Consider the following 57,481-nt stretch of genomic DNA (forward strand, 5'->3'; position numbering starts at 1 on the left):
CAGCGAGGCTGCGGCGCCGATCTTCCTCAGCGCGGCGTTCTCCGTGTATCCGGCGGCGCCTAGGAAGATCGTCACTATCACGAGCAACCCTAGCGCCACCGACAGCGTGTAGAGCCCGTGCTGGGCCGCGAATATGGTGAAGCCCAGGAACAGCAGCCCCGTGAACCACACGGCGTGGTTGACGGCCATCCTGTTCCCGCCGCCTATGGCCAGCGGGAGGCCCAGGGCCCAGAGAAGCAGGATGAAGGCAGCCGCCACTGTCGCCCCGAATATGTTCTTGTCAGCTATTATGAACCCCAGCGCTATGGTCTCCAGCAGGGCGCCCGTCAGGAGGACCCAGCCGAAGTCCCTGGGGTTGTTCTTACCCTTGGGCAGGTCCAGCTCAACAAAGCCTATGACCAAGGTCATGACGGCAGCCTCCCACAGAAGGGTGTTCAGGGCCACCTCAGACAGGGACGGACTACTGGACATAGGTTTCACGCTGTTGTGGTATTTATGTGGAACCCTTTATAAGAATTCTCTGAAAACTGATAAGTATCCAGCCTTATAGACAACAGCATATATGTCAACAGATGCAACGCTTTTTTAAAAGGGTGCTTGATAGGGGGATGGGACGAAGTGCGTCAGTCCCAGGCTTTGGAGGCAAGCCCATCCTTATCCCCCCGCAGGTCTCCTACCTAATCGCCCAGGCCGAGAAGGCCCTCTTGGGAAGGCCCTGAAGCCTGTGGCTGAGCCGGTCTCGTAGGCCTCCCTCACTATGTCTGTGGGCCTCTCCTCAACTTCAGCGTCCTCGCTCAGCAGTACGAGTCCCCTGTTGCCTAGGAACCCCCTTGGGTCCTTGGCCGTAGTCCATATCAATGGCTCTCCCTCAGGCGGGGCCCTGCCGAGCCTGAGCACCTGGGCCATGAGGCCCTTGAAGCGGTCGTAGTTTTTCGGCACCCTCACGTCTGGCGAGAACGCGATTACCCTGCCGTCCTGGAGGTGCACGTAGACCTCCGCGAGCCCCTCCCTCACCGGTGCCTTCTCAAGGAGGTTAAGGAGGCTCAGGTGAACTATGTCTGGCCTCCCCCTCCTCCACCAGGCCTCAAGTGACCTCATGACCTTTCAGTGTGTGCCCGCGTCAAGCAGCATCTCCCCTGGCCTCAGGCCGTACCTCCTGGCGGTCCTCACAACCTGGGGGTGGCCCGCTATCTGCTCGGGGATAAGCTCAAGGGCGGCCTCGAGGAGGACCACTGTGACCTTGGCCATAAGCTCATCCTCTGCGATCGTAGGGCCTCTTCATTGGTGCTCTCCGAAGCTCTGCCGTTTGTCCCTAGGCGCTCATCCTCATTAATTTGCGTTCGCTCGTCACGCCTAGGGACTCCCGCCTCGTCCATAGGGACTCGCCGTCCCCTATGGCGTCATGGGCGGCTGTCGAGTCCAACGGAACGGGGCTCCCATCTACGGGAACTGAGGGGCCTCATCGCTATCATCTCCCTCGCCCTTGGGGCAGCGCCCCCATCAGGTGAGGGTCATCCGTGAGACCTGTCACAGGTATTACCATAAAAAGGGCCTCTATCGATGTGAAAAGTGTTCAGCCATGTCATCACTGGTTGTCAGAGGGGGAGGAGAGGGCTTTCTGCGTTTCCACTGTATGTAAGTTCTAGCCTAGATCGTCCTAGCATCTGAAGGCCTTCACTTTTTAACGCCCTCAGCGACGAGTGTGCCCGGGCAGCATGTCAAAGGGGCAGTGGAAGTACCCAAGGGGCTACCTGAGGCTGGTCTCCATAGTCACAGCTTTCGCGGCCATCCTCACGCCCCTGGACAGCACCATAGTCAGTGTCTCCCTTCCTGCTATAGCGAGGGGGCTGAGGGCCTCTTACCTGGAGACCATATGGGTCCCCATGGGCTACCTAGTGTCGCTCTCCGCCTTCCTCCTCCTGTTCGGGAGGCTTGGCGACGTGAAGGGCAGGAGGAAGGTCTTCACGACCGGGTTCCTTATCTTTACTGTGGCCACGGTCATGTGCGCCCTCTCAACGGGCGGCATTGAGCTCGACGCCTGGAGGGTTGTCCAGGGCATGGGGGCTGCAATGATACTGGCCAACAGCGGCGCCATAATAACTGACGTCTACCCGCCCTGGGAGAGGGGCAAGGCCTTCGGCTACTGGACCCTTGCGGTCTATACAGGGACCACGGTGGGCCCCGTCGTGGGAGGGGCAATAACGACCTTGAGGACCATAGCTGGGGTTCCGAGCTGGAGGTGGGTCTTCCTCGTAACTGTACCCCTTGCCCTGACAGGCTACCTGCTCTCACAGGCCTACCTCAAGGAGTCCGTGGGGCAGCCGGGCCAGCCCATTGATGCAACGGGCGGCGCCCTGGCCGCCCTGGGGGTAGTGGCCTCCCTCTTCGGCCTGACGGCAGCCTCCTTTGAGGGCTGGTCGCCCCCTTACCTGGCCCTCCTGGTTGTGGGAGTGGCCCTCATAGCGGCGTTCGTTGCATGGGAGGCCAGGCTTGGCCACCTGGCCCTCCTCGACGTGGGCCTCTTCAGGTCAGTTCAGTTCTCCATGGGCAACCTGGCGGCCCTCCTGAACTACGCCGGCTACTTCTTCGTCCCATTCTTCCTCAGCTACTACATGATAGTGGTCCTGGGCATGAGGCCCATAGAGGCCAGCCTCGCCCTCCTATTGCTCTCCCTAGCAATGGTTGTCCTATCGCCCATAAGCGGCAGGCTGTCAGACAGGGTGGGCGCCAGGCCCCTCGCCACGGCCGGGATGCTGCTGATAGCCCTCGGCCTCCTTCTTCTCATGCAGCTGGGCCTAAGGGCCACGCTGGCGGACGTCACCTGGAGGGCCCTCATAATCGGCGTGGGCATGGGCCTCTTCTCAAGCCCCAACACGGCCTCGGTAATGGGCGCGGCCCCGAGGGAGAGGCTGGCAGTGGCCTCGGCAACGCTGAACCTCATGAGGTTCTACGGCCAGTCCCTCAGCCTCGCCCTGGCCAGCTCCCTCGCAGCGGTATACATACCCAGGCCCGTCCTGGTGAACGTCTTCACGGGGCTGCCCGTGAGCGCCGCGGCCAGCGCGCTTGACTTCATCAGGGGGGTGAGGCTCGTCTACGAGGTCATGGTGGTGCTAGTCGTGGTAGGAGCCATAGCGTCAGCCATGAGGGGGCGCGAGGGCAGGGCCTAGGCCTTCAGATGTTGGCCTGCAGTACAGCGACTTTATAACGTGCCATAGGCCCAGCTGCCAGGGCCACGCTTGAGGTTCACGGTCAGGAGGGCCCTCGAGGGCGCAGGCCCCGAGGCCGCCTGGGCGGTCGTTAAGGACGTTGAGGACATGTCAAGGTATTGGCACGGCCACAGGGAGGTCAGAGCGAGGAGGCTTGAAGACGGCTCCTGGGACCTGGCGATAAGGTTCGCCTTCCCGGGCCCAAACAACAGGGGGAGGGCAAGGGCTACGCTCGACGAGGCCTCCAGGACGCTGACCCTAAGCTACTTTGAGGGGCCCGTAAAGGGCTTGGTGAAGGTCTACGTGACCGAGGGCGAGGTCGTGACTGAGTGGACGTCAGCCTGGCCTGGTACCTCAGGCCGCTTGAGGCGTGGGTTAAACGGCACTTCATGAGCGGCGCCCAGCACGCGCTCGACAGGGTAGTTGAGGCCGCCAGGGCTTCGGCGGGCGCGGGGCCGGCCCCTCCAAGGCCCTCAACTAGCTGACGTGGCCTCGATGATATGAAAGGCGCGAGAGGCTACATGGGGTTCGCCGTGGGGCTGCTCTTCGGCCTGGGATCCTGGGCAGCGCAGTCCGCCGTGGTGGCCATGATGTACAAGGATCTCATCAAGGCAGTTCACGAAGTCCTTGCCCAGGGTGGCGCATATAGGGCACTTGGGCGGCGGGTCCCTGCCTATGACTGTGTGGCCGCAGACAGGGCATATCCATATGTACCCGTCGATCGGCATGTCCTCCCCCTTCTTAACGTGCTCAAGGGCCTCCTGGTAGAGCTTGAGGTGGATCTTCTCCGCCTCCAGTGCGTACCTGAAGGTCGCCTCAGCTGCCTTGTCGCCCTGCATCCTCGCGAGCTCTATGTACGCGGGGTACATCTCCTCAACCTCGAACTTCTCCCCCATTATGGCCAGCTCCAGGTTCTTCGCCGTGTCGCCCGGGCCGAAGGGCGCCTCCGCCACCACCTTTAGCGGGGCCTTGAGCTTCTCAAGCCTCTGGTAGTGGTTCCTTGCGTGGACCTGCTCGGCGAAAGCTATGGCCCTGAAGAGCCTGGCGACGTTCTTGAATCCCTCCTTCTCCGCTATGTCTGCAAATATGAGGTACCTCATGTGAGCCATGGACTCGCCGCCGTAGCTGGAGACTAGGGCGTCCTGGGTCATGGCCGGGTGGCCGCTCTCGCTCAAAACGCTCACCACGTGCACAGGGCGGTACAGCTATTAATGCATTGCAGGCTGTCAAGCGGAGGCCTGCCGCAAGGCCTTTGCCCTGCATATGAGGCCAGGCCTCCTCGGCCCTTTGGCCAGGCGCGTAGGACTTAAGTGTCAGGGGTGATACCTGGTAGCAGGGGTGATACTCAACGCTCTTCTCTGTGGAGCCCAAGGAGTCGCTTCAGGACCTCTTCGACAGGGAGGACGAGGTGAGGAAGCTCAGGGAGGGCCTCTCCAGGGAGAGGCTGATACTTGTCCTGGGACTGAGGAGAATAGGCAAGTCAAGCCTAGTGCTTGCCACCCTGAGCTCGACGGGGCAGCCGTTCGTCTACGTTGACGTCAGGAGGGCCTACGACGATGTCTCCAGGAGGGTGCCAGCTGAGAGGCTCTATGAGGAGCTCCGCTCCTCCCTGCTGAGGCTGAGCGCCAGGGAGAGGGTCCTCGAGGCCCTGAGGAGGATGGAGGTCTCCCTCGAGTACCCGGTCAAGGTCAGGGTCCCGGCCGAGGAGGTGAGGGACAGCATAGCTAAGGCCTTCGACGCCCTCAACGAGCTCGGGAGGGTCGCGGTAGTCCTGGACGAGGCCCAGTACCTGAGGTACTCAACCGTAGGCCTGAGGCCCCTCCTGGCCCACGTCTACGACAGGCTCAGGAACGTGACCCTCATCATGACTGGGAGCGAGGTCGGCCTCCTCCACGACTTCATAGGAATTGACGACCCCTCCTCGCCCCTTTACGGCAGGTACGGGCTCACCATAGAGCTGAGGCCCTTCGACGAGGAGAGGTCAAGGCAGTTCCTCATGAGGGGCTTCGAGGAGCTCGAGGTCAAGGTGAACGAGGGGGTGATAGGGAGGGCGGTTGAGGAGCTTGACGGCATTGTCGGCTGGCTTGTGTACTTCGGAAGGCTGTACCTAGAGAAGGGGGCTGACGCGATTGACGAGGTCAAGGAGATGGGGGCCAGGCTCGTAAAGAGGGAGCTTGAGGAGGCGCTCTCGAGGAGCCCCTACTACGCTCACATAATGAGGGCCGTTGCCACGCTTGGGAGGGCCAGGTGGAGGAACGTGGTGGACTACGTGACGGCCCAGCTCGGGAGGAGGGTGACCAACGCCACGATAGCGAGGGACCTGAGGAACCTGGTCAAGATGGGCTTCATCGAGAAGGTCAACGACGAGTACAGGGTGGCGGACCCTATAGTCAGGTACGCCGTGCTTAAGGGGCTGTAGCCTGAGCGTGCCTCTGAGTAGGCCCTCAGCTCGAAGCCTGGACTTTTCATAGGATATGATTAAAGCCTAGTAATGGAATCATGGTAAGAGCTGTGGCCCTCTCAATAACATTTTCACGGGCATTAAGGAGTTCTGGTAAAGGCAGTTTATGACGTCTGTCCGAGGCTAGGCAACATTGTTAACTCCCCAGTTTACAAGGAGAAGCCCCTGAGAACAATAAGGCGCGGGTGACGGCCTGGGCAGCCTCGGCAGGGCTGAGGCCTTGCCGTGTGAGTGGCAGTTGAAGGCCAGGCCAAGGTCAGTCCCTATGAGCGTGAGCAGCTCAGCCGGTAGCTCAGCCGAACTCCATCCTCGTAAAATGTCATCAGGTCCATTGAAAGGCAGTGGCGCTCGTGCAGCAAAGCTCGTTTTAGCCTCCTGGAGCTAACGCAGCTGGGCGATGAGGCAGGCTTGAGGGCTGATAGCTGATGAAAAGACCGGGCTTCTGAGCCCCCTTGACTGCTCGTGACGCCCTGCTTACCTCCTGACGCGCTCTAGCATGACTTTCGCGCCGCGACGATCACGACGAAGTTCACTCTTCACTGTCTGAGGCCCTCAGGTGCCCGCCGCGCTCAGCACGTACGCCTCCTCAGCTAGCCTAAAATGTCGGGAAGACCTGTTCTTCGGGATGGGGACCCACATGGCCATTAGGGCGGTGACCTTCGACGTCTGGGACACGCTGCTCAACCTGAAGGTTGCCAGGGAGTCCATGATATCGGCCGTGGCCAGGGAGACCGGCAGGCCTGAGGCGGAGGTGAGGGAGGCCGTCAGCGAGGCAGACAGGGCCGTGAGGAAGGAGAGAAGGTTAAGGGGCCTGGGCGGCTCTGAGGCGGTCAGGGCCTCCGTCTCCATCCTTGCCTCACGCCTCGGCTACGGCGGCGACCTCCTGGACGTCATAGATGGAGCCGTAGCGTCCCTTAGGCCAGAGGAGGTGGCGTTCAGCGACGCCGTTGATGCCGTCAGGGAGGTGAGGGGGCTCGGCCTGAGGGTTGGAGTCCTGGGCAACACGCTCTTCTGGACCAGCTCAGCGACAAAGGCACTGCTCAGGGCCTCCTTCGGGGACGCCTTCGAGTTCACAGGCTTCGCCGACGAGATAGGGGCCTCAAAGCCCAGCCCCGAGGCCTTCAAGGCGGCCGCCAGGGGGCTGGGGGTTGATGTTGAGGAGATGGCCCACGTGGGCGACAGGGCCTCCGAGGACTTTGGAGGTGCGCTGGCAGCAGGCCTAAGGGCCGTCCTGGTGGCGAGGGGCAGGGTGAGGGAGGCAGCAGTCTTCGAGGCCCTGGGCTTTGCAGTAGTGCCTGACCTCAGGGGCCTGGGCGAGGTGCTGCGGAGGCTCGGGGCCAAGGGCTAGAACATTAAACCTTGGGGCCCCTCACCGAGGGGACCAACGTGAGGGAGAGGGTCACCTCGAGTGAGGTCGACGTAGAGGTCGAGGTAGGCCAGTCAGCCGTGAGGAGGGCTGAGAGGCAGCTGACCTCCTCCCCGCCCTGAAGGGTAAGGGTTCCCTTAGGGCGGCTCACTGGTTCGCGGCTTACAGCCCTCACCTTCATCACCTCACGGCCGGCGGGCGCATATGCGCCCACCCCGCTCCGCTCGTCCAGCTGTAGGCCGCGGGCTGGGCCTTCAGCCCATTACCCCTACCCCTCGCCAGGGGTTGCCCCCATCCCCTGGGTCCCAGGGACTTGGGGATATGTAAGATGTTTATAGCAGCGTTCAGGTCGGCGTTTATGACCTTCCCTGTGCGGGGCGCTGCAGAGGCGGCCCCACTCGATGGAGCCTCTGCTGTAGGTGAGGGGGAATCGAGGCCGCCCTGAGAAGCAGGGAGTCATCACCGCGAGGTGGGGGTGCCCCATCTGCTAGGGCGGGACAGTTCACGAAGGCGGAAAGCGTCACCTTTTAGGGTAAGGGATGGACTGTCTCCTTTGAAATGGTTCAGGCCCCTCCCCCTCTAAACCATTCTCAGTCGCAAAGCAGCGCGCTAGATCAACGAGAGCCTTAATAGGGTTTAATTGGCCCAATGGGCCCAGAACTTTTAATAGGCCCGAGGGACCCAGAAAATCTATGGGCCGGGCTCAGCCTGGAACGCCTCATCAGATTTCAGTTGCCACGCCGTACTTCATTGCCCGGCCCTCTCGTCTTTTACTTCAAACCATTTTAAGAGTGAGAGGTGGTTATGTCAAGTAGCGTACACAAGATCAAGGGCTCGGCTAGGTCGCTTCAGGGGCGCAGGCGACTATAGAGGACAGGGAGTACGGAGTGCTATGGCGGTCGTTAGGGTCCTGTGAGGATGTGAAATCCTACTCTTGACCGTTGGTAAAGCTGACCTCCTCCCCGCCTTAAAAGGCGAGGCTTTCAGTTGTAAAAAAGGTTGAAGTGAGTGTTAGAGACGCATGGCTTGGCTAGGTGAGAGAGCAAGGTGAAGAGCTCTGAGGTCAAGACAGATCGCACAATAATGACGCCCAGAGGGATATCATATAGGACTGCGGGACGAGCGACTGTGTAGTGTAAGAGTACGGAGAACAAATTTCTTCTAGCGACGGAGAGGACGCTAGAATCCCTTTTAACCACGCTAAGCCTCAGTAAGCAAGGGGCCGGGCTCAACAAAGTCTGGCCTCATCAGACTTCAGCCCCCAAGCCGTGTAATCGCAGCCCGGCCCTCTCACATTTTTACCTCCAGCCCTTTTAGGAGCACGTTCCGCGTATCACCGCAGCCGCGTCAACTGCGCGCAAGGCCAAGGGCCCAGCTGGGCGGCTCAAGGGTTAAAATCTCAGGCAACATCCCCAGGCCAGGTGTAGGGATTGCCTGAGGCTGCCAAGAGGATAGACCTTGGTGACGGCGTGTGGCTTGAGGTGCTCTCAGAGAGGAGGAGCGACCTCCTAGGGCGCGTCGACGTTGAGGCCCTTGCCCACCACGAGCTCAAGTCGACGCCGGCAAGGGCATCAATAAGGGAGGCCCTGGCGAAGGCATACAACAAGGACCCTTCAGCCGTGTACGTGAAGACCATAAAGACCAGCTACGGCGTGGGAATATCTAAGGTGCACGCCCACATATATGACAGGCACGAGGACGCCCTGAAGTTCGAGCCCCAGTACGTGCTCGCAAGGCACGGCGAGGCGGAGAAGAAGCAGGCCAAGGGCAAGTGAGGGGGTGACAAGTGATGGCAAAGCAGGTTAAGGCCCCTGTCCACCTGCTCTACGAGGTGGACTACAGCACCATGACTATAAAGCCTAAGAACAAGAAGTGCCCCAAGTGCGGCAACTACATGGCCCACCACCTTAAGCCCGTGGAGAGGTGGCACTGTGGGTACTGCGGCTACACGGAGTTCGTGGTCAAGGAGTGACCTCATAGTCCTCGGCATAGAGTCCACAGCCCACACCTTCGGCGTGGGGGTCTCGAGGTGGACCCCCTCGGGCCCCCAGCTACTTAAGGACGCGAGGAGGAACTACGTTCCAAGGCAGGGGGGCATACTGCCCAGGGAGGTGGCCCAGTTCTTCAGCCAGGTGGCGGCTGAGGTCGTTGACGATGCCCTCTCCGCGAACTCGCTGACGCCGAAGGACATAGACGGGGTGGCCGTCGCCCTGGGCCCCGGCATGGGGCCGCAGCTGAGGGTTGGGGCAACCGTTGCGAGGGCCATGGCCTCATACCTCAGGGTGCCGCTCGTGCCAGTTAACCACGCCGTTGCCCACCTGGAGGTTGCCAGGCTGACGACGGGGCTCAGGGACCCGGTTATACTCTACGTCTCGGGCGGCAACACCGCGGTGACAACGTACGTGGACGGCAGGTACAGGGTCTTCGGCGAGACCCTTGACGTGGCCCTTGGCAACCTGCTGGACACATTTGCAAGGGAGGTCAAGCTCGGCCCGCCGTACGTCGTGAACGGGAGCCACGTTGTTGATGCCTGCGCAGAGGGAGGGGAGATGATAGAGGGCTTCCCCTACGTTGTTAAGGGCCAGGACGTCTCCTACTCGGGCCTCCTCACGGCGGCCCTGAGGGCAGTTAAGAGGGGGGCCAGGCTGAGGGACGTGTGCTACAGCCTGAGGGAGGTGGCCTTCTCAGCTGCCGTTGAGGTGACAGAGAGGTGCCTCGCCCACACCGGCAAGAGGGAGGTGGTGCTCACAGGAGGGGTCGCAGCCAACAGGCTGCTTAACGAGAAGCTGGACACAATGGCGAGGCTCCACGGGGGCGTCTACAGGGGAGTGCCGGCCTACTACAGCGGGGACAACGGGGCCATGATATCGCTAGTGGGCCTCCTGGGCCTGATGAGCGGGGTCACCGTTGAGCCCAGCAGGGCCTTCATAAGCCAGAGGTGGAGGCTTGACGAGGTGGAGATACCGTGGTATGGGAGGCTCCTGTGAGCTGGGCCGAGGGGCTCGCGCTGGTCAAGAGGGGGGCTGAGTCAGAGATAAGGCTCGGGGACTTCATGGGGCTCAGGGCAATATACAAGCTGAGGGTCAGGAAGGCCTACATGGACCCTGCCCTGGACTCCAGGCTCAGGGCCCAGAGGACGCTCAAGGAGGCCAAGGTGCTCTCCCTTGCCAGGGAGAGGGGGGTCAGGGTCCCGAGGCTTTACGCCGTGTTCCCCTCCATGGGGCTAATAGTGATGGAGTACGTGGAGGGCCCGACCCTTAAGGAGGTCGTGGGCTCCCCCGGCTGGCAGGCCCTCGCGGAGGACGCGGGCCTCCAGCTCGGCCTGCTCCATGCGGCGGGCATAGTCCACGGGGACTCCACTACATCAAACATGGTGGTCACGGGCGAGGGGGTGACCCTCATAGACTTTGGCCTAGCCGAGTTCTCCTCAAGGCTTGAGGACAGGGCAGTTGACGTGCACCTGCTCAAGGAGGCCGTCACCAGCACCCACCCGGGGCACGCGGGGGAGTTCATGGAGGCCTTCATGAGGGGCTACTCAAGGGCCCTGGGGGAGGCCGCCGCAGGGGAGGTTGAGGCGAGGGCCAGGGAGGTTGAGATGAGGGGCAGGTACGTTGCTGCCAGGAGGAGCGTTTGGCAGGCCGAGGCGGGCGAGGGTGGAGACTGAGCTTTACATAGTCACGGGCAACGCCGGCAAGCTCAGGGAGGCCCAGCTGATCCTTGCGGAGTACGGCATAAGGCTGAGGCAGGTGCCCATAGAGAAGCTTGAGGTCCAAGATGACGACGTTGTCAGGATAGCTGAGGTCGCCGCCAGGGACGCTTACTCAAGGCTCAGGGCCCCCCTCATAGTTGACGACACGGGCCTCTACGTTGAGGCGCTCAACGGCTTCCCGGGCCCCTACAGCAGCTACTTCCTCGAGAGGGTGGGCCTTAAGGGCCTGCTGAAGCTCATGGAGGGGGTCGCCAACAGGGGGGCGTGCTTCAGGACGGGCCTCGCCTACGCAGATGAAGGCGGCGTCAGGACCTTCGTCGGGGAGGCCTGCGGTACCATAGCTGAGGCCCCCAGGGGCTCGAACGGGTTCGGCTACGACCCGGTCTTCATACCTGAGGGGGAGACGAGGACCTTCGCTGAGATGAGCGTCGAGGAGAAGGACAGACTGTCTCACAGGGGCAGGGCGCTCAGGGCCTTCGCCGAGTGGTACTCTCAGCTCCTCCTCAGCCAGGGAGGGAAGACGTAGACGGAGGCGAAGGGCTCCCCCTGGCTGTACAGCGTGACGACGTAGCTCGACCACGAGTCGCCCCTCTCGAGCCTGCTGCACAGCGCCCTGTCGGGGCACCTTGAGAGCCTCGAGAGCCTCACCTCCGCCTTAAGGCCGGGCCACAGCGTGACCTGCAGGTAGGCCCTGTAGGGCCCCCTGCCCTCAACCCCCTCCAGGGCCGCCAGCGGGAGCCTCAAAGCCCCCCACCGTTATGTAACTGTATACGGGGAGGGTTATATTAGGGTTTCTTAATATAGAGAAAAGTCCGCTTTGGGCGTCGGATGCAGGGCTGCGGCTTTAGCCCGGGACCTCGCCGTGAGTCTGACCTCCTCCCCGCCCTGAAGGGTAAGGGTTCCCTTAGGGCGGCTCACTGGTTCGCGGCTTACAGCCCTCACCTTCATCACCTCACGGCTAGTGGGTGCGGTAAGCGCCCACCCCGCTCCGCTCGTCCAGCGGTAGGCCGCGGGCTGGGCCTTCAGCCCTTTACCCCTATCCCTCGCCAGGGGTTGCCCCATCCCCTGGGTCCCAGGGACTTGGGGATATGTAAGATGTTTATAGCAGCGTTCAGGTCGGCGTTTATGACCTTCCCTGTGCGGGGACACCTGAACAGGCCACGCCTAATTCGCCCACCCTCGTGGGCCTCCCCGCACAGGGAGCAGGTCCTGGAGGTGTTGGCCTCACTTACCTTAACAACTTTAATTCCCAGCTCCTCGCCTACCTCCTCAAGGCGCCTGATAACATAGCTGTAGTTCCAGAAGTTCACGGTGAGCTTGTTGCCGTGATCCCTAGAGATCTCTTTAGGGTAGCCTACGACAACTTCACCCACGCCCTTCCCCTTCAGCTCCTCCATTACCCTCCTGGCCATGCTATTTAACGCGTGCCTCAGGAACCTCCTCCTTTTGTCGTAGAGCAGCCTGAGCCCCCTGCTCCCCCTCTGCCCGTGCCTTGCCAGGACCTTCTGGGCCCTGGCTATCCTCTTGCTGTAACTCTCGTACTGGGAGAGGACGCCGCCGCCCTTGAAGAGGTACCAGGTGCCGTCCTCAACGTAAACCGTGGCTAAGTTAACGATCCCTAGGTCGATGGAGGCCCTAAGCCTGTCCTCTGTCCTCGCGTTGTTCTCAACTTCAACTGGAATAAAGGCGTACCAGGCCCTCCTGGCCTCGTCATAAAATATCTCCAGCCTGCCCTGCTTCCCACGCCACTTGAGCCTCCCCTTAAACCCCAGGGCCAGACCAAAGTCCTTGAGGTAAATGACCCTCCTGCCCTCGTCCACCTCATAGCGGTCGTTCCTAATCAAAACTGTCAGCCTGTACTTCCCGCCCTCGCCCTTCCAGTAGCCTGGAGGCCTCAGCCTGAGCCACCTCGGCAGCCTCCCCTCCTTTTTCTCCTTAACTAAGGAGAAGAAGCCCCTCCAGGCCTCTGCGTTCTTCCTGGCGACCTGTTGCGCGTTAACCTTCAGCACGTGCTTGTACTTTTCATACACCTCTTTTTCTGTCCTGTTGAAATCTATCCTTCTCCCCTCCTTGAACTGCTGCGCCCTCAGCCAGTTCACCTCGTTCCAGCACTTAGCTGTGGCTATGGCAAGCTCCCTCAGCCTCTCACGCGTCCCCTTGTCAACTACCAGCTTGACCACGTTAGCTCTTCTCATGCCTACACCTCCTGTACTCCTCGATGAGCCTTGTTATCACGTCGTCGTAGGTCTCCCTGGGGTGAACCTTCAGCCTGTTCAGCTCCTCCTTTGTCTCCTTCCTGACCCTTATGGGCTCAGTGACGGGCACTCTCGCACCAACTACAGAAGTAGCAAACAGTAGCTTAAAAGCCTTAACCCCGCCCCTGGAAGGGGCGGGGCTTGCCTCTCGCTTCTGTCACTCTCTCAGCTCCCTCAGCGCCTCCCCCAGGGCCTCAACGTCCTCCTCCCTGTTGGGGAAGTGGACAGAGGCCCTCATCCCCCAGACCCCAGCGGCCCCCCTCGCCGTTATCACTACCCCTCTCGCTGCCAGCCTTCTCACGACGTCCTGGGCCTGCCTTATGCTGTCGCCCAGCCTGAAGAGCACTATGCCTGAGGCCTTCGACTGCTCGGGCGGGCTGAGCACGTCAGCCCTAAGGTCCTCAAGCGCCTCCACAAGGGCCCTCCTCAGCCTCATCACCTGGGCCTCCACGCCCTCTATGCTCACCTCGTTTATCAGCGAGGCGGCCGAGGCGGCCGCCCTGAAGGGCATAACTGGTATGAAGCCGCCGTACTCGAACTTGAGGGGTGAGTCGGCCTTAAACGGGTCAACGTAGAACGGCGCCTTGTTGGGGTCGAGCCAGTAGGCGTCCCAGTCCCTCACGGGGGCGTTGGAGTACCCGGGCCTCGGGGGCTGGAGCTCCTCAACTGCCCTCCTGCTCACGCACATGCCGCCCAGGCCGAAGGGGGAGAGGAGCCACTTCTGCGTGCCGAAGGCCACGAAGTCCGCCCTGTCAAGGCCCCTCGGCCTCAGCGCCCCGGCCTGCTGAATGGCGTCAACTACCACGTAGGCCTCAGCCTCGTGGGCCACCTTGGCGAACTCCTCAACGTCAAGCCTCGCCCCGCTGACCCAGATGACTGAGCTCATCAGGAGGGCCCTGGTCCTCCTGTCAACAACCTCGTAGAGCCTCTCAGGCTCGTAGTCGCCGTCCTGGGACCTCACTACCCTGACCTCAACCCCCCTGGCCCTGAGCCTGTAGGCCTCCGCGTGAAAGAGGGGGAAGTCCATGTCAAGTATCACTGCGTTGTCCCCCCTCTGGAAGGGTATGGAGTCAACGGCCTCCTGCACCGCTGAGGTGGTGCTGGTGCCCGTGAAGACCACCTGCTCAGGGCTGCAGCCCAGGAGGGGGCGAGCTGGGCCCTGGCCTCCTCCTTGGCGGCCCCAACGGCCTCCGGGGAGGACGCGGCCTCGGGCGAGGACTCCACCGCGTCAAGAACTGACCTGACGGCGCCTACAGCCCTCAGGGGAGGGACGCCAACTGCCGCCCAGTTTAGGTAGTGCCTTGACCTCAGGGAGGGGAACTCGGCCTCGTACGTGGGGCTCACCGGGCTCACGTGCCATGGGGAAGCTAAAAGCTGCTACGTAAACGGGCGTTGAATGCCTCTTGCCTGTAGAGGGCGCCCGCTGTGAGCTCCTTGTCCAGGGCACTATAGTAGGCACGGCCGTGCTTGGGGTCGTGGGAAATTGCTCCTCGAGGCGCTAAGGCTTGCCCAGAGGTGGTCCCTCAGCTGACCTCCTCCCCGCCCTAAAGGGCGAGGGCTCCCTCAGGGTGGTTCATAGGTTTGCGGCTTACCGCCCTCACCTTCACAGCCTCATGGCTAGCGGGTTTTACCCCACCCCGCTCCGCTCGTCCAGCGGTAGGCCGCGGGCTGGGCCTTCAGCCCTTACCCCTACCCCTCGCCAGGGGTTGCCCTCGACCCCTCCCAGCTCCCAGGGACTCGGGGATATGCAGGGCCCCTATTGGGGCATCCCCTTGCGGGGACACCATTTGTTCTGTGCAACTTTAAGTGCTCAGAGGTTTTATGTTTTACCCCACCCTTCCAGGGGCGGGGCTTGCCTCTCGCTTCTGTCAGGCAGGGTAGCAGAGGTGCGGGCCAGCTGAGGGGCCTGGTACCCGTGGTAAGCGCAATGGTGGCACAGCCGAGCGTGAGGAGGCTCCACAAGGCCTCCCTCACGGCCCCCTCGCTCTGCCTGGCTAGAGGACCTGCTGGGCTCAAGCCAGGACCCGAAGGAGGCGGCTGTGCTGTCAAAGATCGACGACGCCGTGAGGGACCTGATGATAGTCTTCTCCGCAATACTGTGCTCGGCGGTGCTCAGCGAGGACTACCTTCACGCAGAGGGCGCTTAGAACGGGGGCCTCGGCTCCTAGGGCTCAGGGCCCCTCTCGGGCGGCCCAGCCAGGTCGGCCGCCTGGGCTGACAGCACGCTTGCGCGTATTGCTTAGGAAAAGCGACGCAGCTGGAGGGGCCGCACTCAGCTGTAGTACACTATGGTGACTGTCGCTGTGGTGCTGCTGTTAGCGTTGTTCCCAATAGCTACCATCACCGTGCCTGGGGCCACTGGGAAGAACACTATGCCGCCCCTCCCAACCTGTATCTTGCCACTGTCATAAGTCCAGCCCCTATTAGGCGAGTGCCAGCTCGAGGGCGGGCTGTACGTGCCTGAGATCTCCACGTAGGTGTTTGATGGGGAAGAGACTATGACCTCTATGTACCCAGCGCATTGGATGTTAAAATTGAAGTCATAGGCTGAGCTAGGCGGCTCGCTTACCGTCTGATTGCTAACAAGGGTCGTCTCGTTCTCAAGGTGCAAGAGAAACTCCTCAAAGATCGCGCGGTTCCACCCCTCATATGAATAATTAGCCCACCTTTGCACTGTTGACGCCGTAGAGCTGTAATCGTAGTAAAACCCTAGTGCTGACAAAGCAGCAATAGCGAATAACACCATAAAGGCTATGGCTACCCACTTCCAGGCAGAGGTCTCCACCCCGCGTCCCCCGTTTTTACATCGGGCTCCTTCATATAAACGCTAAGCATAACGGGCCTGACGCAGGTCCTGTCGTTTTCCGTAAGCTTGTGTAAAACGAACTCAGCTCACGCGGTCCCTCGAGGGCGCGGCCTCGCTGAGGCCGTGTAACGCATTTACGTCCTGGAGGCCAGAGAAGAGCTAGGGACTGGAGGCCTCGGCCCCTTGCCTCGTGACGCAAGCCGTAAAAGAGTTGAGGGCCAGGACTAGGGAGGGTTGTTGTGGTGGTTACTGAGGTGAGACTGTGAACTTCAGGGTTCTGCTAGCTATCATCATTGTGGTCGCCGCCTTCGCCGGCCTTTATCTCGCGTTCACCTACAGGCAGCCCCAGCGCGTCCCAGGGGGCCTCACCAACGCCTCCGCCGCGGCCCAGAACTCCACTGTGCTGGGCTACGCGGAGAAGGTCCTGGCCGAGGCGAGGGAGCTCTACGAGAACGCAGTGGAGACGAACAGGAGCTACCTGGTAAGCGTGGACAACTTCTCCGAAGAGCTCATACTTAACTCCACGTTCATAAATGGCAGCGTTATGGCCGTAGGCCACAGGCTGTACAAGTACGTTATCCTGCAGCTTTACTATCAGCCTGAGAACTTCAGCTACACCCCCCACGAGGTCCAGGTTGACGGCGTAAAGGCTGTCCTCCTCCCGAGGCCGGAGAACGTGACTTACACTGGCGGGCAGGAGTACCGCTACCTGGTGACCTACGAGGGCAGGACCTACAGCGTGACGCTGTTCTTTGTGGGCCCCATGTTCTCCAGCTACTACGTCTGGGCTTCAACCCAGCAGGTGGGAAACCTGTACGTCGTCCAGGTCTGGGCCTCAAGGGAGCTCAGCTGCGGAGGGTGCGGCAGCATACTTTGGCTTGTGCTCGCTAACGACACCCTGACGTAGCTGTGTGGCACAGCTGAGCTAACGCCCTGAGCACCCCTGTCGCTGAGCAGCTTACTCCATGGCTGGCCTGCCCTGGCCCCGCTCGGGCTCTATGACGACAGCTGTCCCATAGGCTATGATCTCGTCCATGTACTCGCTTATCTCGTTCGAGTCCAGCCAGAAGCTGATAACGGCGTTGGCCCCGAGCTCCCTGGCGTGCGCGGCCATCCTCTCTATGGCCTGCTGCCTCGCCTGCTCCGCCAGCTCCGTGAACTCCTTTATTTCTCCCCCGGCGAGAGCCCTGAGGCCGGCCAGGAACCTGCCTCCGAAGCCCCTTGACCTCACTGTCACCCCGAGGGCCACCCCGAGGACCCTGACGACCCTGTAGCCGGCCACGTAGGGAGCTGTAGTAACTATTATGTCGCCCTCCCTTATGGCCATGAGCTCACCGCGCTTCCAGCGTGGGCCCAGCTAAAAGCTGTTTTTCTCTACATGGGAAGGTCCCTCAGCCCCCGAATGCCTTCCCTATGAGGGGCTCAGAGGGGCAGTAGCCCCTGTCCGTCTTCACTATCCACGAGGAGTCCATGAGCTGGGTGAGGTAGTTGCTCAGCTCGGAGTCGCTGACCCTGGCCCCCTCGCTGGCCTCGAGGGCCCTCCTGATCTCTGACCAGGCGGCGCACCTGGCTATAGTCCTCATTATTGCGAGGTACCTCTCCCTCGCCACGTACCTTGTCCTCAGGAAGCTCTCGAACTCCTCCCTTATGAGGCCAAGGGCCGTCCTCAGCGTCCTCTCAAGGGCCCTGCCGAGGTCCCTGCCCTGGCCGTAGTAGTAGCCGAAGTAGGTGAGCCAGCCCGGTATGCCGCCAATCGCGTCGTAGACAGTGTCGTACTTCCTGAACTCCACCCCCAGCTCGCTGAGGCCTAGCCTGAGGAACTGCTCTGCCATCTCCCTGCTAAACGGCTTGAGCTCCACCTCGTTCATTGCCCTCCCGTAGAGGGGCGACCTGGGGTCCTCTACGCCCAGGTACCTGTAGAGGAGGCCCATCTTTGAGCCGCTGAGCACAACCCTGACCCTCCTGAGGTTGTCAAAGGAGTAGGCGAGGGCGGGCAGCAGGTTGGCCCCCCTCATGTTTATGAGCTCCTGGGCCTCGTCAATAACAAATACCACCCTGTCCTCTGCCCAGTCGTTGAGGGCCTCGAACAGCGACGATATGGTGACCCTCTTCCGCCCTCCCCACCTGAGCCTCACGCCGCCCCCCATGACCTCAACCCCCTCGACCCTCCTGAGGAGCTCCAGGAGGCCGGGGAACCTGCTGGTGAGCCTGTTGACCTCCCTCTCGAGCTCGACCACGAGGTCCCTGTAGGAGGCGAAGCCCTTCTCCTCGAACTTCCTGAGGTCCACGTATATGTAGGGCAGGCCGAGCTCGTTAAGGGATATCATGATAACTGAGGACTTGCCAGTCCTCCTGAGGCCCAGCGCAAGTGTTATGGGGGACGAGAGCGACTTGACAAAACGAAAGGCAAGCCTCGCCCCTTCCAGGGGCGGGGTAAGGCATAAAGCCCCTGAGCACTTAAAGTTGCACGGGACAAATAGTGTCCCCGCAAGGGGATGCCCCAACAGGGGCCCTACATATCCCCAAGTCCCTGGGACCCAGGGGATGGGGGCAACCCCTGGCGAGGGATAGGGGTAAAGGGCTGAAGGCCCAGCCCGCGGCCTACCGCTGGACGAGCGGAGCGGGGTGGGTGCTTACCGCACCCACCAGCCGTGAGGTGATGAAGGTGAAGGCGGTAAGCCGCAAACCTATGAACCGCCCTGAGGGAGCCCTCGCCCTTTAGGGTGGGGAGGAGGTCAGCCTCTCTATCTCCGCCTCCCTGTCGAAGAAGTCCCTCCTAGAAGACTTAGGAGCGGGGTCAAACAGCAAGGCTTCTACCCCTGGAAGCTACTTCTACCCCTAGAAGTTATAAGCGCCCTGCAGCGTAAGGCGGCTCGTTGCCCCTGAGGCTGTCGTGCCCTTAAAGGTGGACAACACTCTAGGGCGCTCTCAAAGACCTTCATGATACGCTCTGCGACGTGAGCTTCGGCCTAAGCTCTATGTTTTTGTAATTTAATATAAAATTACACTAAAGCCCACTTATATTGGCGGCCCTCTCAGTATACAGGGACAGCTGACCCAGGGGATTAGAGTGGCTAGCTGCCAGTCCAGGTTTCCTAAGGTGAAGTACTGCGACGAGAGCTGGTGGCAGGACTTCTTCACCAAGGACCTGGCCGAGTTCTACGCCTCGCTCGAGGGGCTACTCAGTGCCAGGGATGCCTTAATTAACGAGCTTTCAGGGGACATGGCCCAGGTTCTTGCTGACCCACAGAGGAGGGACCTCGCGCTAAGGGTCCTGTTCGGAGGCCTTGACGAGGGCTGCCTTGAGAAGATAAGGCACTATCACCCTACATATGAGTGGGTTAAAGGTGTTGGCAGTATTGGCATAAGTAATGTTGATATTACGTCGTGTATCAGAGGTGGCAAGGCCGCGCACTTCTACAGGGAAGTGCTTGGGATAGGGCTTGCAGAACAGTTCGATGAGGATATGAAGATGCGCGGGGGACTCCTAAATCAATTAAAGACTATGAGCTTTGAGGAAATAAGTAAAGAAAAGCTAGGGATTTCAATAAAAGGGTATGATAAAACTATTATAATGAACGACTTATCTGAAATGAGGAAAATTGTTGGCAAAATCTACAACTACCTCAAGAAAAAGCAAGTTATACAGGTACAGCACGAGCAAGCGAATTATGGCCTGGATCTGGTCAAAGCCTTTGAGGACTTCCTAAATAAGAGCATCAAGCTACTGCCGCTCTACAACCCGTTCACGTTCTTCATACAGTCCTTACGCTCAACGCCAAGGCCTTACCTTAGCATCATGTACGGCGAGGAGCTGTTCAGCGACCCCGTCAGGAACTTAATGAGCAAATATGGTGTTGAGCTAACGAAGATATTAGACCCGGGCCTATACGTACAATCTAAGAACGACGAGCTAGCAATTATTGGACATAAAGATGGAAGCGTTGGTAAACTAATAGACGAGTTAGTGCAGAAAATCTATGATATAATATCTAAATTAAATAGTTATGGTTACCTTGTAAGTGATGAAGATGAATATAAGAAATACGTCAAGGCGAAGTATAACGAAGAGATATCGGCAGGTTACACGCTTGAGAAGCTGATGACAGAAGCGGATTTTGACTACAAAAAGTACTGTCAAGGAAGGGATATTGCAGTTGAAAGAGGCGTCGTCAAGACATATGAGCAAGTATTTGAGAGAGGCGAGTTCAAGATACGTGATGAAACAACCATAGGATATGAAAGGTTCTTAGAATTGTTCTCGCCATTATTGTTCCTCGGCATTGCCTGGATTGAGGGTGGTGAACTACACGTCGCGTGCCTAGGTGGTTGATGTGGCTCAGGAGGCTGAGGTTGTTGAGAAGGAGCTTAAGGAGCTTCCTGAAGAAGGCTATATACTGTACATTCTTCGCGTCCGCCGCCCTAAGGGCCTGGGCACATTATCGATACAGACAACACCAGGCAACGCAAGTTCCACTGCCATTAGTGAGGGCGAAGAGATCAGGATTAGGCTGGCCAGGGTTGGCGTCAGCTTTGAAAGGCCTGCTGACATCAAGCTCAGCCTTAACGCGGAGACGCCAAGCTTCTCAGCACCGAGGCAGTTACAGCTGGTGCCCGTTGTGGTTTCCTTCAACAGCGTTAGCCCAATATCGCTAAAGGTTGATGAGAGCGTTCCTGTCAATGTTGTGCCAAGAGCTAAGATATCGTTACAGCCAGTCACGGTCTCGTTCAGCAGGCCGAACGCTCTAAGCCTTCAGATTGACAGCAGCTATCACGTGCCGCAGAGGACCACCTACGAGCTTAAGCCGGTGTCAGTAACGTTTGCCCAGCCTGGGCAGGTGTCACTTGGGAACGTCAGCGATGAGGTGCGCGGCCTTGGCGTTACCCCAGCAAGCGCCACAGGGAGCGCCACAGAGTCAGCGGCGGCGCCCAGCCCCTACGAGCTGAGTGAGGGCGAGATAGGCGAGGTCGAGAGCGCCGTTGACAGGGCCCTGTTCGGCCTGGGCAGGCTCATGCCCGACAGGCCCCTGCTAATTATTGCAAGGCACGCCAAGGGCTTTGACTACATAGAGTTCCTCAAGAGGGCCCTCAGGGAGGTCTATAGGGTCAGGGTCGGGGGCCTGCCGGAGCCAAAGCACGTGAGCAGCGTCACCGACCTACAGCTGCTCATACCCGTTGAGGTCGGCGCCGGGGGAAGGCTCTTCGTAATAGACCTGGTCAGCGGCGATCTGGGCGGGCTACTGAAAAAGGGTGAGGTCAAAGGATCCTTGCAGGTCACTCTCTGTAGGATCAGGGACAGGCTAAGGGAGCTGTTCTCCCAGGGCTACGGCTTTATAGTGATCTACGGTGACCACTACGTACTTAGGGAGCTGTACTACGTACTCAGGATGCTGTTGTCCCAGGGCTACTGTGACCACTACGTAGACAGCCCTGTGAGCGGCGTCCAGGCCGAGGCCCCCCGCAAGGGCGCCCCTGAGAACTACCTGTTAACTACATGGAAATCGATAAGTCCTGAGACCTTAAAAGAGAGCCTCTACGTCCTGCTCGCTAACCTGATGTGGGGCAGGGTCAGCGAGCCGAAGATGGACTATGAGGACATAGGCAACTTCGACGGGCTCGTCGTCAGGCTTGAGGATGAGTACTGGAAGGCCCTCGAGGGCGCCCTTAAGGACTTCAACGTACAGGTCCTGGTCAGGCCCAGCGCTGAGGGCGATGAGGCAGGCCGCGAGTCCATGAGCCACTACCTGACCAAGGCCTTCGTTGTCAACTACCTGGTCAGCAGGCTGACAGAGGAGTTCAAGGGGAAGGGGGCCAGGGAGGACGAGGCGAGGCGGAAGGCGTTAGGCTGCGTCAGGACAGAGCACCAGCCGGGCGGCGCCAACGTCAGGTTCGACGTATATGTTAAAGATAAAGATGCTAACAGTGACTGCGGCTCCATGAGCGACCTGGTAGTTGAGGTTGAGACTCTCTACGGCACGGGCACGGCGCTCCACAAGGTCCTGGACACGATAGAGAGCAGGGTAAACGCGGGCGCAAGCAGGCTCTGGGTCGTCGTGCCGAACCCTCAGGCCGTCATTTACCTGCCGCAGCTGCTTAGGCTCGAGAGGTACGCCAGGGAGCGCTTCAAGGGCAGGGAGATAAGGTTCTACACCCTTGACGTAAAGGACGGCGCCCCGTCAGGCTGGTTGAAGTAGCGAGGAAGCTTCTGGACGAGTGGAGGAAGTTGAAGGGTGAGCCAGCGGGCGGCGCTGAGGAAGGCGTTACGCCAGCTCACTAACGTTCGCGTTTTCAGAGGTCGCTAACTTATAGGCCCTGGCCGGAGCTGTTTCAGTCATTGGTCAGAGCATGGCTGAGGGCGTTGGCCTCGCCTTTGAGGTTAAGGTCCACAGGGGGAGGCGCATAACAATACCTAAGGCGGTCGCTGACCTGCTTGGCATAGAAGAGGGCTCTAGGCTCAGGCTTCACGTCGAGGGCGACAGGATAGTCCTGGAGCCGGTCAGGGACGCCCTCTGGTTCGCAATGCACGGGCCCTAAGACATAGGAAACAGCTACGCCACCGCCAGAGGAAACTTCCTGAGGGCGTGAGGGTGCTGTGAGGCCGTTCCTGGGGTCATTGGCACGGCGCCGAGGGAGGGCGAGTTCAGGATGATCTCCCGCAGCACCTTAACGACGCAAGGTTTATAGGCTCTCTTTTACCATACAAGGAGCCTAGGTAAATAAAATGAGCGGAGACATTGGCATCGGCACGACTAGCGTGACTGGCTCAATTAGTATAACTGGCTCGAATACAACCGGCCCGATTAGCAGTATGACTTGCACTTATAATATTTATAATATTTATATACATATTTATATACAACAGCTGCTGTCTGTAGTAACCACCTCTGTTCCTTTAATTCTTTTGTCTGGAACTACCTCTGTTCCTTTGATCCCTCCCCAACCACAGCCATACCACTCGTCGTCCCCCTCAGCAGCATGGTTTGGTTCTTCGTAATCTTCTTGATGAACTTTACGACATCGTAATGATATCCCGTAAGGAATTCTCTTGGTCTAGTTCTAGTAAATAGTCTAGAGCCCTCTTTAGACAGAAAGGCGGCCTACATTTAGGCTATGAGGTGGGCTTAAGGGTTGATAGTCAATAATAAAGACTGGGCTGCTGAGTCCTGTCCTTGACTGCACGTCCTGCTTATCTCCTGACGCTCTCTGGCATGGCATTTGACACCGCAAGGGTCATGACGAAGTTTGGCCCGTTAACTATCCAGGGCCCTTAGATGTTGCTAGCGACGCTACCCAACACGTTGACCTCCTCAGGGGCTCAGCCCACAGAGCCTGCCGAGCAGAGCCGGTATATTCTCAACTGCCTGACAGCCCCATACAAGTCGCCGGTAATGCTCATGGCCATTATAACCTTACCTCTTTGTATGTCGGCGCCACGGTAAATGACCTCCTTATGTTGAGCTCCTTCACCACCTCCATCCTCAGCCTTAGGTCGGCCCGGGTCTTTATTGCCGTTCCAGTGACTTCGTCGTCTCACGAGGAGGTGCACCGACCACTTATCGACAGCAGCGCGCCTAACACTCATGAGCAATAGACCCTGCGCCTTACCATGGGGTCTGTTGTCAAGGTGTCCATGCCTTTATCCTATGACTAAGGCTCGCTCCTTGTTACTTCATGTTTATCCTGCTGCCCGTATAGCCTAAATCTATCTACACAGCGCTGCTAGGGATTATAATAAGGGTCCCCTTTAATCAAAATACTGATAAGGGTCGCTAGGATCGGCTTGGTATAGGTATTAACCCTCTTCTCTTGAGATAGCACTATGAAGTAAAAGCTGTGAAAAAGGCTGTTCTGTAGAACTTAAGCCTTCCTTTTATGGATCTATTTCCGGGCTCCATAATCTTTGAAATTCTTCACTTTTTATGTCTAGGTTATCTCGTACAAGCAAGTCATTGCCAAAGTAATCGCGTACCTTTAAGTGCTTCAACTCGCCTTCTAAGTTCAGCTCGTCTTTGGACCCCTCGCGCTCCTTCATTATAACTTCTAGATCTTCCAAGGTCTTCGTCTCTTCTGTATAAACATATAAACGGAAGTAAAGCTTACGAGGACCGCTCCGCGTAAATACAGAGAAGCCATCGCTAAATGAAGTCTCCAATACTTCTTCCACTTTAATCCCTGGTCCAGGGAACAGCGGTAGGTTCGGCGTTCTTAGACCGAGCGAGTGGATATTAAAGAAAGTTACTTCGAATAGATCTCTTTCTTTATTTGTGTAAAGGGAGTAATGACCCTTTAATTCTTCTTTCACATTAACCGAGGTAATCTCTACTGGTTGGTCATCGATTGTTTGCTTCTTGTAGATATATATCATTATTGCTATCTGTGTAGCAGGCTTAGACCCAATGTTTTTCAGCAAGATAGAGAACTTTGCGTTAGTAGATCCCACTTCGGAGGGTTCTAGCAGCGCTATCACAATAGGTTTCCTCTTTGACTCTATAACTTTATACACTTCTTCTATGGTCAACGGCCTTGTACTTGCGCCTTCTCGTATATAGGCTGATGTTTTATCTTCAAATTTGGGATAGTACAAGGCGTCGAAGCTCTTTTTAACGTATATCAGAATTAGCCATCCATCCTTGTTAAGAGCACAATCGCTTCTACAGTTGAACACCTTAACGGTGAGGAGGGGAGGAAGGATCGCCCTTGGAATGCTCCCTAAGTGACTAGTAGATATGATACCCTGTATATGTTGTTCAACTTCACTTGCTTTCTTCCATTTTGAAGGCCATTCTGTACATACGACCCGCTCTTCTTTCCTACTAGGATCATTCACCCCTAAGGCTAGAAGCCCCTCTCCCTCTTGTGTATTGAGGAAACCAACCACAGCTCTGAGCACTTCTTTATCAACATCACCTTTATCATCAAACTTCCCCTTGAACTCTATATACTGAGTCTCGCTGATGACGCGTAGTTTTTCGAGAGCCTCTTGGCATGTAAGCTCTTCTATTTGCTTACCAAATAATGAGCTTATTAGACTCTGCTGCCCTCCTGGCGTTGAACGATTAAAACTCATACCCTACGCCCTTTTTAAAGTGAATAACAAAAGCTTTAAGCTTAAGGTAAAATAGAAATGAAATAGAAATGATTATGAGTATATCTGTGAAGCGTCCGCACCTTAGGTATTGCTGAGCAGTTTCTGGACCATTCAAAGTAGACCAAGGTGGCCTACATAAGCTTTGAGGAGCTCGAGAGGGAGAGCGAGCAGGGCAAGCGTTAGCCGAAGGCCTTAACCCTCTCCCACGGCTCCACGTCGCCCTCCACCACGTAGAAGAGCGGGTGAACCTTGACATCAGCCTCGCCCTTCAGCGCCTCATACCTAGCCGGGTCCCTGGCCCTCAGCTTGTCCAGCAGGTGCTGGAACTCGTACCTGACCTGCCCTGACGTAACTGGGACCCTCGGCAGGCCCGGGTCGTACCTCACTATCTTGCTTAAGTTAAAGTCGTAGCTCCTCCTCCGCCCCTCAAGGTAGACGTAGTAAAGGTAAGTGCCTATGTAGAGCACTGGGTCGCTGGTCCTCCTGAACCTCTCTAGCTGGGGGTGCCTGGCATATCCCCTGGTGAGGCCCATGAGGACCTTCTGGGCCAGCAGGGCCTCCCTCCAGAGCGCCACCAGCCCCCTGGCGTCAAGGTAGCCTGGCGAGATGGACCAGAGCCTCACGCTGTGGCACCCATCTGCACTGTGGCCTTCCTCAGGGCCCCTGCGTGTAGCAGCTCCCCGGCCCCTCCGCCAAGCGTTATTGTCCTGTAGGCCCTCTCCCTGTCGACGACCACGGAGCCCCCCAGCGCCCCCCTGAGGCCCTCGAAGGCCTCTGGCAGCATGGGCGTGGTGGGCCCGACCACGAGCAGCTGGGAGCCCCTGGCGAGCTCAGCTACCCTGTTTATGGTCTTGTTGACCACCGTGACGCCCGTGGCCACTATGAGGTCCATCTGGGGCAGCATCTCCTCCTCGGCGTACCAGGGCAGCACGAGCTCGTCATCGTATGGCTTTATCTCAAAGACGTGGACCTCCGCGCCAGCCTCAAGCAGGCGCCTCACGTAAGGTCTTATGTAGCCCACCACGCCCACCCTGAGCCCCCTTGAAATCCTTACAAGGTCGAGGGGGTCAGCCTCCTGGCCGCCCGCGTTAACAGCTGCGTTTATCGCTGCGACCCCCACCGCGGCCCTCAGGGGGTCATATGAGAGGGCCAGCTGTACTGCCTCCTCCGCTGAGGAGGGCGGCTCAAAGGACCCCCTGGCCCACTCCCAGTCGACGTAGGCCAGCCCGGCCCTGCCGTCGTCAAGCTCGACGTAGGCGTACTTGCCTATGGCGACCCTTCTAATGGACCTGCCCCTTGCCCTCTGGGCTGCCTCCTCGACAAGGGCCTTCACTATGTTCAAGGGTCCTCATAAAGGTACTGTGCCTGGGGATTAGAAAGCTGTTCCGTTACGCGCCCTCGGCGAATGCGCTGGAGAGGTACCAGTCGAGGCGCCCCTCGTCCTCAGCTGTGACCCTGAAGCTCATCCTCCTCCCTGCTGTCCTCCCCTCCTCAGCCCCCCTCTCCTCTACCCTTGCGCTCACTCCGCTCACCCGTCTTGTCTATTGCTGACGAAGCCTAATAAAGGGGTGTCCCTGAGGCCCCCCGACAGACGTCTAAGTAACGCACTCCCTGAGGGCCTCCCCGGGGTCCTCAGACTCGGCCTCGCAGACGACCGGCTCCCTTGACTGGGTCGGGTAGGAGACCACCACCCTGGCCCTCTCGCCCTCCCTGAGCTCAACCGCGCCCCCGGGCCTGAAGTAGCCCAGCACCTCGCCGCCCTCGCTAATAACCTCGCCCCTGGCCACGGTGCCGTCTGGCAGGGGCAGCTCGTACCACCTCAGGTCCCTCATCGCTGTCCTCCTGAACCTGTTCCTGACCTGCACGAGGTCCTTATAAGACACTGGGCAGAAGTGAACGGGCACCTTAACGTTCCCCTCAGCCCACCTGAGCACCTCAATCGCCGCCCTCAGGGCGCCCCTGACGGCCGCCTGCCTTGAGTCTGAGGGCCTCAGGCCCCTGAGCCTCAGGGCCTCCCTGTTCGGCTCAGCGAACTCCATCTCGTCCATGTTGACGAAGTGTCCCCCCACGGAGTCCACGAACCTTATGACCTCCTTCGCCCAGCCCTCCAGGCCGGGGGCTATGGGTATCTCAGCCCCTACCCTCATGCGCGTCAGCCTCACCGCGTACTCCACCCCCTTCAGGTAGTCGCCCCTCACGGGGTGGAACCTTATCTCGTCGAGGCCGGCCCTCCAGAGGGCGACAAGCGCGTCAGGGGTGGCGTACCTCCCGGGCGTGTAGAGGTGAATGTGGAACTCGGGCCCGAAGGCCGCCTTGAGCCCCCTTATTAGGCTGAGCGTGAGGGGGAGGTCAGCGAGGGGGTCGCCGCCCGTCACGCTCGCCCCAGTCGCGCCCTGCCTCTCCGCCTCCCTGACTATGTCATCAAGGCTGTGGGCCCTCTCGTCGTTGACGTAGATCACGCTCCTGCCGAACCTGTCCCTGTCGACGGGGCAGTAGTAGCAGTTCTCATCGCAGACGCCAGTTATGAAGATGACTGCCTTCAGCCCAGCGTAGCAGAGCTCGCAGCCCCTGGCGAGCCTCCCTGTCAGCAGCCCCCTCTGCGGGTCCCCCAGCATCTTGCCTAGGCCTACTGCCGCCAGGCCCTTAAAATGTGCCAGCACTTACGTAAAGACAATTATAAACTTAATAAGAAGCTAAATAATTATAAATTAAAATAAAAAGACACAATACATATAATTATGTCTGATCAAAGCGCTCCTAGAGGCGGGGCGGCAGCAACTTGGAGAGGGAGGAGCTGAGGCGCAGGCTGGAGGCGTGGGCCGAGGAGGAGAGGCTTTACGCCGAGAGGCTCGCGGAGAGCGCTGCAAAGGCCAGGAGCCCCCTGGTGAGGGCAGCCCTAACTGCAGTTGCCATGGACTCCCAGAAGCACCACGCCCTCCTCATTGAGGCCGCCAGGCTCCTGGAGGGCCCCCAGGCCCTGGGCGAGGGGGAGCTCGAGGCCTCCCTGGACGACATAAGGGGGCACGTGGAGGTTGAGGCCGAGGCGCTGAGGCTGTTCGAGGGCCTCGTCAGGGACCCGGCCGTGCAGCAGGACCCCCAGCTCTCCTTCATATTGAGGCTCGTGCTCAGGGACGAGAGGTTCCACCACGTGGTGCTCCACGACCTCTACCAGGCCCTGGCGAGGGGCAAGGTCCTGGGCCAGGGGGAGGAGTGGGAGGAGCTCTACAGAGAGCTGGACAGGTTCCTCTGAGCCGGTGGGAGGCCGGCGGACGCTTAGGCTTGCCAGCTCAAGGGCTGTGCCCCTGGTTTGCCTTCAGGGAGCGCCCAAGGAGGACGTGGAGGAGGCCCTGAAGTACGCCCCGTGAGGCCCTCCTAGAATGTTTTTTAACAGAAACAATGTTCTCTTAAAATACAAAGCAAAGGTTAAAACTTCTAAGGCTCCTTTACAGAGTAGCAAGGACCAGTATATACGGTGTTGGCCTTGAACGTCACACCAAGGAAGCTCCAGAAGCTTGGCGCTTCGTCTCTCGTCGTGACGCTGCCGCACTCCTGGATAGAGGCCCACGGGCTCAAGGCCGGCGACACTGTCTACGTGGTTGACGAGGGCGACAGGCTCAGGATTGCGCCTGCGGCGAGCAACAGCAGCGGCACCTCCTACGTCTTTGAGGCCTACAAGCTCGTGCTCCCCCAGCTGGTCTCCACGGCCCTCTCCTGCCTATACGTCAACGACATCAACGAGGCAGTGCTCGACCTGAGGGGCCTCGGCGCCGAGGCCCTCCAGTCCCTAAAGGAGACGGCCATGAGGCTCCTGGGCCTAGAGATACTTGAGGTGGAGAGGGAGAAGGCCGTCATGAAGGTAGTACTCGACGACTCAAAGACGGACCCGAAGCACGCCATAAAGGGCCTGGGCTCCGCCGTCTCCGGCATAGCTGAGCTCCTCAGGCAGGCGGCAGAGGGGGCCCAGGTGACTGAGGACAGGCTTCAGGTCGCATACAACGAGCTCTTCAAGTACCAGCACCTCATAATGAGGTACGTCGTCGGGGCCCTCGGGAGCGGCTCCGTGGAGCCGAACCTCCAGGGCACGGTCGTCGGCACTGCCCTGCTCGGCGTTGTCGGGAACGTGCTGCTTGACGCGGTAAGGATGGCGTTGAGGCTCGGCGTCAGGTCAAAGGCTGTGGCGGAGCTGGCCTCCCAGGTGAGGGACCTGGCGCCCCTCGTGGGGGCCCTGGTGGCGCAGCCGAGCGTCAGGAGGCTTCACGAGATAGGGGTGAACTTCATGGCCCTCATGTCGAGCTCTGAGGGCTACATAAGGGAGGGCCAGTCGGCCCAGGAGGCGGCTATAGTGGCGAAGCTTGACGACGCCATAAAGACCCTCTCCATAGTGTTCATGACGATACTCTGCGGCGCAGTGACGGGCGAGGAGTACCTGAGGCCGGCGACGGGCTGAGGCAGGCCCCGCCCTACGTAGCTGTTTCAACTTTCATATAGTTTTACAAGTTGTCACCGCAATCAGCATATACAACAGGAGGTACGTAAACGAGCACTCAAGATGTGGGGCCCCTGGGGTGGCCCTGAACGCCCCCAAGCCCGATGAAATCCCGAGCGGGGCGCGGGGGAACAGGGATGAGGCGATGACCGTAAGGCATCATGAACCTGTATGAGAGCTGAACCCCTCTGCCTCCCAGCCCATTAGGCCATGCCTTTTAAAGCCTTGGCATGCGGACCGGCCAAGGGATTACGCTCTGCGCCAGGTTACTCTTCCAAGGGCCGCCGCCATCCATGGGGGCTGGGGCGCGCGGCCCATCCTCTTGACAAAACGAAAGGCAGACCTCACCTTTTAAGGCGGGGAGGGGGTCAGCCCGCCCTCACGCCCCTCACCCTGCCCAGCAGGCTCCTCGCAATGACCAGCCTCTGGACCTCGTTGGTGCCGTCCCCTATCTCCACCATCTTCACGTCCCTGTACACCCTCTCCACCAGGCTCTCCCTGCTGTACCCGAACCCACCCTCAACCTGCACCGCCATCCTCGCCACGTCGACCCCCCAGCTGGCGGCTGCGAGCTTCGCCATACTGCTCCACATTGGGTAGTCCGGGTCGCCTGCGTCTACCCTGCGGGCGGCCTCATATATCAGCTGCCTTATGGCCTCAACCCTCACCTTCATCTCTGCGAGCATGTACTGGACCATCTGGTGCTCCGCTATGGGGACCCCCATGCTCTCCCTCTGCTTTGCGTATGCAAGGGAGTCCTCGAAGGCGGCCTCCGCGAGCCCAAGGGCTGTTGCCGCGGTCACCACCCTGCCCTCGTTGAGTGCATCCATTACTATCTTGAAGCCCCCGTTCAGCTGCCCGACCATGTTTGACTCGGGGACCCTGCAGTCCCTGAAAAGCACCTCGCTCGTCCCGCTCCCCCTGTAGCCCATCATGTCAAGCTTTGAGACCTCAACGCACGGCCCCCTGTCGACGACGAATATGGAGACCCCCCTGTGCCTGTCCTCGGGCCTGCCGGTCCTGGCTGCAACAAGGAAGAAGTCGGCGTAGGGGGAGTTAGTTATCCACGTCTTCCTGCCGCTTATGACGTACTCGTCCCCCTCCTTGACGGCTCTAGTAGTTATGGCAGCCGCGTCAGTGCCGCAGCAGGGCTCGCTCAGCGCGAAGGCCCCTATTGACCCCCTGGCGAGCCTCTCGAGGTACCTCCTCCTGAGCCCCTCGCCCGCGTAGTGAACCAGCGGGTAGGCGACCATTGTGCCTGAGACGGTTGCCATTATGGCCACTGCCCCCGAGGCCCTGGCCAGCTCCTCAACCACTATTACTGACTCAAGGGTGGAGAGGCCTGGGCCGCCGTAGTCCTGGGGCACCCTGAGGGCGAAGTAGCCCATGTCGGCCACCTGCTTTACCACGTCCTGCGGCACCGCGTTGTCCCTGTCTATGTCCCTCGCGACTGGCCTGATCACCTTCTCCGCGAACTCCCTGACGCTCGACCTGAGCAGCTCGAGGCTCTCGGACGCCACTGTATACACCTATTGCCTTGAGGGGGACAAAGTAAATAAGCTCGGGCACATGCCCTCTATAAATTTCCAACCATACGTGTTCCGCTTTAAAAGGACCGCGTAGAAACGCATTTCGGTGAGAGGAGTGGTTCAGGTAGGCGACCCAGTCCCTGACCTTGAGCTTGAGACGACGGCGGGGAAGATAAGGCTGTCCCAGCTGAGGGGCACGAAGGTTGTGCTCTACTTCTTCCCAAAGGCCTTCACAACGGGCTGCACCAGGGAGCTGAGGAGGTTCGCGGAGCTCTACGACGAGTTCAGGAAGGCGGGGGCTGAGGTCATAGGGGTAAGCGTTGACAGCCTTGAGACCCAGAGGAAGTTCGCGGAGAAGCATGGAGCCAAGTTCCCGCTGGCGAGCGACGCGAGGAAGGAGGTCTCAAAGGCCTTCGGTGTCCTTAAGCTCATGACGGCCTCAAGGGTGACCTTCGTGATAGGCCCCGACGGCGTCATAAGGCATGTCATAAGCGGCCTCAGGAGGGCCGAGGAGCACGCCGACAGGGCACTGGAGGCAGTTAAGTCGCTCTGAGGCTTGAGGCTCCGGCCCTAGTCTGCGTTTTTCTCAGTCGACACACCCCTTTTCCTTTCCGCCCTAGCGCTTTAACTTGTGGGGGCCCGGGGGTCCCTGGCGGCAGCCATGTGCAGGATGCTGGCCTACAGCGGCAGCGGCGCGCTCCTGAGGGAGCTCTACGACGCCCTGGTGAAGGTCGCGAGCGCTGACCCCCTTGACGGCTACAAAGCCCACGGCGACGGCTGGGGCCTCCTTTTTCTAACGCCAAGGTCGCTCCTGCACTACGCCTCAGCAAGCCCAATATTCTCCGAGGGGCCGCCGGCGCTGCCCTCAGGGCCCCAGCTGACCATGATACATGCAAGGATGGCCTCAGCGGGGTCAGTTGACCTAGCTAGGGCCCACCCATTCGTTATAAGGGGCCAGAGGTCGATAGTGGCGCTAGCCCACAACGGCTCCGCCAGCCCGGAGGCAGTCCTCAGGGCGGCCAGGAGGCACGGCCTTGAACTCAGGCCGGGCCCGGGGACCTCGGACACTGAGCTGATGGCCCACCTGGTGGCTGGGGCCTGCGACCTCACTGGCAGGGAAGGCGTGGAGGCGTGCTACGCGGAGCTCATGGAGGCCTGCAAGACATCCCTCGACTCCCTCATACTGAGCGTCGACCTTGAGGGCATGGAGGCGGCTATGTGGGCTGTGCAGGCAGTCTGCGACAGGGAGAGCGAGGAGTACTACAGGCTCCACGTCGCTGAGGGCGACGGCTTCAGGGCCGCGGCGTCTTCTAGCGTTGCACTTGTCACAGGCCGGCTGGGCTGGAGGCCGCTGAGCAAAGGCGACTTCGGCGTTGAGGAGGTGGGCACGCTGAGGCTTGACATCCTCCGCCAGCCTTAGCCTACAGCGGCAGCCGTTTGCATCGGCGCCCTTCACAGTCAGGGCGAGCCGCCTTAGAGCACAATAAAATTTAATAACAAACGCGGGCAGGAAGTAGAGGCTAACTCGCTTAACGGCCGCGGGTCGCCGCCCGCGGCCCTGGGCCGCCAGGTGGGCGCAGAGTTGGAAAAGCCAAGGAGGCCAAACATAATAGTGCTCGTCATAGACACGCTCAGGGAGGACCACGCTGACGGCCTGGAGGCGCTTAGGGACCTAGGCTTCATCAAGTATGAGAACGCCATAGCGCCATCCCCCTGGACCCTGCCAAGCCACGTGAGCATGGTGACCGGCCTGTACCCGAGCCAGCACGGGGTCCACGAGGCCTACGGCGTCTACGCAGGCACAATGATGGAGCTGTCGAGGCAGAGGATGAGCAAGCTCAACAGGGGCATAATAGGGGAGCTTATGGAGGAGGGCTACAGCGCCTACATCATATCGGCCAACCCGCTGATATCCGCGGCCTACGGCTTCGGGGGAGTCACGGAGGGCCTCGTGGCTGACGGCCTCTGCAGGCGCCACAGCGAGTGCAGGGACTACGAGAGGCTAATTACAGCTCTGTCCAGGCGTGAGGGCTACCTGGGCGCCGCGGCGGAGCTCATAAGGGACGGGGAGCTCCGCCTCCTGCTCAGCGGCCTCAGGATGCTCACCAGGTCCAGGCTCAGGAGGCTGGCCGGGAGGCTAGGCCTCCACGATCCGACCATGGAGAAGGGCTCCCTGGCAATACTTGACTTCCTGAGGGGGAGATCCTTCACCGAGCCCTTCCTCATGCTGATAAACATAATGGAGGCGCACGGCCCCTATACAGTTAAGGACATGGATTTGAGGCTCACTGTCAGGGCCTTCCTTGAGGCCGTGTTCTTCAACAGGCTTGACGAGGAGGTCGCTAACCTCAACCGCCAGAGCTACCCCAAGCACGCGGCCTACGCCGCGAGGAGGGCCCTGGAGATAATTCATGCCCTCAAGGGCTACCTTGACAGGTCCCTCGTTATAGTGACGTCAGACCACGGCGAGCTCCTGGGTGACGGGGGCGTGCACCACGGCTACTTCCTCAAGGACGGGCTCCTCAGGGTGCCGCTCTGGGTGAGGTGGCCCAGCTGGGCCAGGCCCGTTAAGCAGGAGGGGGCCTTCGTGAGCCTTGCCCAGGTTCCCTCGATTGTGAGGGGCGCGGTAAACGGCGAAACGTTAAGCTTAGGCTCTGACGTCGTACTGGCCGAGAGCTTCGGATCCCCGAACAGACCTGAGAGTTTCTACAGGGAGGGCGAACTGCCGAGGGAGGCCCTAGAGAGGGCCTTCTCTCACAGGGTCAGGGTCTACTCCAGGCGCGGCTCAGCTACGTATAACGTCAGGGCTGGCGCGCTTGAGGAGGTGAGCGGGGACGCACAGGAGCTCACCAAGGTGGTCATGGAGGTCGTCAGCGGGCTGGCGCGCTAGCGAGGCCCTTGCCTAAGCCGGGGCCTTAGGGGACTCAATGCCTTGAGGCTGCCTCTGGGGGCCTTAATGGCGGCACCTATCGACGGTGGACCATATATAAGAGCTAAGGAAGGGCGGCGGCTCACTCAAAGTTAAAAGCTGGAACTCCTCCCGAACGCAGGGCCTCCATGCGCTGGATGGCGTAAGGCCGCCGCGGGAGGGGTGAAGCCAAGGTGAGACAATGGACATAATTATGTTCGTCGACCCCGCTGAGGGCCTTCACGGCCCCCTGAGGCCCGCCTACCTTCTCGCAAGGGAGCTCAGGGGGCAGCACGACGTCACCTTCGTGACCCCGTCGCCTGAGACGGCGGAAGCAATAAGGTCAGCGGGCCTTAAGGCTGTGAGCTTCAACAGGAGGTACCTCCTCAGGGGGTCCCTCAGGACCCTTGAGGCCTGGCTGAGGGGCATAAGGTACAGGGTTGAGAGGGACGGCAACAAAGACGACCCGGTCATAGTTAACTTCTCGCAGGCCTTCCTTGTGAACGCGGACATCTACTACGCCCAGGGGCCCATAACGAGGGCCCTTGAAGACATGTACCCAGAGATGAGGCCCCTCTACAGGGCCATTTACAGGGCCCTCAGGAGGCCCTTCATACTTCACGACAGGAGGTTCAACAGGGGGCTGAGGGGGGCCTCAGGACTATTCATAGCGAACAGCTCCTTCACAAGGTCAATGTACGAGGCCTGGGGGATAAGGGTTGACGGCGTGATATACCCTCCCCTCGACACGGGCTTCTTCAGGCCAACAACCTCAAGGTCGTCGGGCGACTACGCGCTGACCTACGTGGGCAAGGAGACTGCCTTCTCGGTCTTAAAGAGGGTGGCCGACGCAGGGGTCAAGATAAGGGCCTTCGGCTCAAAGGTCTCCCACGTGCCTGACTACATAAGGAGGCACCCCAACATTGAGCTCCTTGGCCGCGTGAGCGACGAGGAGCTTGTGGAGCTCTACTCGAACGCCCTCTTCACCCTGTTCCCGTTCACGCACGAGCCCTTCGGCTACGTGCCGGTTGAGTCAATGGCCTGCGGCACCCCAGTGCTCACCTACGCAGCCCAGGGCCCCGGGGAGACAGTAATCCATGGGGCCACGGGCTGGCTGGCTAAGGACGAGGAGTCGCTTGTGAACATGGCTGTCAGGATATGGAGGGAGGGGTACCCGGGCAGCATGAGGGCAAGGAGCAGGGAGAGGGCTGAGCGGTTCGACACCAAGGTAATAGCTGATAAATGGCTTGATGTCCTGAGGAAGGTCAAGGGCTAAGGCCAGCAACCTCCTTGAACATCCTGACGTACTGGGGGACCACGACGTCCTCGCTGTAGCTCCTTACCACGGCCTCCCTGCCCCTCCTGCAGAGCTCAAGGTACCTCTCCCTGTCGCTGTAGAACATGTTGTAGAGGTCCACGAGCTGCCTCAGCGCGCCGTCGACGCCCCTGGCCAGGAGGAGGGGGAGGCCTGGGAGCCTGTGCGAGGGTATGTCTGAGGTTATGACCGGCGTGCCGCTTGCCAGGGCCTCAAGCACTACAAGGCCGAAGGTGTCGGCCCTTGTGGGGTAAATCACGGCGTGGGCTGACGAGTAGAGGTTCACAAGCTCGTCCTCGGGCACGAAGCCGAGGCTCTCGACGCCGTCAGTCACGTCGCCCTCCCTGCCGCCGGTTGTCAGGAACCTTGCCTTGAGGCCGAGCCTCCCCCTCGCCTCCCTCGCTATGGCCGTGAAGAGGTCAAAGCCCTTCTCATATGCCCTCCTGCCCACGAAGAGCACCCTGAAGTCCTCGCCCTTCTCCCTAGTGGGCCTCCAGCGGCTAACGTCAAGGAAGGGGGGCAGGGCGTAGACCCTCCTGTGCCTCACGAAGTTGACAAGGTGGGGGTAGGCGTGGACCGCCTTGAAGCGCCTCAGCTCAAGGCGGGCGGCCCTGTGAAGGTAGTAGCTGTAGGCCCCCCAGGCGCCCAGCCTGTTAAGGAGGGCTGCCGGGCCTCCCCTGAAGAGCCCTTGGTCCTGGGCCTCGGGCAGGAGGAGGGGAGAGTGAATTGCTGCCACCTTAGGGGCCCTGACCCTCAGGAGGGCAAGCGAGGCCATGGGGAAGTAGGTCACGTAGGCGACGTCAGCGTCAGCCTCGGGGAGCAGGCTCTCCCTGTAGTCGACGGGGCCCAGGAGGCCCTTAACTTCAACGCCGCCGCGGCGGCCTATGGGGAGGGAGTAGATGGAGACGTTAAGGCCCTGCCCCGAGAGGGCCCTCGCAAGCCTTAATATGAAGGTCTCGCCGCCGCCCATGTAGGTGAGGCTGTGGTTGTGGATTAGCGCAACCCTCATCAGGGCCCTCAGCCAGGTCGCTGACAGAGCTGGCCAACTTTATGCGTAACACCAGCAGGTTAAACCCTCGGCATGGGCGCTAGCAGTGGGCGGGGCCTAAAGGACGTGAGGTGCAGGCCCTTGGAGTAGGCCTTATGGTAAGCCCTTGATTAACATCAGGGCCTGCCCCCTCGCTCGGCCTAGTCCGCTGGCCTTCTCCCGCGGGCCGCCAGGAAGGCTATGGCTAGAGCGAGCAGGGCGTAGGCGGGTATGTTGCCGTAGGCCGGTATCAGGTACCAGGGCACCCTTATGGGCGGGTACTCGCCCGGCACGTAGGTGTTCACCCTTATCGTCAGGTTGCCAGGAACCGTCTCGCTCGCGTTAACCACAAGGGTCTCCCAGGCGGCCCTCTGCGTTACGTTAGCATCAAAGGCCAGGGCCTGCTGTGTTGGCCTCTGGGGGCTTATGGTTATAGTCCTGCCAAGCAGCGACACAGTTATGTTTGAGCTCACGTTAGTCGAGCTAGCTGGCCTGTTGGTCACAGCTATCAGGTTCATGGTGCAGTTCAGCTGCTTTACGAGGGCTGAGCCGTTGTAGAGCAGGGCCTTAGGCGCCCCAGGTATGTAGGTGCAGAGGGCCTGCCACGGCGTGGTAGGCATGTGAAGGATTACGTAATACGTGCCTGGCTCCAGCTTCGCCTTGGGGCTGGTGACTATTGGCGTCGCCCACGAGTGGGGCTCGCACCACCAGGGCTCCCCAAAGCCCGCGCTCCACAGGTAGCCGCTAGTGTTCGTTGGCACAGGTGACCTCGAGATCACCACCTGACCGCTCACCAGGTTGTTAGGACCTGAGCCGAAGACAGTAAGGCTCTCTATAGTGGCAGTCTCATTGACTGTGACCGGCTGCACCAAGTACTCCGAGCTGTTCAGGAGGGCGAAGTAGCCTGGCAGGGTGCCGCATGCAGCGCCCTGGGGTTGCTGGAGCACCTGAGGCAGGTCACTGGTGACGTACTCTATGGTCTGCAGCGGCGTGTAATCGACGCTCACGCTGACCTTAACTGGCCCCTCAGGCAGAAGGGCCAGCGAGTACTGGTGGGAGCCCGGCGTTATGGGTAACAGCGTCTCCGTGGCCGTGTAGTTGAGGCTGTGGAACTTTATGAGCGGTATCGGCGGGCTGTCGGCAGGCATGTAATTGCTTATCGTAACCGAGAGCTCGCCGGACAAGGGCAGGCCCGAGCCCCGTTGACGCTAACCACGAGGGCCTCCTGGTAGGAGCTGCCCGTGAGGTTGGCCCAGTAGGTCAGCGGAAGCTCAAAGGGCCTCTGAGCAAATAGTGTCACAGTCTTGTTCAGGACTACGGCAGTGCTGTTCTGTACAATTAACGATGTTGAGACGCTCGCGTTAGCTTTGGCGGCCTCCGCCGGCCTGTTGGTTACCATTATCAGGTTCATGGTGCAGTTCAGCTGCTTTAGCCCCGTGCCGTTGTAGAGCAGGGCCTTAGGCGCCCCAGGTATGTAGGTGCAGGCGACCTGCCATGGGTTAGTGGGCATGTTAACTATAACGTAGTAGGTGCCTGGCTTAAGCGTAAGGTTGGGCTCCAAGCTTATTGGCGTCGCCCACGTGCGAGGGCCGCACCACCACGGCTCCCCAAAGCTAGTGCTCCACAGGACCTTGGGCTTCAGGGCTGGAACCTCGGACGACGATATCATCACCTCACCGCTTGCGAGGTTGCTGGACCCTGACCCAAATATCGTGAGGGCCTCCACCGTCGTCGTCTCATTGATGGTTATCGGCTGTACTATGTAGTCACTGGAATTCAGCACTGCGAAATAGCCTGGCAGGGTGCCGCAGATGCCGCTCTGGGGCTGCTGGAGCAGCCATGATAAGTTGCTGGTGAGATACCCTATGTCCTGCAGCGGCGTATAACTGATGCTTAGGTTTACCGTCAAGGGCCCGCCCGGCAGAGTGGTTATGCTGTACTGGTGCTGACCGGGTGTCAGGGGCAATAGCGTGACTGTCGTCGTGTAGTTGAAGCCGTAAGGCCTCTGGAAGGGCCCAACAAGCAGCCAAGCGCCGTCGTTGAAAACATAGGGCAGGTAGTTGTTGAAGTTCGGGTAGTACGGGTACCCTGTTGGCACAAACGGCGAGTACACCTCGTACTTAGTGTAATTGTTCGGCCCGAAGAACGGCACCCCGCGCTCATTCCAGCCATACCTCGTTAACGAGAACCAGGGCACGGCCGTTGCCGGCACAGAGATGGAGGCGTTGGGCGGCACGTAGTAGTTCAGCTGGATGAGGGCCAGGTCATATGGCGTTGTCGTAGGTTGCAGGGGGTTCGGCAAGGGCTCGTGGAAGTAAAGGGCTGACAGGGGCGATAGACCGTTGAGGAGCAGCGTTGAAATGGTCACTGCGATGAAGACTGTGACCAGTAGCGCCCTCCTAATGCGCGGTCTGAACTTCCTTAGTGCCCATATGGCGGGCACTATGACGGCAGGCGCCACGAGGGCCGTGTAGTAGACCCAGATAACGTAGTAAAAGCCCCATGGGGTCTGCCACATCACGTAAAGCCACGGCAGCAGCAGGAGGCTCTGGGGCTCCACGAGGTTCAGGAAGAGGGTTGGCATCAGTAGGAATACTGTGCTTTGGATCTTCGTGTGGAGGCCTGCCCTCACGTTGTTCATCAGGGACTCGAGGACGTTGGACAGGCTGAGCGCGGCTTGGTGACTTGACGAGGGGCTTGAGCTTGCGTGAGTAGTGAAGTGGAAGATGGCGTTGCCTATGGAGTCAGTTATTGATATCAGCGGGCCAGAGAGCGCTGAGCCCCATACGTTCCCGAAGATGTTTATAGCCCCATGGCTGAAGTAGTAGACCATCAGGAAGTCCCCGAAGAACCACGCGAGCGAGAAGGCAATGGTCTCAAGGCCCAGGGCGACCCTCCCCTTGGCCTTAAGCCAGTCGAACTTGGTGGCCAGTATGTAAAGCCCTATGAAGAACCCTAGTATAGGCGAGAACTCTATTGTAGTCATCATAAGGGTCAGGGACAGCCAGTAGCTGAGCCTGTTGCCCGTGTAGAGGTTGTAGAGGGCGAGCGCGAAGAAGGGCGCGGTGAACACCACAACCTCGACGGCCTCAGTTAAGTACGTGGTGACCCACGGGAACAGGAGGTAGGCCAACGCCGTGAGCAGGACGTACCTCCTGTCGCCGAAGAGCCTCAGCCCGAGCTTGTACAGAGGTATAGCTGGCAGCGTCGCCAGCGCGACCTCTATGGTCACAAGGGTGACTATACTCGGGTATGTGAGGTAGAGGGGGTACAGCAAGAAGAGTATCGGCGAAGCGTGGTTAAAGAAGAACGTGGGCACGGCAAGGTTATCGAAGAGCCTGTGGTACAGCGCCGCAGACGCAAAGGACTGCATGTAGGTCGCAGTGTCAAGGCCTACCCCTAAGTTCAGCTGATAGTACTCGGTCATGGCGCTGTAAACTATGTAATAAACGGCCGCGAAGTAAATTATCATGAGGGCTCTGAAGTACTTGTCTGCGGCCGCGCGCTTTGCCACGTCCTTTATGTAGCCGCTGAGCATCATGAGCAGGCCTATCACTAACAGTATCGCTGACGCCCGCAGTACATCGAGGCTGTAGAGCTGAGGCACGTAGTTGGCGAAGCCGAGGGCCCAGACAACGTAGAACTGTAAAAACAGCGCGGCCCCTATAAGCCTCAGGTGCATCTCTTTGACCTTCATGACTGGCTGTGGCCTCGTCTCGCTAGCGGCCTGAGGGATTTAATTCGTTATCGCACTTAATTGTCAGGGTTCCAAGAGCTCGTCGAGCCCTGAAAGGGCCCTGGCCTCATGACCTGTGAGCTTGAAGGACGCTAACAGCTGTCATCTAAGCCTGCAGGCCCTTCATGCCCGCTTCTTGCAACCCTGGCCCATGCCGTGGGCCTAGCACGGTCGTGCTGAGCTCTCAGGCTAGCGGAGAGGTTGAGGAGTACGCAGGGCAGGAGGGGCAGGCCCTAGGCGGTCCGCGCGGACGTGTCGATGTTCGCTGTAATATCTACTCCGATTGAGCTACTGCCGCTGAGCGCCCTGCAGACACCGATGACGGTTCTCGAGACACCTAAGCGTCTAGTCAAGCGTCCGCAGGCACTCCTGGTAGCTGCATGGCCTTACAGGAGGGGCAGGTCACAAGGACTGTCAGGCCCTTACGGCCTGAGGGGCAAGCGGTGGCCTGGAGACCGGGCCAGGACGTGGTCCTGAGCGGCCATGAGGCCCCTCCCATTACCGCTGCCCTTTTCACGTAACCTTGTGTGAAAAAACGCTGAGGGCTGGCACTTACGGGGAGGCTGTCCCCGCGCCCTGGGCAGGCCGAGCGCAGCTGGGCCCTGCGTCATAGTATGGCCCAGCTTGTAGCCTCACCTAGCGTACAGGGGCCTGACGCCTGCGTCCCTGGGACGCATCTTGGGGACGCGCGCCCAACCTGGGCCAGGTGCTCAGGGCACGCCGTTGGCCCTGGGACAAACCTGGGGACGCGCAAGCATAGGTCCGTATATTTAATTAAATTATAGGACACACACGCACAGGTCCTAAGGGACATATAGAAAAATAGGAAAAGAATTATAGGATAAAACACAAAACCTGAAAGTTCATGGAGGGCCTAGGGGCTAGCGTCAGCAGCTTCTCCCCAGGCAGTACAGTCCCTACCGCTTTTCCCCAGAACCTTCTGGGGAAAGGTGCTTAACCCCTGGCAACCCCCAGGGCGTGGTGAGGGGCTTGGAGGGCCAGCCCAGGGTCATGGTTTGCCCGAGGTGCGGGCAGCCCATAAGCTACGTGGAGAGGCAGAGGCGCGGCAACCAGGTCTACTACTACGCCGTCCACTACGAGGGCTACGAGAGGGGGCCCGACGGCAGGGTTCGCAAGAGGGTCAGGAAGTGCTACCTTGGCCCTGCCGAGTACATAGAGGTCAGTAGGACGCACAGCGACCTAGGCCTAACCCTGAAGGGCCTCATGGAGGAGGGGAGGGAGAGGGACTACATGGAGGCGCTCGTGAAGTCCGTGAGGGATAGGATTAGGGGCGGCAGGCTGACGGCAGAGGGGGCCAGGGAGCTCGCTACCGCGCTCTCCCGCTTCAGCGAGGAGCTCAAGGAGCTCGCTAGGGAGCTGAGCGAGTATGCCGCAGAGGAGGCGGCCCATAAGGAGACAGCCAAGGAGGCCGTTAATGAGACGGTAGCCGCTAAGAAAGCGCTGAGCGGGCACTAACGCGTCAGGGATGACTTTAACGTAGTCCGCTGCGGACACCTGCCCTATTGAGGCCGATCCGCGCGCTGAGTCCTGCGGCCGGTCCTACAGTCCGTAGCCCCCACAGGGATTACAAGCCGCTCCATATGATGGGGCAAGGTTCAGCCGCGCAGGGCCTGCCGCGGGGGCTCGGACCCGCTCCTATACGTCGCTCGTGTCCCGACTTACCAACTTCGTCAGCATAGGCTGGGGACCTCGGCCCTTAGGCCTTCCCTCAATTTCCTTTTTTCCTGTTCAAGGGACACAGGACACGTTAAGGGGACACTAGCGGTGTCCGCGGGACACTCCAGTGGTGTCCCCAGGGCCAAGGCGCCTGATTGGGCGTGTGTCCGAGAGACGTGTCCTAGGACAACGGCGTGCCCGAGCACTTGGCCCCTGTTGAGTCAGTGTCCCCAAGATGCGTCCCAGGGACACAGGGCGCTGGCCCTGTGCGCTGGACGAGGCTGCAAGCTGGGCCATATGATGGAGCAGGCCACGCTCGCGCTATGTCTGGCCGGCCCCAGGGACACCCTCCCATACGCGTTAGCCCTTGGTGTTTTCCATACAAGGTTGTGTAAAAAAGCGACAGAGTAGGGAGAGGCCTCATGGCCGCTCAGGACCGCGTCCTGGCCCAGCCTCAAGGCCACCGCTCGCCCCTCCAGGCCGTAAGGGCCTGACCTCCTTTGCGAGCCTACGCGCCTGTAAGGCCATGCGGCTGGTCAGTCGTGCCTGCGGACATTTGGGGAGACACTTGACTAGACACTTAGAGTGCCTCGAGAACAGTCATCGGTACCTGTATGACGCTCAGCGGCACTGGCTCGATCGGAGCGGATATTACAGCAGATACTGACATGACTGCGCGGACCGCACGCCTATGCCTGCCCCTCCTGCCCTGCGTACTCCTCAACCTCTCCGCTAGCCTGAGAGCTCAGCACGACCGTGCTAGGCCGACAACATGAGTCCGAGTTACAAGACGTGGGCTCTGACAGGGCCTACAGACATAATAAGTTTTTAATTTAAGTTGACTTTATCTATGTTGAGCTGAGTTGCTGAGCCTGGCTGAGGCTAAGGAGAAGGCCCTGAAGGCGCTATCCGCCAGGAAGCTTATGGAGAGGGGCTGGCTCAGCGCCCTCGTGGGCTACTTAGCCAAAAGGGAGGAGCTGAGCGTTAGGCTGAAGTACATAGGTGACGTAAGGCTGCAAAGGGAGGAGTTTGAGATCTTGGCAATATTTACGTATTATGCCTCCAAGTGCTGGCCAGGGCTGCCTGAGGAGCTGGCTAGGACTTTTAGTAGCTCCCTTGAACCGAGAAGGGCCTTCTCTTTGCTATTGACAGGCCTTTCATTAGCTTCGAGTGCATGTAAACTACAAAGCTCTGGCAATAAGGTCTTAATTAACATGAGCCCAGAGTCCTTGACGCTGACCTCATGGACCCAGTCCAGCACCGTTTCAATTAACATGAGCCCAAAGAGGTTAAGTCTAGAGGTCAACGGCGTCTCTGCTGCTCTCAACCCTAATTGTGTAACCCGCTCTCTTTCCGACGTTTTTGTAGAGATCCAATACGAGGTCCCTGAGGTGCTCTCCGGCCTCAGGGGCAAAGACATAATTGACGTGGGAGCCAACGTAGGTGACACGGCCCTCTACTTTGTCCTCAACGGGGCAAGGAAGGTGATAGCCGTTGAGCCCCTGCCCAACGTAGCCAAGTGCGCAGAGGAGAACGCGAGGCTAAACGGCGCGGCTGACAAGGTAAAGGTGATAAACGCGGCCCTTAGCGATGAGCCTGTGAGTATCCCATGCAATACTGATACGTTGTTGTCTGCCGGTTTCTCTACGCTTAAGGGCAACGGCCCATGTAAGGTGCCTGGCGTCACTTTAGGCTACCTCCTCAACATGGTTGAGGACCCATATCTGCTCAAGATGGACTGCGAGGGCTGCGAGGCGCAAGTAATACTTGGCCCCGAGAGGGAGAAGTTAAGGGCTTTCGAGCACATAATATTTGAGACGCATCCTCACATTACCAGCGTCAGCAACGAGAAGTTACTTGCCTCACTTAAGGAACTAGGTTTTGAGTGTAGGCTCCACAGAGTACTCTCTCAAAAGGTAGAACTTAACATCTATCACTGTAAGAACTCTAAGCCAAGGTAACTTAACAGAGCATTCTGAAGGATGCGTGGTAACAAGCCCCTAAGCTTTGGCTGAAGCTCTCCAGTCCTATAAGGAAAGCCGAAGGCTAGACACCTGGCCTGCTATCTGGCTCGTTCTCACAACCCCTTAGGGGCTAGCCAGAAGCTAAGCCACAGCATGTCGTGGCCTTAGCGCTTCTTGCTATGGCCAGTCGCTAAATTATATAAGATGGGTTAAATCGTTGATAACGTTATTTATTTGAACGCTTTACATTAACGGTCACGGCTACCTAGCCACGTCAGCTGCCAGTTGTCTCTAATACGCTGGGGGTACCTAAGCTCATGGACGTCAAGACAAAGCGAAGCTTCTATTAGGCCCATGCCACTCTAAGGCCGTCCTTCCCTTTATATGGCGTTGTAGAAGTTTGTTCCTCTTTGATCCTAAGCCCTTGCCAGCTCCCTAATCACCTAGTTAAGCCTCTCCTTGAACTTCTCATAGCTGAAGCCCTTGCCAGCTCCCTGGCCCTAGCCGAGAGCTCCCTTAGCCTCCCAAGGTCATCGAGCAGAGACCTAACTATGTGAGCCGCCTCCTCAACGCTCGTGTGGCTGACGCCTGAGGAGGTTAAGAGGCAGATAAGGGAGCTCCTGGAGGCGGTGAGGGAGTTCAAGAGGGCCCAGGCCTCACGTTAAGGCGCCATGAGCCTGACCACCTTTCCCCAGAAGGTTCTGGGGAAAAGTGGTCAAGCGCTCTAGCGCTTCAGGTCCTCCTGAGGCCAGCGAGGACCTCCTCAGCTACCTTCACCTCAGTGTAGTGAAGGATGTGGTCAAGGGAGCTGTGGCCCATAATCTTGGCAACGATTGAGAGCGAGCGGCTGAGACTCAGCAGGTGCGCGATGAAGGCGTACCTGAGGCTGTGGGTGTTGAACTCATACGTCCTCCTACAGTACGTCTTGACTGCCTGCTTTGGGCTCCTGAGGGCTGAGGCCTGGCGCAGGCGGCCTGAAGTAGCTGCCTCCTTCCTCAGCCCTCAGGGAGCACCATGGTCTTCATGGGTGTGAGCGTCCTCTGGTACGTCTCCAGGAAGTCTAGGCCTGCGTCCCAGCCCTTCTCAGCGCGTAGCCCATAGCACTCTGCCGTTACCTTAGGCTGCAGACTGTACCCATAATGACGCGGCCTGCCGCCTCGGCTCCTGGGCGTGTCCCTTGGCCAAGGCTGAGACACTTGAGGGAGACACCAAGGAGGTGTCTCCGTGAACCCAGCACGTTATAGCCTTCGGACTCCCTGCCGACGGAGGGCCCATGGTAGTACGGAGCGTTGAGGAGCTGAGGAGGGTCCAGGAGGGCTGGAGGCTCACGAGGGACAGGAAGGGCTTCAAGATGAGGGGGCCAGGAGGGAGGTGGGAAAGGGTCTCAAGGGACCTTGAAGTCGTGGCTGCTGAGCTCTACGAGTCGCAGAGATCCGAGAGGGGTGGGAGGGCAAGGGCTGTGGGGGCTGCTCAAGGAGAGGGAGCGACAGTGCCTTGAGGAGCTTAGTAAGTGCTCTAACGCCTACAGGCCCCTGCTACTCAAGTCCATGAAGCTCATCCTGGAACTTTGGCAGCTGGCCAAGGGCTATGGGTAGAGCTCGCCAGCTCTGCCCAAGGAGGCAAGGGACTACCTCATGGCCTACGTGATCCCCAAGGCGCGGAGGCTTTTCATAGAGATCGCCAATGTGCTGAAGGAGAAGGAGGGCTTCGACGAAGATCTCCTGGCAGAGGCCCTCGTGCACACCGAGCTCTGAGCCCGCCAACTGCGGTCAGCCCTGAGGCCGGCCGAGGCCAGACCATGGGCAGCTTTAAATTTCATTTCGAAATTGCATAAATGCCTACTAGGCCGTAAGTAGCTTTCACTATAATCCGTGTAAAGCTCCAACCTGTAGCCAGGACCTGAGGTTAGGCTACTCTAGAGTTTTTGGCCTCCGCCAGTAAGGCGTAAGCCCCTAGCCCGTTTTCAGTTAAAAGTTGCGTGAGCGGCCTAGGCGGTGACTTATGGAAAGACTGCATCCAATGTAAACCTTTCTAAATTCCTGGAGTCAAGCCAAGATTCTACCATAGCTTAGAGCCCGCTATGCTAACAGACATTATAAATACCGGCTAAGCGTTTTCTAACCAACGAGGTAGGCAGGACCGTGACAGTGATATCGGTCATCATGACAACATACAACGCGGAGAGGACTATAAGGAAGGCCTTAGAGGGCTTAACGTCAGTCCTTAATGAGCTTGGGGCCGACTACGAGATCGTTGTCACAGACAACGAGTCAAGCGATAACACGGTAGAGGTTCTTAACGAGTTCGGCGCCAGGGTAAAGGTCATGAAGTGCACGAGAGGCCTGGGAAGGCGCGTGGCCGCCTCGATGAGCAGGGGCGACTACCTCCTTTTCTACGACGCCGACGCGTACGCCAACAGAGAGCAGCTGTACAACTTCCTTTCAACGGTCATTAAAAGAGGGGTTGGGTTCTCGCTGGCCCACTCAGGCGTTTACATAGCCTCCAGGAGGTGCTATAGCCTAACGGGCGGCTTCCCAGACCTCAACTTCGGCGAGGACTACCCGTTCTGGGCTCGGCCTTCACTTTCTGCAGGTCCCTCTACTACCCGGTCAGGGTCGCCTGCAACGCTCCGAGGCTTTACGCTGTGAGGGGCTACCGAGGCGAGCGCCGCTACACGAAGGGCCTCCTCCACTTCATCTTTAGGCAGCTCAAGAACGAGGTCCACAGGCTGAGGGGCTGGGCCCTGTCCCCCTCAGAGGTAGCGCAAGTGGTCAGGGGAGGTGACCCTCTGATGATAGGCGGCCTCTTCCTGCTAGGCCCCCTTTCGAGCCTGATCGGGGACAGGGTCTCCAGGGGCTTCTCGAACGTGGAGCTCGTTTACCTGCAGGAGCTGAGGAACATGGGCAAAATAGAGGACGTAAGCCCTGAGGGCAAGTACGTAGTCCAGGACATATATTTCGTGAGGGACTGGCGCAGTATCTTCGAGGAGTTCCTACGGAGGCTGAGGCCCTACGGGCCTGAGGTCATAGAGCACGATTACGCCAGGATAATTTATACGCAGCCCGACATAGTATCCTGTCCGCCACCTTAAGCCGTAAGCGCCCAGCGACAGAACCATTGCTATGATGTGACTTAAATAACCCTTTTAGCAAGGCAGGGCGTTAGAGGCCTTATGAGGACTTCTAAGGTAATGTTAAAGGCGTAGTAAGAGCGTTTTTGATCGGCTTTAGCTAAGACCTAATAATCCTTGTGTGAAAAGCCCTTGCTGACAGTTGACTTTTAATAGCATAAGGCCCCCTTGTAGTTGGGGAAGCCCATGAGGATAGCGTTGGTCTACCCGCTCTTCGAGGGGGTTGGTGGGTCTGAGAGGCTAACCCTCGACATGTACAGGGCTCTGAGAGATCTCGGCTACGAGGTTGACCTCTATACTGCCCACTTGAACGAGGGCGCCTGGCAGGTGCTGACGGATGGCATGGATGACATACCGAGGCCAACTGTTCTCAGGGAGCCGCCTATAAACAAGCTCTTCAACAGAGTGCTGATGCTCAGGGGACTCCTGACGGTATCATATCTGGGAAAGCACGCTAAAAATCTTAGACATCGCTATGACTTAATCATTGAGACTGAGAGCAACGTACCACTCAAATGGGCTGACGTCTCTTACGTGCACTTCCCGACTGTCGACATTCTGAAGTTCTATTTGGAGCACCAGCACAGGTTGCGCCTCTATGAGAGGGCCTACAACTCGCTTGTCATCTGGATGGCCAGGGCGCTCTCAGATGGCACTAGGCCCGTTATGACCAACAGCACCTGGACAGCTAATTACATAAGGGAGGCATATAGAAACCAGAGAATATACATTGTTCACCCCCCGGTTAACGTGGAGGAGCTGTCGTCAATAGGCGGCGACAGGGGCAGGATAGTTCTGACGGTGAGCAGAATGGACTTGGGCAAGAAGGTTACTGAGATCCCAGAGATTGCAAGGCTCGTGCCTGAGGCGGTGTTCTACCTGGTCGGCAGCACCAGCGTATACTCGGGGCCTGCGATCAGGGAGCTGAAGAGGAGGGCTGAGGGGCTGGGCAACTTCCACCTTGAGACCGACGTGCCAAGGAAAAGGATAATTGAGCTGATGTCCCAGGCCTCAATATACCTTCACCCTCCCTTCGCCGAGCACTTCGGGGTAGCGATTGCTGAGGCCGCTGCAGCAGGCCTTGTGCCAGTGGTCTACAGGGACGGGGGTGGGTGGACTGACATAGCCTCAAGGGTGGACCAGGGGCTTGGGTACACGAGCGTTGAGGAGGCTGCCCACATAGTCAGGTCGTTACTTAACGACGCTGAGAGGCTTAAGGCGCTCTCAACGAGGGCGAGGGAGGTGGCGAAGGGGTTCAGCTACGAAAGGTTCAAGATAAGGCTTAGCGAGGTAATTAGCTCCCTGAGCCCAGACCTCTCAGCTAAATAGCGTAATCAGCCTGTGCGAGGTTACAGTTAATCATAGGCCCTTCTATGAGCTTTTACTGCGCCCTCTGAGGATCTGGCATTGGAAGGCCGAGGAGGGACCAGGTCCTCGCCACGAGCCCTCTCAGGCTGGCTGGCGTCGCCTCAATGAGAGCTATGTAGTCGTCCGCCCTTAGAACCTTTAGAACCCTTAGCGAGGCTACCATGGCTATGCCGCCAAGGGCTATGTAGAGGGGCAGAAGGACTAAGCCAAAGCCTGTGGCAGCCTCAGCTGCAAGCGTGACCGCGAACGTTATAATGGCTGCCGAGATAGTCTTAGCGTACTCCCTAATGTCAATCTTCAGGAGGCCCAGCGACCTGGCCTTTGGGGCGGCCACGCCAAGGAAGCCAACAAGCCTCGCCAGGACATATGCGACAGCGGCGCCTGTAGCGAACCAACGCGCGATCAAAGGCGGGCTCAGCGCGGCTATGACGGCCGCAGACACTATGGCCTGGGTGCCAAGCGCCCTCGTGGCCTTCCTGGCCTGGAGGGCCTGGGTTATGGGCAGGTCGTAGTTCATGGCGGCGTGGCCCACCATGAGGACGGCGAAGGCCTCCCAGTCGTGGACGAAGGCTGGGCCGAGGAGGAACTGTATCAGGGGCCTGCCGAGGGCAGCTATGAGGAAGAAGGGGGGCACCGTGAGCACCGTGACGTACCTTATTGCGGCCGCGACAGCCTCTCCGCTTAGGGAGCCACCCTCCTCGAACTTAACGAAGACGGGGTAAATGGCACCTGAAAGGGTGTTGTAAACAATGTTCTGAAGCATGACGGAGCCTATCATTATGATCGAGTAGGAGCCCACCTCAGCTAGGCCTATGTACTTCAGGACGAAGAGCTTGTCGACGTTCTGAAACAGCGTCGCCATGAAGTAGCCTATGGCTATAGGGGCAGCAATAGAGAGGGCCGGAATCAGGGGGGCCTTGCTCCTGCCTCCGACTACAAAGTCCAAAGACCAATAGGTTCCTAAGGCTGCTGAGGCAGCGTCGCCAGCTACCCAGCCGGCTATTAGGCCTGCGGGGCCAAAGCCGGCAAAGAGGAGGGCAAGGCCCACGCTGTACCTAACTAATGCCCAGACGACCTGTGTAAGGCCCCACCTGCCGAACCTCGTGGAGGCCTGGAAGGCTACGTAGTAAACGTAGTTGTAGTAAGTATACGTTACTAGGTCAAGGGCCGTGAGCCTTAGCAGCCAGGCGTAGCGGGTCGTGCCATAATATAGCTCTGAGAGGGGCGATGCGAGGGCCCAGATGACCACGGCTGTGGCGACGCTAGAAACGAGAACTATCGCAAGGCCCCTAATGTATAGCCCCCTCGCCTCCTCAAGCCTGCCTGTCTGGTAGTAGCCTATGACGTACCTGCCTATGCCAAATATGGGCCACGTGAGAAGCGGCAGGAGCAGCGTGAAGAGGGTGCCAGCGGCTGCGTAGGCCCCAAGGCCTTTGAGGCTCAGGACCCTCACTATGATCAGGTAGAAGGCCGCCTGCAGGGCCAGGGTTACCGCGTAGCCGCTAAACAGCTTCGTGGCGCCGGCGAAGACCCTGGCCCTGTATGACGTACGGCTACTCCCACAGGCGATAGGCTATAGCGAGAATTAAAAAGACTTGAGGACCAGATCAAGGCGAGGGCTTTACTTTGTTTTAGGGTGCTGTTACCTCTTAACTTGCTACTAGGACTGTAAGACTTCTAACTCTTAGCTTTAGGTCCTGCCAGCTCCTTAATTACTTCATCAAGCCTCTCCTTAAACCTCTCGTAGCTGAACCCCTTGGCTACCTCCCTGGCCTTGGCCGATAGCTCCTTAAGCCTCCCAGGGTCGTTAAGCAGCGACCTTATTATTGATGCGGCCTCCTCAACGCTCGTGTACCCAAGCCCCTGGTCCACCCTTGAGGCTATGTCAGTCCACCCACCCCCGTCCCTGTAGACCACTGGCACAAGGCCTGCTGCAGCGGCCTCAGCAATCGCTACCCCGAAGTGCTCGGCGAAGGGAGGGTGAAGGTAAATTGAGGCCTGTGACATGAGCTCGAGGATCCTCCTCCTTGGCACGTCGGTCTCAAGGTGGAAGTTGTTTAGACCCTCAGCCCTCTCCTTGAGGACCTCTAGAACGGGCCCTGAGTCAAGTCTTGTAGATCCAACTAGGTAGAACTCGGCCTCAGGCACAAGCTTAGCCACCTCCGGGATCTCAGTAACATTCTTGCCCCAGTCTATTCTGCTCACAGTAAGAACTATCCTGCCCCTGTCGCCGCCTATTGACGACAGCTCCTCCACGTTAACCGGGGGGTGAACGACGTAGACCCTCTTGCTACCGTATGTCTCCCTTATGTACTTAGCTGACCAGGTGCTGTTGGTCATCACAGGCTTAGTGTAATCCGCGAGCGCCCTGGCCATCCAGATGACAAGCGAGTTGTAGGCCCTCTCATAGAGGCGCAACCTGTGCTGGTGCTCCAATAACTTCAGACTGTCGACAAGCGGGAAGTGCACGTAAGTGGCGTCTGCCCACCTGAACGGCACGCTAATCTGGGTCTCAATAACTAGGTCGTAGTGGGGCCTGAGCCTCTCAACGGGTTCCTCTAGGCGCCAAGCAGCTAAGAGCATCCTAAGTAGCTGCGCTTTGCGAAAAATCTTACTGATCATAGGTTCCCTGAGGATAATTGGCTCTGGAACATCACTCATGCCATTAGTTATTACATCCCAGGCTCTCTTATCAAAATAGGCCGTATAAAGATCAACGTCATGGCCTAGATCCTTCAAGGCTCTGCGCATCTCTAGGAGTAGCCTCTCAGCTCCTCCGGCGCTGAAGAACACCGCGTGGATCAGCGCTACCCTCACTGCCTCTTCCAGGGCTAAGGCGTCGGTCCTTATTTAAAAAAGGTAACGTCAATAAGCACGTCAAGTCTTTCGATTCATTAAGCCTGACGCATTTGAGCTCCGAGTTTAACTCAAGAGTTAAAGTAAGCGGCAACTTGAAGAGGCTTCTCCTTGAAATATCTTCTACTCTATAAGGCTTAACGCCTTCTACCTTATTGTCCTTGAGTCCCTCTCCCGCGACACGCTCATAGTTGCTTACAACATAATTATGAAGTTCGACTATGCAGAGACAAGGGCGGTGATAAGGGTCAGGTCCCTTGATATAAAGGGCCCTGTAAATGAGGCCTATGAGCTGCTCAGGGGCGGCGACTAGGATATGCTTGGCAGGGAAGGTATCGAGTCCTCAAAGGGGTTCCATGGGACGATGTGGCCAGGGCCAAGTAAAGGGCTTTGGAGGGGATAGCGAATGAAGGGTGACGAGGGCTGAGGAGGAAGGCATATAACTTTTAATAGCTAAAATAGCTGCTAGGCCTTCAGAGGGCGGGTTGACGGGTCAGCCTTACATCTCAGTCATAGTTACTGCCTACAACAGGAGGAGGTACCTGCCGTTCGCCCTGAGGAGCCTAGAGGCCCAGATGCTTCCGAGGGATAGGTTTGAAGTAATCGTGGTTAAGAACTTCGAGGACAAGGAGTCTGATGACATAATCTTAAGGAACGGCTGGAAGGAGGTATATAACAATGACCTCTATCAGGGCAGGATGGTCCTGGCGAGCCTTGAGGAGTCGAGGGGCGAGGTGATAGCCTTTCTTGACGATGACGACATGTATGTCAACAATAGACTTGAGGAGGTCTACAAGGCCTTCACTTCGTTTAAGCGCCTTGTATACTTCCAAAACTCGCAGACGTTAATTGACGAAAATGGTAATGTGCTTGAGAGGCCCCCGCCTTCTCCCCTTATATCTAAGAACCTTGTCGGAGGAAGCCCTATAGTTGTTGATGTTGATAGGCTGCGCGGGCTCGCCAAAAGATATAACGTGAGCGTTGCTGACCTGGTACTTAAAGTAAGGGCTGGGGCTGACTTCAACAGCAGCTCACTGGCAGTTAGGAGGCCCGTCTTAGAGCCTCATGTCCAGCTGCTAAAGAGGCTTCCGATAAGCATAGATAGCTTCGTGTTCGTTAGCTCAGTAAAGGCCGGAGGCCTCATGTACTTCACTGACGAAAAGCTGACGCTATACAGGGTTCACGGGGCCAGTTTCTCCGCCAACTTCTCCATGCAGCTCGGCGACGTCAGGGCCGCTGAGCTCAGGGCGGCCCTGGGCTACCTGAAGTTTGCGGTGGCCTACAGACTCATCAGTGAGGTGCTCGGGGACGACTGCAACTACTACGGCCTTCACTCCCTGTCGACCAGGGCCGGGCTTCAGATGCTGCTCAGGCTCGGCCCTCTGCCATCCTGCCTCATGGTAAGCCTAAGGGACCTGGCCAGGGCGCTCAGGTGCTACCTGAGAGGCCCGTGGAGCCTCGCGGAGTCCGGCCTGCTACCGGCGCTCGTCTCCTTCGCCCTGTACCCCCTGTTCTCCTCCCCCCTGGGCGGGGCGCTCTACAGGCTGGGCCAGTCTGTTTACAAGAGGGTTTACTACTCAAAGTACACCAAGCCCAGGCCAAGCTGGTGAGGGTCGTCAAGGTGGTTGAGAAGCCGAGGGAGCCCATAAGCGACCTGGCCCTTGTGGGCGTCTACGGCTTCACCAGGGCCTTATAAGTGTAGGCAGATGAACGCGGGAGAGTCAATAGTTGGGGTGAGAAGCTTGAACGCCGTAGAGGCTATAAACGACTATCTTCACTTCAACCTTTTCGAGGCTCAGAGCTGTAGGCCTCTTGAGGCAGCTGAAGAGCGCTAAATATGTTTGCTTCAAGTCATCAAAATAATGACAGCAAGTAAGGGCGTGCAGAGCGGCGGAGCACTTATATAAAGCTGACTAACTATATTACATTATTACATTTTAGCTTAAGATAATACGTACCGTTATTGACACCTTAAGCGCCTCGTCCTATATTAAGGAGAAGGAAGCATGTAAAGTTTATTAGCAACTTCTAGACCCTCGGCCATTAGGACAACATAAATTGGACCAGCCCTACATCTCGGTCATAGTTACTGCCTACAACAGGAGGAGGTACCTTCCGTTCGCGCTGAGGAGCCTTGAGGCCCAGACGCTTCCGAGGGACAAATTTGAGGTAGTTGTCGTCAAGAACTTCGAGGACAAGGAGTCTGACAGTATAATATCAAGGAACGGCTGGAAGGACGTCTATAATGATGACTCCTACCACGGCAGGATGGTCCTGGCGAGCCTTGAGGAGTCGAGGGGCGAGGTGATAGCCTTTCTTGACGATGACGACATGTATGTCAACAATAGACTTGAGGAGGTCTACAAGGCCTTCACTTCGTTTAAGCGCCTTGTATACTTCCAAAACTCGCAGACGTTAATTGACGAAAATGGTAATGTGCTTGAGAGGCCCCCGCCTTCTCCCCTTATATCTAAGAACCTTGTCGGAGGAAGCCCTATAGTTGTTGATGTTGATAGGCTGCGCGGGCTCGCCAAAAGATATAACGTGAGCGTTGCTGACCTGGTACTTAAAGTAAGGGCTGGGGCTGACTTCAACAGCAGCTCACTGGCAGTTAGGAGGCCGTCTTAGAGCCTCATGTCCAGCTGCTAAAGAGGCTTCCGATAAGCATAGATAGCTTCGTGTTCGTTAGCTCAGTAAAGGCCGGAGGCCTCATGTACTTCACTGACGAAAAGCTGACGCTATACAGGGTACATGGGGAGAACTGGTCCTACTACGCGGAAATAGCGAGAAGTGGAAGTAATGAAACACGCTTAAAGCGGGCCAGGCCTCTCATACAGGCAATCAAGACTTCTGGACTAATAGGTTCTATGCTACTCGATGGTAACATCAATAAATATCTATGTCTTGAGAGGCTAAATAGGGGAGCGCTACTACTTTTGCCGCTGCCGGAGCTTGGCACTCTGCCCCCGGAGCTGAGGCTGAGCCTGTCCGACGTTAAGTTGGCCCTAAGATGCTATAAGGTTGGAGCCGAGGACTTAGTTGATGTGGTCTTTGTCATGGGAAGCGCCCTTCTTAGCCCTCTCCTCGCATCGCCCAGAGGGAGGCTTGTCATAGGCAAGATAGTGGAGGGCATCGTCAAAGCCCTGACCACGAAAAGATCCCTAAAAAGAGAAAGAGAGAGTCTAAGATGAAAGCAGTTGAACAGAGACATGGTGAACGTCTCGTAGCTGGCCAATATCTGGCCAATACTTTGTCCCTGAGGCCCTCCAGAGCCTTAAGGACAGGGACGTAATAGATTTGGGCAAACATTGACGACTCGGCCATATACTTTTGCGCGTCACGACGCCAGGAGGTTCATAGCCCTTGGGCCGCTGCCAAACGCAGCCAGCTGCGCTGAGGAGAACGTCAACATTAGCGGCCTCGCTGACGTAGCCTTTGTAATGGGAAACGCCCTTCTCAGCCACCTCCCTGTGTCGCCTAAAGGGAGAAGTATTATAGGCAGACTTGCAGAGGGCGTTCGTAAGAGCCTGAGAAGGCAAAAATCCTAATAGAGGTAGTGAGCTTACAAGACAGCGTTAAGGTGAAGGCATTATACGTTTTAATCTTAGGTCATCCATGTTATACTGAGCTGAGTTGCTGAGCCCTGCCAAGGCTAAGGAGAAGGCCCTGAAGGCGCTATTCGCCAGGAAGCTTATAGAGAGGGGCTGGCTCAGCGCCCTCCTGGGCTACTTAGCTAAAAGGGACGAGCTGAAGGTTAGGCTGAAGTACATAGATGACGTAACGCTGCGGAGGACTGATTTCAAGGCGTTGGCCGCAAATGCGTATTACACCGCTAAGTGCTGTCCACAGCTGCCTACGGAGTTGGCTAAGGCGGCCGGCAGCCTCCTTAAGCCGCAGGAGGCCCTCTATTCACTGCTAACGGCCCTTTCATTGGCACCTTATGCGTGTAAGCTACAAAGGTTAGGCAAGAAGGTCTCAATTAACATAATTCCAGAGGGGGCAAGTCTAGAGGTTAACGGCATTTCTGTGGCCTTCAATTTCCATTGTGTAAGCTCCGCTTTCGCCGATGTTTTATAAAAGGCGACTACGAGGTCCCTGAGGTACTCTCAGGCCTCAAGGACAGGGACGTTATCGACGTGGGGGCTAACACAGGTGACACGGCCCTCTACTTCGTCCTCAACGGGGCAAGGAAGGTGATAGCCCTTGAGCCCCTGCCCAATGTGGCCAAGTGCGCAGAGGAGAACGCGAGGCTGAGCGGCGCTACCGACAAGGTAAATGTGATAAATGCAGCCCTTGGCGGTGGGCCTGTAAGTGTACCGTGCGACTATGACCTGTGGTCGTCTATTGGCTTCTCCACGCTCAGCACCAGTGGCCCCTGTAAGGTGCCAGGCGTCACTTTAAGTGACCTACTTGACATGATTGACGACCCATACCTGCTCAAGATGGACTGCGAGGGCTGCGAGGCCGAGGCTATACTTGGCCCCGAGAGGGAGAGGCTGAGGGCCTTTGAGCACATAATATTTGAGACGCATCCCTTCATCACTGGCGTCAGCAACGAGAAGCTACTTGCCTCACTTAAAGAGCTGGGGTTTGAGTGCAGGCTTCACATCACGCTTGAACCAAAGCTAGGTCAAAACATCTACCACTGTAAAACTTTAAGCTAAGACAGCCTAACAGAGCGTTCTGAAGATATGTGCTGCCATGAAGCTGAGCCAGGCCTCACAAACAATATGGTGTTGTCAGCCTCGATCCGCCTCTCAAGTCCCTGTAGTCGCTCTCCTAATAACTTAAAGCCCATAAGAGGGCCTTTACACAATACTATGTAACACAAGGCCTGCCTAGGCCCTCAGCCCCCTCAGCGCCTCCCCCAGCGCCTCTACGTCCTCCTCCCCGTTGGGGAAGTGGACAGAGGCCCTTATCCCCCAGACGCCCGCAGCACCCCTAGCCGGGACCATCACCTCCCTTGACCTCAGCCTCGTTGTAACAGCGTAGTTCTCCCTCAGGCCCCAGGGACCTTGAAGAGAACTGTACCGCTCGCCTTCCTGGCCTCCGGCGGCGACAGTACCTCAAGGCGCAGGTCCTCCAGCTCCTCGACCAGCGCCTTCCTGAGCCTCAGGACAACCTCCTCGGCCCTCTCAACCACAACCTCTTATCGGGGAGGCGCCGCCGCGCTCAAAAGGGCCCAGGGGAGCTCAACCGCTGTGAGCTGGAGATGCCTGCGTAGGCATAAACCCTAGCCCTTAACGGCCAGGCCCGCGCAGGGCCTTGATGACTTAGCTTCCCCCACAGCCCTCCGTTAATGCTCAGGGACATCCGTGAGCTGAAGGGCTGCGCGCCTGTGCGGCACAGGCTAGAGCGTTAGCTTAAGTGTAGCGGCCCTGCAGCGCCCTCAGGGCCCGCCTGCCATATAAAAGGACTGGGGGTCAGCGCCTGCCTGCAGGACGCACTAGGCAGCTAAGGGTCCTTCTGTATCTCCTGCACCCTCTTCCTTGCCTCCTCAAGCGCCATCGAGTCGCTCGGCTTCGTCGTCCTTGGGTCAAACGGGTACTGGCTCATGACAAGCTTGACGTCCCCCGTCTCAAGCTGAACGAACAGCTGGGGGAGCCACGCCATGCCGAGGTCGTCCTTATCCCCATACGATATGGCAAACACGTAGTCCTCCTTCCTGACCTCGAGCTCGACGTTCAGCTCCTTCGCTACCTGCTCCGCCAGGCTGCTCCAGCTCCTGTGCAGGGGGTGGAAGTCCTCCGTGTCAAGTATCACCTTAACTATTTTGCCCATCCCCTCTCGCCAGGCCCCAAGGCCCCCTCAGGGTTTTAAGTTGTACTTCCCTCCCCTTCAGCGCAAGGCGTTAAACCCGGGGAGGGAGGGGCAGAGGGGAGAACCACGCGCAGGTGGTGTCCGCAGTGAGGGCAGTCGTCTTTGAAAGGCACGGGGGCCCGGAGGTGCTTCACGAGGCAGAGCTTCCTGACCCAAGGCCTGCACCTGACGAGGTCGTCATAAGGGTCTCCCACACGTCCCTCAACAGGATAGACGCGCTTATCCGTAAAGGCTACCCTGGCATAAAGGTGAGGCTCCCCCACGTCCTGGGCTCAGACGTCTTCGGGGTCATAGAGGAGGTGGGAAACAACGTGACACACCTGAGGGAGGGGCAGGGGGTTATACTCTCGCCGGTCCACGGCTGCGGCCACTGCAATTACTGCCTCAGCGGCAGGGAGAACATGTGCAGGCTGTGGTCCATGCTCGGCTTCCACGAGGACGGCTCCTACGCTGAGCTTGTGAAGGCGCCTGCCAGGGTCGCCCTCCCGGCTTCCGGCAGCCCGGAGGAGTTAGGCGCCCTGCCGCTGTCCCTGCTGACCGCCTACAGGGCGCTCGTCAGCGTAGGCAACGTCTCAAGGGGGCAGGACGTGCTCATATGGGGGGCGACGGGCGGCCTCGGCACGATAGCTGTGCAGGTTGCGAAGGCTTACGGGGCCAGGGTGATAGCCACCACTCGCAGCGAGGAGAAGGAGTGGGTCCTCAAGCAGGCCGGGGCCGACCTCATAGTTAACACGAGCGAGGAGGACGCAGTCTCAAGGGTCATGGAGTTCACCG

At 58.5% G+C, this 57,481-nt stretch carries 56 protein-coding genes and 5 pseudogenes (2 of these 61 only partly in view); 32 read left to right on the top strand and 29 right to left on the bottom strand.

Annotation, left to right across the window (positions count from 1 at the left end; all coding sequences use genetic code 11):
• The 3 genes from SE86_RS00290 to SE86_RS07940 form a co-directional block, all read right to left on the bottom strand.
• On the bottom strand, positions 1-471 hold the 5' portion of the coding sequence (locus SE86_RS00290) for a hypothetical protein (protein WP_211096594.1). Its footprint begins 63 nt before the window's first position; 471 of the gene's 534 nt are visible here — the first part of the coding sequence; its start codon is at positions 469-471; the stop codon falls past the left edge of the window.
• Positions 472-654: 183 nt separating this feature from the next.
• A complete protein-coding gene (locus SE86_RS00295) occupies positions 655-1,098 on the bottom strand; it encodes a hypothetical protein (RefSeq protein WP_117353722.1) in 444 nt (147 codons plus the stop codon).
• Positions 1,099-1,104: 6 nt separating this feature from the next.
• Positions 1,105-1,248, bottom strand: coding sequence for a hypothetical protein (locus tag SE86_RS07940; protein WP_158543047.1), 144 nt, complete (start codon positions 1,246-1,248; stop codon positions 1,105-1,107).
• Positions 1,249-1,715: 467 nt separating this feature from the next.
• Between SE86_RS07940 and SE86_RS00300 the strand changes: the two genes are divergently transcribed.
• Positions 1,716-3,167 carry an MFS transporter gene (locus SE86_RS00300; protein ID WP_117353724.1) on the top strand — a complete coding sequence of 484 codons (1,452 nt, stop codon included), beginning with the start codon at positions 1,716-1,718 and terminating at the stop codon, positions 3,165-3,167.
• Positions 3,168-3,236: 69 nt separating this feature from the next.
• A complete protein-coding gene (locus tag SE86_RS00305) occupies positions 3,237-3,599 on the top strand; it encodes an SRPBCC family protein (protein ID WP_117353726.1) in 363 nt (120 codons plus the stop codon).
• 248 nt (positions 3,600-3,847) lie between these two features.
• On the opposite strand, the pseudogene SE86_RS00310 reads toward SE86_RS00305, so the two are convergent.
• Positions 3,848-4,357 (bottom strand): annotated as a pseudogene (locus SE86_RS00310) (rubrerythrin family protein); the annotation flags it as partial.
• 209 nt (positions 4,358-4,566) lie between these two features.
• Here SE86_RS00310 and SE86_RS00315 point away from each other — a divergent pair.
• Positions 4,567-5,625: an ATP-binding protein gene (locus SE86_RS00315; RefSeq protein WP_117353728.1), complete on the top strand. Its 1,059-nt coding sequence runs from the start codon at positions 4,567-4,569 to the stop codon at positions 5,623-5,625.
• Positions 5,626-6,304: 679 nt separating this feature from the next.
• Positions 6,305-7,015, top strand: a complete 711-nt coding sequence (locus tag SE86_RS00320; protein ID WP_158543048.1) for an HAD family hydrolase — start codon at positions 6,305-6,307, stop codon at positions 7,013-7,015.
• A gap of 121 nt (positions 7,016-7,136) precedes the next feature.
• On the opposite strand, the pseudogene SE86_RS08310 reads toward SE86_RS00320, so the two are convergent.
• A pseudogene (locus tag SE86_RS08310) lies at positions 7,137-7,411 on the bottom strand (RNA-guided endonuclease TnpB family protein); the annotation flags it as partial.
• 1,052 nt (positions 7,412-8,463) lie between these two features.
• Here SE86_RS08310 and SE86_RS00330 point away from each other — a divergent pair.
• The 5 genes from SE86_RS00330 to SE86_RS00350 are packed head-to-tail and all read left to right on the top strand — an operon-like array spanning position 8,464 to position 11,268.
• Complete coding sequence (locus SE86_RS00330; protein WP_117353732.1) at positions 8,464-8,808, top strand: 30S ribosomal protein S24e; 345 nt, start codon at positions 8,464-8,466, stop codon at positions 8,806-8,808.
• A gap of 14 nt (positions 8,809-8,822) precedes the next feature.
• Complete coding sequence (locus SE86_RS00335; RefSeq protein WP_117355003.1) at positions 8,823-9,005, top strand: 30S ribosomal protein S27ae; 183 nt, start codon at positions 8,823-8,825, stop codon at positions 9,003-9,005.
• Positions 8,965-10,020 carry a KEOPS complex N(6)-L-threonylcarbamoyladenine synthase Kae1 gene (kae1, locus tag SE86_RS00340; protein WP_117353734.1) on the top strand — a complete coding sequence of 352 codons (1,056 nt, stop codon included), beginning with the start codon at positions 8,965-8,967 and terminating at the stop codon, positions 10,018-10,020. Before SE86_RS00335 ends, kae1 begins: the two co-directional genes overlap by 41 nt.
• Positions 9,999-10,697, top strand: coding sequence for a Kae1-associated kinase Bud32 (locus SE86_RS00345; protein ID WP_211096595.1), 699 nt, complete (start codon positions 9,999-10,001; stop codon positions 10,695-10,697). The genes kae1 and SE86_RS00345 overlap by 22 nt, the downstream gene beginning before the upstream one ends.
• Positions 10,687-11,268, top strand: coding sequence for an XTP/dITP diphosphatase (locus SE86_RS00350; RefSeq protein WP_117353736.1), 582 nt, complete (start codon positions 10,687-10,689; stop codon positions 11,266-11,268). Before SE86_RS00345 ends, SE86_RS00350 begins: the two co-directional genes overlap by 11 nt.
• On the opposite strand, the gene SE86_RS00355 is transcribed toward SE86_RS00350, so the two are convergent.
• The 7 genes and pseudogenes from SE86_RS00355 to SE86_RS00370 all read right to left on the bottom strand — a co-directional run bounded on the left by SE86_RS00355 (position 11,235) and on the right by SE86_RS00370 (position 15,608).
• The gene (locus tag SE86_RS00355; protein ID WP_117353738.1) at positions 11,235-11,486 is read right to left on the bottom strand and encodes a hypothetical protein; all 252 of its coding nucleotides are present in this window, start codon (positions 11,484-11,486) and stop codon (positions 11,235-11,237) included. The two genes, SE86_RS00350 and SE86_RS00355, sit on opposite strands and share 34 nt — an antisense overlap.
• A 51-nt stretch (positions 11,487-11,537) precedes the next feature.
• Positions 11,538-12,937, bottom strand: a pseudogene (locus SE86_RS00360) (transposase).
• A complete protein-coding gene (locus SE86_RS07945) occupies positions 12,924-13,067 on the bottom strand; it encodes a hypothetical protein (RefSeq protein ID WP_158543049.1) in 144 nt (47 codons plus the stop codon). The pseudogene SE86_RS00360 and the gene SE86_RS07945 overlap by 14 nt, the downstream one beginning before the upstream one ends.
• A gap of 87 nt (positions 13,068-13,154) precedes the next feature.
• Positions 13,155-14,117 (bottom strand): aminotransferase class V-fold PLP-dependent enzyme, encoded by a 963-nt coding sequence (locus tag SE86_RS00365; RefSeq protein WP_158543050.1) that lies wholly within the window; start codon positions 14,115-14,117, stop codon positions 13,155-13,157.
• On the bottom strand, positions 14,033-14,341 hold the full coding sequence (locus tag SE86_RS07870; protein WP_158543051.1) for a hypothetical protein: 309 nt from the start codon (positions 14,339-14,341) through the stop codon (positions 14,033-14,035). The genes SE86_RS00365 and SE86_RS07870 overlap by 85 nt, the downstream gene beginning before the upstream one ends.
• 200 nt (positions 14,342-14,541) lie before the next feature.
• Positions 14,542-14,748 (bottom strand): annotated as a pseudogene (locus tag SE86_RS08315) (RNA-guided endonuclease TnpB family protein); the annotation flags it as partial.
• Positions 14,749-15,269: 521 nt separating this feature from the next.
• Complete coding sequence (locus SE86_RS00370; protein ID WP_117353742.1) at positions 15,270-15,608, bottom strand: hypothetical protein; 339 nt, start codon at positions 15,606-15,608, stop codon at positions 15,270-15,272.
• A gap of 457 nt (positions 15,609-16,065) precedes the next feature.
• Here SE86_RS00370 and SE86_RS00375 point away from each other — a divergent pair, with 457 nt between their 5' ends.
• Positions 16,066-16,710, top strand: a complete 645-nt coding sequence (locus SE86_RS00375; protein ID WP_117353745.1) for a hypothetical protein — start codon at positions 16,066-16,068, stop codon at positions 16,708-16,710.
• A gap of 51 nt (positions 16,711-16,761) precedes the next feature.
• Here SE86_RS00375 and SE86_RS00380 read toward each other — a convergent pair whose 3' ends face one another.
• Both SE86_RS00380 and SE86_RS00385 read right to left on the bottom strand, forming a co-directional pair.
• Complete coding sequence (locus SE86_RS00380; protein WP_117353747.1) at positions 16,762-17,130, bottom strand: heavy metal-binding domain-containing protein; 369 nt, start codon at positions 17,128-17,130, stop codon at positions 16,762-16,764.
• 64 nt (positions 17,131-17,194) lie between these two features.
• A complete protein-coding gene (locus SE86_RS00385) occupies positions 17,195-18,307 on the bottom strand; it encodes an ATP-binding protein (protein WP_211096597.1) in 1,113 nt (370 codons plus the stop codon).
• Between the two features lie 8 nt (positions 18,308-18,315).
• On the opposite strand from SE86_RS00385, the pseudogene SE86_RS08320 reads away from it, so the two are divergent.
• The 4 genes and pseudogenes from SE86_RS08320 to SE86_RS00405 all read left to right on the top strand — a co-directional run.
• Positions 18,316-18,525: pseudogene (locus SE86_RS08320) on the top strand (RNA-guided endonuclease TnpB family protein); the annotation flags it as partial.
• Between the two features lie 378 nt (positions 18,526-18,903).
• Complete coding sequence (locus tag SE86_RS00395; protein WP_148666719.1) at positions 18,904-20,136, top strand: hypothetical protein; 1,233 nt, start codon at positions 18,904-18,906, stop codon at positions 20,134-20,136.
• A gap of 1 nt (position 20,137) precedes the next feature.
• A complete protein-coding gene (locus SE86_RS00400) occupies positions 20,138-21,997 on the top strand; it encodes a hypothetical protein (protein ID WP_148666720.1) in 1,860 nt (619 codons plus the stop codon).
• 151 nt (positions 21,998-22,148) lie between these two features.
• Positions 22,149-22,337, top strand: coding sequence for an AbrB/MazE/SpoVT family DNA-binding domain-containing protein (locus SE86_RS00405; protein ID WP_117353753.1), 189 nt, complete (start codon positions 22,149-22,151; stop codon positions 22,335-22,337).
• A 1,336-nt stretch (positions 22,338-23,673) separates the two neighbouring features.
• Here the strand turns inward: SE86_RS00405 and SE86_RS00415 are convergent.
• The 5 genes from SE86_RS00415 to SE86_RS00430 form a co-directional block, all read right to left on the bottom strand.
• The gene (locus tag SE86_RS00415) at positions 23,674-24,870 is read right to left on the bottom strand and encodes an ATP-binding protein (RefSeq protein WP_117353757.1); all 1,197 of its coding nucleotides are present in this window, start codon (positions 24,868-24,870) and stop codon (positions 23,674-23,676) included.
• 200 nt (positions 24,871-25,070) lie between these two features.
• Positions 25,071-25,514 (bottom strand): pyrimidine dimer DNA glycosylase/endonuclease V, encoded by a 444-nt coding sequence (locus SE86_RS00420; RefSeq protein ID WP_117353760.1) that lies wholly within the window; start codon positions 25,512-25,514, stop codon positions 25,071-25,073.
• Positions 25,511-26,224 (bottom strand): DUF364 domain-containing protein, encoded by a 714-nt coding sequence (locus tag SE86_RS00425; RefSeq protein ID WP_236747378.1) that lies wholly within the window; start codon positions 26,222-26,224, stop codon positions 25,511-25,513. The genes SE86_RS00420 and SE86_RS00425 overlap by 4 nt, the downstream gene beginning before the upstream one ends.
• 55 nt (positions 26,225-26,279) lie before the next feature.
• On the bottom strand, positions 26,280-26,414 hold the full coding sequence (locus SE86_RS08280) for a hypothetical protein (protein WP_257791317.1): 135 nt from the start codon (positions 26,412-26,414) through the stop codon (positions 26,280-26,282).
• A gap of 72 nt (positions 26,415-26,486) precedes the next feature.
• Complete coding sequence (locus tag SE86_RS00430; protein ID WP_117355006.1) at positions 26,487-27,506, bottom strand: radical SAM protein; 1,020 nt, start codon at positions 27,504-27,506, stop codon at positions 26,487-26,489.
• Between the two features lie 164 nt (positions 27,507-27,670).
• Here SE86_RS00430 and SE86_RS00435 point away from each other — a divergent pair, with 164 nt between their 5' ends.
• The gene (locus tag SE86_RS00435) at positions 27,671-28,141 is read left to right on the top strand and encodes a hypothetical protein (protein WP_117353764.1); all 471 of its coding nucleotides are present in this window, start codon (positions 27,671-27,673) and stop codon (positions 28,139-28,141) included.
• Between the two features lie 231 nt (positions 28,142-28,372).
• On the top strand, positions 28,373-29,338 hold the full coding sequence (locus tag SE86_RS00440; protein ID WP_158543053.1) for an AbrB/MazE/SpoVT family DNA-binding domain-containing protein: 966 nt from the start codon (positions 28,373-28,375) through the stop codon (positions 29,336-29,338).
• Between the two features lie 407 nt (positions 29,339-29,745).
• Here the strand turns inward: SE86_RS00440 and SE86_RS00445 are convergent, their stop codons facing one another.
• Complete coding sequence (locus tag SE86_RS00445; RefSeq protein ID WP_117353768.1) at positions 29,746-30,897, bottom strand: acyl-CoA dehydrogenase family protein; 1,152 nt, start codon at positions 30,895-30,897, stop codon at positions 29,746-29,748.
• A 124-nt stretch (positions 30,898-31,021) separates the two neighbouring features.
• On the opposite strand from SE86_RS00445, the gene SE86_RS00450 reads away from it, so the two are divergent.
• The 4 genes from SE86_RS00450 (at position 31,022) to SE86_RS00465 (ending at position 35,090) form a co-directional block, all read left to right on the top strand.
• Positions 31,022-31,459, top strand: coding sequence for a peroxiredoxin (locus SE86_RS00450; protein WP_211096598.1), 438 nt, complete (start codon positions 31,022-31,024; stop codon positions 31,457-31,459).
• Between the two features lie 108 nt (positions 31,460-31,567).
• Positions 31,568-32,326 (top strand): hypothetical protein, encoded by a 759-nt coding sequence (locus SE86_RS00455; RefSeq protein ID WP_117353772.1) that lies wholly within the window; start codon positions 31,568-31,570, stop codon positions 32,324-32,326.
• 162 nt (positions 32,327-32,488) lie between these two features.
• On the top strand, positions 32,489-33,796 hold the full coding sequence (locus SE86_RS00460) for a sulfatase-like hydrolase/transferase (protein WP_148666721.1): 1,308 nt from the start codon (positions 32,489-32,491) through the stop codon (positions 33,794-33,796).
• 220 nt (positions 33,797-34,016) lie between these two features.
• Positions 34,017-35,090, top strand: a complete 1,074-nt coding sequence (locus tag SE86_RS00465) for a glycosyltransferase (protein WP_117353776.1) — start codon at positions 34,017-34,019, stop codon at positions 35,088-35,090.
• Here SE86_RS00465 and SE86_RS00470 read toward each other — a convergent pair.
• From SE86_RS00470 to SE86_RS00480, 3 genes are all read right to left on the bottom strand, one after another.
• The gene (locus SE86_RS00470; RefSeq protein ID WP_117353778.1) at positions 35,080-36,138 is read right to left on the bottom strand and encodes a glycosyltransferase family 4 protein; all 1,059 of its coding nucleotides are present in this window, start codon (positions 36,136-36,138) and stop codon (positions 35,080-35,082) included. The two genes, SE86_RS00465 and SE86_RS00470, sit on opposite strands and share 11 nt — an antisense overlap.
• A gap of 179 nt (positions 36,139-36,317) precedes the next feature.
• A complete protein-coding gene (locus SE86_RS00475) occupies positions 36,318-37,340 on the bottom strand; it encodes a hypothetical protein (RefSeq protein ID WP_117353780.1) in 1,023 nt (340 codons plus the stop codon).
• Complete coding sequence (locus SE86_RS00480; RefSeq protein ID WP_158543054.1) at positions 37,313-39,838, bottom strand: DUF2079 domain-containing protein; 2,526 nt, start codon at positions 39,836-39,838, stop codon at positions 37,313-37,315. The genes SE86_RS00475 and SE86_RS00480 overlap by 28 nt, the downstream gene beginning before the upstream one ends.
• A 1,044-nt stretch (positions 39,839-40,882) precedes the next feature.
• Between SE86_RS00480 and SE86_RS00485 the strand changes: the two genes are divergently transcribed.
• Positions 40,883-41,368, top strand: a complete 486-nt coding sequence (locus SE86_RS00485; protein WP_148666722.1) for a hypothetical protein — start codon at positions 40,883-40,885, stop codon at positions 41,366-41,368.
• Positions 41,369-42,432: 1,064 nt separating this feature from the next.
• Complete coding sequence (locus tag SE86_RS00490; RefSeq protein ID WP_117353786.1) at positions 42,433-43,530, top strand: FkbM family methyltransferase; 1,098 nt, start codon at positions 42,433-42,435, stop codon at positions 43,528-43,530.
• Positions 43,531-43,972: 442 nt separating this feature from the next.
• Here the strand turns inward: SE86_RS00490 and SE86_RS00495 are convergent, their stop codons facing one another.
• Positions 43,973-44,176: a hypothetical protein gene (locus tag SE86_RS00495; RefSeq protein ID WP_117353788.1), complete on the bottom strand. Its 204-nt coding sequence runs from the start codon at positions 44,174-44,176 to the stop codon at positions 43,973-43,975.
• Between the two features lie 352 nt (positions 44,177-44,528).
• On the bottom strand, positions 44,529-44,729 hold the full coding sequence (locus SE86_RS07875; RefSeq protein ID WP_148666723.1) for a hypothetical protein: 201 nt from the start codon (positions 44,727-44,729) through the stop codon (positions 44,529-44,531).
• Between the two features lie 77 nt (positions 44,730-44,806).
• Here SE86_RS07875 and SE86_RS00505 point away from each other — a divergent pair, with 77 nt between their 5' ends.
• The 4 genes from SE86_RS00505 to SE86_RS00520 all read left to right on the top strand — a co-directional run bounded on the left by SE86_RS00505 (position 44,807) and on the right by SE86_RS00520 (position 47,992).
• Positions 44,807-45,031, top strand: coding sequence for a hypothetical protein (locus SE86_RS00505; protein ID WP_117353792.1), 225 nt, complete (start codon positions 44,807-44,809; stop codon positions 45,029-45,031).
• A 643-nt stretch (positions 45,032-45,674) separates the two neighbouring features.
• A complete protein-coding gene (locus tag SE86_RS00510; RefSeq protein WP_117353794.1) occupies positions 45,675-46,181 on the top strand; it encodes a glycosyltransferase family 2 protein in 507 nt (168 codons plus the stop codon).
• The gene (locus tag SE86_RS00515) at positions 46,178-46,624 is read left to right on the top strand and encodes a hypothetical protein (protein ID WP_117353797.1); all 447 of its coding nucleotides are present in this window, start codon (positions 46,178-46,180) and stop codon (positions 46,622-46,624) included. Before SE86_RS00510 ends, SE86_RS00515 begins: the two co-directional genes overlap by 4 nt.
• Positions 46,625-46,849: 225 nt before the next feature.
• Positions 46,850-47,992: a glycosyltransferase family 4 protein gene (locus tag SE86_RS00520; protein WP_148666724.1), complete on the top strand. Its 1,143-nt coding sequence runs from the start codon at positions 46,850-46,852 to the stop codon at positions 47,990-47,992.
• A 52-nt stretch (positions 47,993-48,044) separates the two neighbouring features.
• On the opposite strand, the gene SE86_RS00525 is transcribed toward SE86_RS00520, so the two are convergent.
• Together SE86_RS00525 and SE86_RS00530 are read right to left on the bottom strand one after the other, a co-directional pair.
• Positions 48,045-49,601, bottom strand: a complete 1,557-nt coding sequence (locus SE86_RS00525; RefSeq protein ID WP_117353801.1) for an oligosaccharide flippase family protein — start codon at positions 49,599-49,601, stop codon at positions 48,045-48,047.
• 107 nt (positions 49,602-49,708) lie between these two features.
• Positions 49,709-50,848 carry a glycosyltransferase family 4 protein gene (locus SE86_RS00530; protein WP_117353804.1) on the bottom strand — a complete coding sequence of 380 codons (1,140 nt, stop codon included), beginning with the start codon at positions 50,846-50,848 and terminating at the stop codon, positions 49,709-49,711.
• A gap of 524 nt (positions 50,849-51,372) precedes the next feature.
• Here SE86_RS00530 and SE86_RS00535 point away from each other — a divergent pair.
• The 5 genes from SE86_RS00535 (at position 51,373) to SE86_RS00560 (ending at position 55,551) form a co-directional block, all read left to right on the top strand.
• The gene (locus SE86_RS00535; RefSeq protein WP_158543055.1) at positions 51,373-52,497 is read left to right on the top strand and encodes a glycosyltransferase family A protein; all 1,125 of its coding nucleotides are present in this window, start codon (positions 51,373-51,375) and stop codon (positions 52,495-52,497) included.
• Between the two features lie 448 nt (positions 52,498-52,945).
• Positions 52,946-53,515 carry a glycosyltransferase family A protein gene (locus SE86_RS00540; RefSeq protein WP_117353809.1) on the top strand — a complete coding sequence of 190 codons (570 nt, stop codon included), beginning with the start codon at positions 52,946-52,948 and terminating at the stop codon, positions 53,513-53,515.
• An 83-nt stretch (positions 53,516-53,598) separates the two neighbouring features.
• Positions 53,599-54,078 (top strand): hypothetical protein, encoded by a 480-nt coding sequence (locus tag SE86_RS00545; RefSeq protein WP_148666725.1) that lies wholly within the window; start codon positions 53,599-53,601, stop codon positions 54,076-54,078.
• A gap of 442 nt (positions 54,079-54,520) precedes the next feature.
• A complete protein-coding gene (locus tag SE86_RS00555) occupies positions 54,521-54,964 on the top strand; it encodes a hypothetical protein (protein ID WP_117353815.1) in 444 nt (147 codons plus the stop codon).
• Positions 54,931-55,551: an FkbM family methyltransferase gene (locus SE86_RS00560; protein WP_117353817.1), complete on the top strand. Its 621-nt coding sequence runs from the start codon at positions 54,931-54,933 to the stop codon at positions 55,549-55,551. The genes SE86_RS00555 and SE86_RS00560 overlap by 34 nt, the downstream gene beginning before the upstream one ends.
• Before the next feature lie 335 nt (positions 55,552-55,886).
• On the opposite strand, the gene SE86_RS07950 is transcribed toward SE86_RS00560, so the two are convergent.
• Together SE86_RS07950 and SE86_RS00565 are read right to left on the bottom strand one after the other, a co-directional pair.
• On the bottom strand, positions 55,887-56,030 hold the full coding sequence (locus SE86_RS07950) for a hypothetical protein (RefSeq protein WP_158543056.1): 144 nt from the start codon (positions 56,028-56,030) through the stop codon (positions 55,887-55,889).
• A 311-nt stretch (positions 56,031-56,341) separates the two neighbouring features.
• Positions 56,342-56,668, bottom strand: a complete 327-nt coding sequence (locus tag SE86_RS00565) for a hypothetical protein (protein WP_117353819.1) — start codon at positions 56,666-56,668, stop codon at positions 56,342-56,344.
• A 125-nt stretch (positions 56,669-56,793) separates the two neighbouring features.
• On the opposite strand from SE86_RS00565, the gene SE86_RS00570 reads away from it, so the two are divergent.
• Positions 56,794-57,481: the 5' portion of a zinc-binding dehydrogenase gene (locus SE86_RS00570; RefSeq protein WP_211096599.1), read on the top strand. 341 nt of this gene lie beyond the right edge of the window; only the first 688 of its 1,029 coding nucleotides appear in the window; the start codon lies at positions 56,794-56,796; its stop codon lies off the right edge, out of view.

Origin of the sequence: Acidilobus sp. 7A (assembly GCF_003431325.1) — an archaeon.
Taxonomy (GTDB): Archaea; Thermoproteota; Thermoprotei_A; order Sulfolobales; family Acidilobaceae; genus Acidilobus.

Coding starts and splice junctions, on each gene's coding strand:
- SE86_RS00545 (WP_148666725.1), top strand. CDS start 53,599: ATGTACTTCACTGACGAAAAGCTGACGCTATACAGGGTACATGGGGAG.
- SE86_RS07940 (WP_158543047.1), bottom strand. CDS start 1,248: ATGGCCAAGGTCACAGTGGTCCTCCTCGAGGCCGCCCTTGAGCTTATC.
- SE86_RS00470 (WP_117353778.1), bottom strand. CDS start 36,138: ATGAGGGTTGCGCTAATCCACAACCACAGCCTCACCTACATGGGCGGC.
- SE86_RS00405 (WP_117353753.1), top strand. CDS start 22,149: ATGGCTGAGGGCGTTGGCCTCGCCTTTGAGGTTAAGGTCCACAGGGGG.
- SE86_RS00300 (WP_117353724.1), top strand. CDS start 1,716: ATGTCAAAGGGGCAGTGGAAGTACCCAAGGGGCTACCTGAGGCTGGTC.
- SE86_RS00380 (WP_117353747.1), bottom strand. CDS start 17,130: ATGGCCATAAGGGAGGGCGACATAATAGTTACTACAGCTCCCTACGTG.
- SE86_RS00565 (WP_117353819.1), bottom strand. CDS start 56,668: ATGGGCAAAATAGTTAAGGTGATACTTGACACGGAGGACTTCCACCCC.
- SE86_RS00430 (WP_117355006.1), bottom strand. CDS start 27,506: ATGCTGGGGGACCCGCAGAGGGGGCTGCTGACAGGGAGGCTCGCCAGG.
- SE86_RS00320 (WP_158543048.1), top strand. CDS start 6,305: ATGGCCATTAGGGCGGTGACCTTCGACGTCTGGGACACGCTGCTCAAC.
- SE86_RS00295 (WP_117353722.1), bottom strand. CDS start 1,098: ATGAGGTCACTTGAGGCCTGGTGGAGGAGGGGGAGGCCAGACATAGTT.
- SE86_RS00415 (WP_117353757.1), bottom strand. CDS start 24,870: ATGAGTTTTAATCGTTCAACGCCAGGAGGGCAGCAGAGTCTAATAAGC.
- SE86_RS00520 (WP_148666724.1), top strand. CDS start 46,850: ATGAGGATAGCGTTGGTCTACCCGCTCTTCGAGGGGGTTGGTGGGTCT.
- SE86_RS00335 (WP_117355003.1), top strand. CDS start 8,823: ATGGCAAAGCAGGTTAAGGCCCCTGTCCACCTGCTCTACGAGGTGGAC.
- SE86_RS00505 (WP_117353792.1), top strand. CDS start 44,807: ATGGTAGTACGGAGCGTTGAGGAGCTGAGGAGGGTCCAGGAGGGCTGG.
- SE86_RS00455 (WP_117353772.1), top strand. CDS start 31,568: ATGTGCAGGATGCTGGCCTACAGCGGCAGCGGCGCGCTCCTGAGGGAG.
- SE86_RS00465 (WP_117353776.1), top strand. CDS start 34,017: ATGGACATAATTATGTTCGTCGACCCCGCTGAGGGCCTTCACGGCCCC.
- SE86_RS00480 (WP_158543054.1), bottom strand. CDS start 39,838: ATGCACCTGAGGCTTATAGGGGCCGCGCTGTTTTTACAGTTCTACGTT.